Source organism: Nocardia nepalensis, from assembly GCF_048910785.1.
In the GTDB taxonomy this organism is placed as follows: Bacteria; Actinomycetota; Actinomycetes; order Mycobacteriales; family Mycobacteriaceae; genus Nocardia; species Nocardia nepalensis.
In genome coordinates, this window is sequence record NZ_JBKBET010000007.1 from 57,672 (window position 1) to 112,395 (window position 54,724).

Genomic DNA, 54,724 nt, shown 5'->3' on the forward strand with positions numbered 1-54,724 from the left:
CCGATCTGGGCCTGCGCATCTCGCATCGGCAAGATCTCGACATGCTCGGCCCGCTGGCGCTGGCCATCCGGAATTCACCGACCCTGGCCGACGTCCTCGAATGCTGTTCGCGCTATCTGTTCCTGCACGCGCGCTCGCTGAACCTGACGCTCGCACCCGACCCGTACGGCGATCGCGGCGTGATCGCGCTGCGCTACGGGGTCCAGCCGGGCCTGCCGACACCTGTTCAGGGCACCGACCTGGGCTTGGCCTTCGTGCACCGCACATTCCAACGACTGGTGGACGAGCGGTACGGGCTGCGCTCGGTCGAGCTGCCGTACCGGCCCGCGGCGCCGATCCGGGTCTATGAGGAGTTCTTCGGCGCACCCGTGCGGGTCGAGCGTCCGGCGGCGGCATTGCGCATCCCGAGCAGCCTGGCATCTCGGTCGCTGAGCGGCGGCGACGAGAATCTGCACCGCTTGGCCATGGCATTCCTGGCCGAACAATCCGGCGGCGCGGATGCCTCCATCGTGCCGAAGGTCCGCGCCGCCGCCCGACAGCTGCTCGGTACCACCCCACCGGAAATCACTGCCGTCGCAAGGCTTTTGACGATTCATCCGCGCACCCTGCAACGACGACTCGCCGCCGAGGGCACCTCGTTCGCCACCATCCTGGACACCGTCCGCCGCGACGAGGCCCGCCGCTACCTCACCACCACCGATATGCCGATGAGTCAGGTCGCGTCGCTGATCGGACTGTCCGAACAGGCCACCTTCACCCGATGCTGCCGAAGATGGTGGGACACAACGCCTACCGCCGTTCGGCGCGAAGGCACGCAGCACCGGCTACCGCAGTAGTGCGATCACCTCTTTGGCCGCCTCCGCGACCAAGGCGTTGTCCGCCTTGGCATCCGGGCTGGCGTGGGTGGTCAGCACGGCCAGCACGATCGGCGCCGCGCTGCCGGTCGGCCAGGTGACCGCCACATCGTTGGCCGATCCGTAGTCGCCGGTGCCGGTCTTGTCGCCGGTCTTCCATTCGGCGGGCAGACCAGCGCGAATGCGGCTGCCGCCGGTGGTGGTGGCGAGCAGCCACGCGGTCAGCCGTTCCCGCTCCGGCGCAGCGAGTGCGTCGCCGACCGTCAGCGCCCGATAGTCGGCGGCGATCGCCGCGGGTGTGGTGGTGTCGCGCTCGTCGCCGGGGATGGCGGTATTGAGCTGCGGCTCCCAGCGATCCAGCCGGGAAACCTGGTCGCCGATGGATCGCAGGAACTGCGTCAGGGCCTGCGGCCCGCCGAGCAATTTCAGCACTTCGTTGCCCGCGGCATTATCGCTGCGGGTGATCGCCGCATCGCACAATTCCGATACCGACATGCCGCTCTCGATCCGGGTACCGGTCACGGCCGAACCGCCCGCGGCCGCGACATCCGCCTCGGTGAAATGGATGATCTGATCGAAATACCCCGTGGCGAGCGGATGTTCGTGCAGCAGCGCGGCGCATGCGAGTGTCTTGAAGGTCGACATCATCGCGAACCGCTCGTCCTGGCGATAGCCGGCGCTCTTACCCGAAGCGGTGTCGACGGCGAAGACGCCGAGCCGGGCCTCATGTTGCTGCTCGATGCCGGTCAGCTGGGTCGCGGCGGTCACCGTGCTCGGCGATGCCGGGGCCGGATCCGTCGATTCGGTACCGCACGCGCCGATCAGGGGCAGCAGCACCATCGTCAGCAGGACGGACCTAATGCGGGTCGAGGCCGGACCGCTTCTACCGATCTTTGTCATGGCGACACGACAACACAGGGCCGATACGACTGTCCAAGACCAAAGTGCCCGAAACTCGATATCGCCATCGATATCGTCGCAGCGTAGACCCACCAAGGCGCCGCGGTCGCTGACCTGCCGCGGCCGAAAAATTGGCCGCCGAGACCCGTGGCCGGGGCCCGCCGAGAACACGTTGTTCGCGGCGATGCGGCGCCAACCAGCTCGCACCGGACGCCGGCACGTTCGGCCACCCTGTCGACGGCGGGCCGGGTGTAACTCCCACCGGTATCTACCCATGGACGTAGTGACTGGTCCGCACTTAGATTCGGAAGGCACGATTCATGCAGGGACGGGCGTCGTCCGCGAGAACCGCGGACGCGAGGACCGGGCGGGAGCTGCGGGTGGTGTCCGAGGACACGTATACCGATTGGCATGCGGTCTACCAGGACAATGTCGCGTGGGTATACGGGTTGATGTTCGCCAAGGTCGGCAATCGCGCGGACGCCGAGGATCTCACCGGAGAGGTTTTTCTCGCGGCATTGCGACCGTTGCGGATTTCGGCGAGCATCCCGCAGGTGCGGGCCTATCTGCGAGCCACCGCTCGGTCGGTGCTCGCGGAACACTGGCGCAAACGTCTCGGATGCGAGATCACCTCCATCGACGACGATGTGTCACAGGCCGAAGCCCCCGATCCCGAACTCACAGATGCGCCGGAACGTGCGCGGGCGATGCTGGAGCAATTGCCCGAGCGATATCGCAGGATTCTGGAACTCCGATTCCTGCAGGGATGTTCGGTTCGGGAGGCGGCGGTCGAGTTGGGGATCAGTCTTGTCAATGCGCGTGTCCTGCAGCACCGGGCGCTGCGGATGGCGGCACAGTTGGAAAGGAAACCGCGATGAGCGCCCGCGAACTGCGCCGGTATATCGACGCGCTATTGCGCGGCCGCAGGCCGAAGGACTTTCGTACGGATGTGGATGAGGCCGCCCAACTGCGCGCTGCGATCGAACTGCGGGCCGCAGGCCACGAAAGTGGCCCGCCGCGAGCGGAATTCGTCGAGGATCTGCATCGCCGATTGGCGGCCGAGTTGGATCCGACTGCCGAAGAACAGGTTTCGGTGCGCTCACTCGGCACGCGCCGTCAGGTGATCGCCGGTACGTCGATCGCGGCGGCCGCCGCCGCTGCCGGTGTGGTCGTCGATCGGGCACTCGACCGCGGTACCGGCGACACCGAAAATCCGCCCATCGCATCGACACTCGATCCCGTACAGGGCACTTGGCTGGCGATCGCGTCGAGTTCCGATGTCACCGAAGGGATGACGCGGCCGTTCGATGTCGGCACGGTAACCGGGTTCATCCGTCGAGTGCAGGGCGCGGTCGTCGCGGTGTCCGGCGTGTGCACACATCAGGGCTGCCGCCTGTGGTTCGACAATGCCGACGATCGGCTGCGCTGCCCCTGCCATTCGACCTCGTTCACGGTGACCGGCCAGGTGCTGACCCATCAGCTGCCGATCGCGCCCGCACCGCTGCCGCATCTGCGGGTCCGGGAAAATGCCGGTGTCATCGAGGTTTTCGCACCGGCGAAGCCCGCGTGATGTAACACGGGCCCCTATCTGTCAGTGAGAGGTTCGCGATAGCGCGGATCACCGACAGATCTGGAGGCCTGGTGCAAATGAGACCCGTCAGCACCGGTGCACGGCTCGCCACCGCCGTGCTCGCCGCAATCCCGAGCTTGCTGCTGGTTACGGCCTGCGGCAGTTCGGCACCGGCCCACGACACCGCACCAACCATCGACTTCCACCAAACCGGCGGCCCCACACCGGGTTTCCCTGGTCACGGGATGACCGGATCCGCCCCGACGGCCGCCGCCGCGTCCACCACCACATCGGCCGCGGCCTCGACGACCGCGAATACCGTCGACATCCAGAACTTCGTATTCGCGCCCGCGAAACTCACTGTCCCGGTTGGCACCACGGTGACCTGGACCAATAAGGACGAAGAACCGCATACGGTCGCGGCGAACGACGCCAGCTTCCGCTCCCCCGGCATGGGGCACAACGCGAACTTCACCTTCGTCTTCAATACGCCGGGCACCTTCGATTACATCTGCACGATTCACCCGTTCATGCACGGCACAGTGGTGGTGACGAAATGACGCCGACCGACTACGACCCCCGCGACCCGCACGCCATGACCCGCCGCCAATTGCTGCGCCACTCCGCCTGGTTCGGCGCCGCCGTCGGCTTGTCCGTCGTCGGTGGCGAAGTCATCTCGCAGGTGGCGGGCACCGCGGCCCGCGCCGAGGACACCGCGCGGCCGGAACTGCGTTTCGCCCAACTCAGCGATAGCCACCTCGGCTTCCAGGGCGCGGCGAACACCAATGTCACCGACACCTTCGCCGAGGCCATCGGCCAGATCAATGCCCTTGGCCACACACCGGATTTCGTGATCCACACCGGCGATCTCACCCATTTGGCCACCCCGGAACAGTTCGATCAGGTGAAGCAGATGCTGACCGAGACGAATACCCCGCACGTGTTCACCGTTCCCGGCGAACACGATTCGATCGACGATGCCGGGCAGAAGTACCGCGCCGCCTTCGGTGCCGGAACCCGCGGCGACGGCTGGTACAGCTTCGATATCGCGGGCGTGCACGTGATCGCGTTGGTCAACACGCTCAATCTGAATCTGCTGGGGCATCTCGGCCAGGATCAACTCGAGTTCATTCGCAAGGATGTCGCACCGCTGTCGAGTGACACCCCGATCATCGTCTTCAGCCACATCCCCCTGTTCGCCATGTATCCGGACTGGGGTTGGGGCACCGACGACGCCACCCAGGCATTGAGCTACCTGCGCCGCTTCGCGTCGGTGACCTGTCTCAACGGCCATGTGCACCAACTGTTCACCAAGACCGAGGGCAATATCGCCTTCCACAGCGGGACGACTACCGCCTATCCGCTCCCCCATCCCGGCGACGGACCCGCGCCCAAACCGGTCACCCTCCCGGCGGGAAAGCTGCACGACGCGCTCGGCATTCGTGAGGTGAGCTTCGTGCGCGGCCAGCAGCAACTCGCCATCCGGGAACAACCGCTGAAATGAGCCCGGTTCGGCGGACGGTTCGCTCGCACGGGCCGGCGCTGGCTGCGCATATCCGCGCGGATCGGCGTCGAATAGTCAAGAAATGAACGAGCCGTTCGCCGGTTCCGCGCGTAAACTCCCAGCTCCGGGAGGTCGGGTAAGTGCAGTTTTCAGTATTGGGTGAGGTCCGCGGGTGGCGTGGGGAGACGCCCCTCGAACTCGGACCTCCGCAACGTCGCGCGGTATTGGCCGCGCTGTTGCTGCGTGCCGGAAAGTCGGTTACCGCAGCGGAATTGGTCGAGGGGATCTGGGGCGAGGATCCGGTGCCGCGCGCGATCGCGGCGCTGCGCACCCATGTCGCGCAGCTGCGCCGGGTGCTGGAACCGGAGCGGATCGCGCGGGCGCCCTCGACGGTGCTGGTATCGGTCGGCGACGGTTACGCCTTGCGGATCGCGCCCGGTTCGACCGATATCGATGCGGTCGAGGCCCTGGTCGCGACGGCGCAACGGTTGCGCGGCGATACGCCGGACGCGGCACGCCAAGCGTTGACCGATGCGCTGGCCCGCTGGCGTGGTCCCGCATTGAGCGGATTGTCCGGCCCCTTCGCCGACCGGCAGCGCATCCGGCTCGAGCAGTGGCGGCTGGCCATCCTCGAGGACCGGCTCGCCCTCGATATCGAGGTCGGCCGGGCCGCCGACGCGGTCGCCGAACTGGGTCCGTTGATCGATGAGCACCCATTGCGCGAACGCTTCCGCGCCCTGCTGATGGCCGCGCTCTACCACTGCGGACGCCAGGCCGAGGCGCTCGACGTGTTCGCGCGGGCCCGCCGCGATCTGGTGGACGGGATCGGCGTCGAGCCGGGCCCGGAGCTGACCGCGATGCATGAACGCATCCTGCGCGCCGATATGCCCGCACCGCGAACGACGAACTACCGCCCGGACCCGGTGGTGCCGGCGCAATTGCCGCCGGATATCGCCGATTTCACCGGCCGCGAACCGCTGGTCGAGCGCATCGCCGAACAGTTGACCGGCGGCGGCAGGGCGGTGGCCATCTCCGCGGTGGGCGGCATGGGCGGCGTCGGCAAGACCACACTCGCCCTGCACGTGGCCCATCACGTGCGCGATCGGTTCCCGGATGGGCAGCTGTATGTGAACCTGCGCGGCGTCGATCCGGTGCCGACCTCCCCCGGGGACGCCCTCGGCGGATTCCTGCGTGCGCTCGGGCTCGCGGAGGGCGAGATTCCCTCCACCGTCGACGATCGCGCGGCCCAGCTGCGCACCCGTCTATCCGGCAAGCGCATGCTGATCGTGCTCGACAATGCCCGTGGCAGTGCGCAATTGACACCGCTGCTGGCCGGCACACCCGGCACCGCGGTATTGATTACCAGCCGTTCGGCCCTGACCGAGATGCCAGCCGTCCGCCGCACCCGCCTCGACGTGCTGGAGTACGAGGAGGCCATGGCGCTGCTGATCCGCATCCTCGGCCGGGAACGCGTCGCGGCCGAGGAGCGCGCGGCGCGACGGGTGGTCGAACTCTGCGGATGTCTGCCGTTGGCGGTGCGCATCGTCGGCGCGCGGCTGGCGGTGCGGCCGCGGTGGACGATCGCGGCGTTCGCGGCGCGATTGGCCGATGAGAAGGGACGGCTCGCGGTGCTGGAGACCGGTGAGCTCGGCGTCGAGGCCGCGTTCCGGCTCGGATACGGACAGCTGACCGAACAGCAGGCCAAGGCCTTTCGCACGCTCGCACTCGTCGATTTCCCGGATCTGCCGGTCGACGGCGTCGCCGCGGTGCTCGGCATCGCGGAGTCCGAGGCCGAGCGGATATGCGAATCGCTGGTGGATCTGAGCCTGCTCGAGACGACGGTGCCCGGCCGCTACCGATTCCACGATCTGCTGCGCCTGTTCGCCCAGGGCGTCGCCGACGAGGACGAGTCGGCGGTGCTGGTCCGGCTGCTCGACTACTACCTCGCGGGTGCGAAGAACCTGCTCAGCGCCATCGACTACAGCAACACCACGCGTCTGCTCGTCCCGACCGCGGTGCCGGGCCGCGACTTCGCCAGCGGCGCCGACGGGCAGGTCTGGAACGACGTCGAACGACCGGTGGTGATCGCCCTGCACCGGCAGGCCGCCCGGGTCGGCGGTCGCGCACTCGAGGTGGCGGCCGATCTGGCGTGGGTGATGGCCGAGCTGATGGACGCCGGCACCCGCGCCAGGGAGCTGGCCGACGCGCTGACGGCCTTACTGGACACCGCGATTCGAGAAGGACATGCCAACAGTGAACGCCGGGTCCGGGTCGCGCTCGGCGCACTGCTGCAGGTCGGGCTCGGCGAGGTCGAGGCGAGTCTGAAATATCTCGATGCGGGATCCGGACCACCTGCCGACGACGCCGAACGCAGGCTCGGTGTGCTCTCGGAGGTGCTGCTCGGCATCGCCGATCGACGACTCGGCGATGCCGCGGCGTCGCGCCGGCATTTCGACAATGCGATGCATTTCGCCCGCGTGCTCGGCGACCGGTCGCTGCAGGCCTGGTGTCTGGCGCTGGTCACCCGCACCTACTGCGAGGCGGGGCGCTACGACGAGGCCGTCGATGTCGCGGATCGGGCCATCGCGCTGGCACACGCGTCGTCCAATCCGGTGGCGCTCGGTTGGGCCACCCACGAATTGGCGGCCACCCTGTCCCTGCGCGGCGAGCACGAGCGCGCACTCGAGCTCGGCGGCGATGCCGTACGGATCGCGCGGCGCAATGGCGTGCGCCTCTGGGAGGGCTGGGCCAGAACGAGATTGGCGCAGATCCAGCTGCGCGCGGGCAATGTGGCAGACGCGCAAACCCAAGCCGCGGAAGCGATTCGCCTGCTGACCAAGGCCGCCGATCCGATCGATCGAGCGCGCGCACTGGCATTGCACGCGAGCGCGCTGGCCGCACAGGGCCGCACCGGCCCGGCCGCGGCGGAGTTCGGTGAGGCCGCCGAGATCTTCCGGCGCGCGGGACTGACGCCGCCCACCGTCGACCATCTCTTCAGTGCGTCCACGACCGCGGATGCCGTCGAATAGGCGGCGTTTATCCAACATTTATCCGATGCTGATGGTCGCCTGGAACCCTCTGGGTCGATGCGACCGCCATCGCGGGTGAACGGGAGGTCACCACGCAGGCGCGCTATATCGACTTGTGTGCGAGGGGTACGCAAGGCGTATCGGCATGTCCGGCTGCGGATTGCCCGGCGGTGCTTCGTCCGAGTACGAGGCGCGAAGCCATATGACGGGCGGCAACGGGCGTTGTGGTTTGCCGGCGTCGCATCGACAGCGGCTGCGGACCCTTCGCAGGTGTCCACGCAGTCCGCGAGCGCCGTGGTCGCCCGGCAAGCTCGGTTGCCGGTGCGCCCGGTCCCAGCCAATATCTGAAGTAGATCCGAGTCGGACCGACCAGGTCTGACGAGTCCGTGACATGCCGGGCGAACTCCTTGTCGCGGCTGCGGGACCGGCCGACACTTCGGACATGACGACCTTCGACGACCTTCGGGCGCTGTTCATCAACTGCACACTCAAGCCCTCCCCCGAGCCGAGCAATACCCAGGGCCTCATCGACATAAGTGCCCGCATCATGGAAAAGAACGAAGTCCAGGTTTCGCAGATCCGCGCCGTCGATCACGACATCGCGACCGGAGTCTGGCCCGATATGACCGAACACGGCTGGGCCACCGACGAATGGCCGGCGCTGCAGCGGCAGGTGATGGACGCCGACATTCTGGTGCTGGCCGGGCCGATCTGGCTCGGCGACAACAGTTCGGTCACCAAGCGCGTCATCGAACGGCTGTACGGCAATTCGTCGGTCCTCAACGAGCGCGGCCAGTACGCCTACTACGGCCGGGTCGGCGGCTGTCTGATCACCGGCAATGAGGACGGCGTCAAACACTGCGCGATGAATATCATCTACAGCCTCCAGCACCTCGGCTACACGATTCCGCCCCAGGCCGACGCCGGGTGGATCGGCGAGGCCGGGCCGGGTCCCTCGTATCTGGATCCGGGCTCCGGTGGGCCGGACAACGACTTCACCAACCGCAACACCACCTTCATGACCTGGAATCTGCTGCACCTGGCCCGGATGCTGAAGGACAACAACGGCATTCCCGCACACGGCAATCAGCGCTCGGAATGGGACGCGGGCTGTCGGTTCGATTTCGAGAATCCCGAATACCGTTAGGGCCCAGCCCGTTTGCCTACTGCACCGGCGTCGGCTCAGCGTGGATATCGGCGAAGATTCCCGAACACCGGCCATGCGAATCCGACCCGGACGATCGTCGCGTTGGCCGTCGGGCTAGCTGATACTCGGCGAGCTTTGGCATAGTCTGCGGCGTATGCAGACGATCGGTTCACCGCATCCGCACGAGCCGCACGGCGCAGACCTGACGTCGCGGTTGAACTGGTTGCGCGCTGGGGTGCTCGGCGCGAACGACGGCATCGTGTCGACCGCGGGTCTGGTGGTGGGTGTTGCCGCGGCGACGACGAGTTCCTCGGCCATCTTCACCGCGGGCATCGCCGGACTGACCGCTGGCGCGATCTCCATGGCCGTCGGCGAATACGTTTCGGTCAGCACCCAGCGCGATTCCGAGCGGGCGCTGCTGGCCAAGGAACGCAAGGAACTCACCGACGAACCGGAATACGAATTGGCCGAACTCGCCGACATCTATCAGGCCAAGGGGTTGTCACCGGAGACGGCGCGCAAGGTGGCCGAGGAATTGACCGCACACGACGCATTCCTCGCCCACGCCGAGGCCGAACTCGGATTGGATCCGCAAGCTCTGACCAACCCGTGGCAGGCGGCCATCTCCTCGGCGATCGCGTTCACTCTCGGGGCGCTGCTGCCGCTGTTGGCGATCATCCTGCCGCCCACGACGGCCCGCATCCCGGTTACATCCGCGGCGGTGCTGGTCGCGCTGGCGATCACCGGATCGGTCAGCGCCCGCCTCGGCGGTAGCGACCGCCGCCGCGCCGTGCTGCGGGTGGTGATCGGCGGCGCGCTGGCGATGGCGGTCACCTATGGCATCGGTCAATTGGCGGGCGTTTCCGGGATATGAAACAGCAACGGGCCGACGGCTTCGCCGGCCCGTTCACTTTGTCAGTAATAGTGCCGTCGACCGCCGACCGGGCGGCCCACCGATCCGACGAGTGCGAGGATCGCGCCGATGAGCAGCAAGATGATTCCGACGGTGGTCAGCAGCGGAATGCTGAGCAGATACCCGACAATGAGGAGTATCAAACCAAGGATGATCATGATCATTTCCTTTACTTGGTCGTTTTGACCGTGGTGCGGCCGGATGTTTCGACCGGCGCCGCGCCCGTGGGCTGGCGCATGAACCGATTCAAGCTCCAGACCGGTTTACCGCCCGGCGGCGGTGCGACCGGCGCGGCGGGCTTGGTGGCAGGGGGCGGCGGCGCGTCTCGACGCTGATCCGGCTGCTGGGCCGCCTTGTCCTTGGCAGCCAGTTCCCGGCGCGACTGTCGCAGGTCACGACGTGCCGCGCTGCCGCGGCGGGAACTGCGCCAGACACCTGCCAGCAGCAGGCTCAGGCCGAGCATCCCGATGGCCCCGATCGCCATCCCATAGAGGAAAAGTTCCCCCGCGGAGGCGGTGAAGTGATAATCGAATACCCCGAAATCGCTTGATGAAGTACGAACTTCACCCGTATTGGCCGCCACTCCGGCAACGCCGACAATTACCGCGCCGATGAGAACGACGAGCCCGATGATAATGATCATGACAATCCCGTTGCGCTGGTTAACATTACAATCCGGTTATGCCCGGTAATTCCGGAATCAAACACCACGCCCGGCGTGGCGTTTGAAACCGGCCGATTCGGTTATGCGCGGAACCGAAGGATTGCCACCGACAAGGAGGTCACCATGACCTACACCTTCGATATGACGGACTACTCGGACGAATCGGCCTTCGTCGCCGAGCGCGCGCTCCACAACCTGGGCGGCGTCCAATCGGTCGACGTCAACCGCACCTCCGAAACCATCACCGTCAACTCCACACTGTCCTACGGCGAAGTGCTCGACGCGATTCGATCCGCGGGCGTCGGCGCGAAGTAGGCGCTTGCTGAGATTCCCTAGCGGCCGCGCCCATACGGCACTGCGAGTTTCCGGCGTTGCTGGCGCGTCAGACGGTTGGGCACTATCTGCCACCACGTCACACACCGCCAGACCCATTCGAGCGGGCCGTAGCGGAACCAGCGCAGCCAGTAGTAACTCCACAGCGCCTGCACCGCGATGATCGCGGCGGCCAGGCCGAGCAGTGCGCCATAGCGGTTCGAATCGGATAGGCCCAGCCATGGGTCGGCGGCCAGGATCAGCGCGGTTGCCGAGAGGTAGTTGGTCAGCGCCATCCGGCCCATCGGCTCGAGCACGTCCGCGAACAACTCACCGGTCTCGGTGCGCAGGAACACCAGGACTCCGGTGAAATACGCGAGCGCACCGAACAATCCGGCCACCGGCGCCGCGCTGCCGGTCCACAGGTCGGCATACGGCGTCCGGTACTCCCACATGCCCGCGACCACCGCGGCGGGCGCGGCCAGGGCGAATGCCGCCACGATCCGCCAGCCGCGCAGGTTGTCGGCGAGACCGAAGCGGTCGGCGGCAAGTCCCAGCAGGAATAGGCCGGGCACGAGGCCGAATCCGCCGCCGAGCGTGACCGCGACCCCGATCGTGCCGACCAGCCCGGCGAGTAGCAGCACCCAGCGCGGCAGGCCCGCCGTGGGCAGCAGAATCACCAAACCGACGATCGCATAAGGCAATAACGCCTCATCCGGCGCGAACACATGGTGGATCAGGCCGAAGACACCGAGGGCGACGAGCCTGCGCGCCAGCACCCGTCGCGGGTGATCGGTGTGCTCGCCGCGGTCGAGGAACAGCGAAAAGCTCAGCCCGAACAGGAAAGCGAAGATCGGAAAGAACCGTCCCTCGAACAGCACCGACAGCACATGCCGCATCGGATCCACCACACCGGGCTCGATCATGGCCCGCATATCGGTGAGCTGCCAGATATCGACGACCAGAATCCCGCACAGCGCGACGCCGCGTACGGCGTCCAACTCGCGGATGCGCGGTTTCGCGCCGTCGGGCTCCATATATCCACGCTAACGAGCACCCGGTCGCGGACATCGCTCATCCGACGAGGTGTCGCCAATAGAACCGACGCTGTCACCGCTGCTCGAGCGACTGGAGTCGGCCGGGTTGATCACCCGTGGCCGCGACGAGCGAAACCTTGTGATCGATCTGACCCTGGCCGGGCGAGCAGGCCGAGAAGATTCCGCCCGCGGTGGTGGAACGACTCGGCGTGACATTGGCGGATCTCGAGGAGTTGCGCGAGGTATCGACCCGGGTCAACGAGTCCGCGCGACGCTCCGTTGCCCCCGCCACATCAACAGGAGTGCACGCATGAACAGTCGGGCCGATCCGATCCAGTGGCTCAGTGGTGACGCCCGGTCGTCGCGCCGAGCACGGCTAGCCGAACTCGATTCGTGGCGCCGGTTTTCGTCATCAGGTTGCCGATATGCGTTTTGACCGTGGTGATGCCGAGGTGCAGGCGTTCGGCGATCTCGGCGTTGGACAGACCCGTCGATACCAACTCCAGCACTTCGGCTTCGCGTGGGGTGAGCCCTGGCGGAGCAACGAAATCATCGTTCGAGGTGGCTGCCTCCCGTGCGGTCACCGCCGAATCGACCAGTCGTCGCAGTACGGCCTGAGTGAACGGCGACTCGCCCGCGGCCGCGCGGCGGATGCCATCGAGCAGATCGGTCGGCGAGGCGTCCTTGACGAGGAATCCGCAGGCGCCCGCCGCGAGCGCGGGATATAGGTGGTCGTCATCGTCGAAGGTCGTCAAGATTACGATACGGATCGATGGCCGCATCGCGAGAATCCGCTCGGTGGCGCGGATTCCGTCCATTCCCGGCATGCGCAGGTCCATGAGGATGACGTCGGGAGTCGTCTGCTCGGCGAGTCCGACGGCCTCTCCCCCGCTCGCCGCCTGCCCGACGACCTCGAGTTCGGCATCGGTCTCGCAGAGCATGCGCAGCCCGGCGCGAACCAGCTGCTGGTCGTCGACGATCAATACTCGAATGGTCATGGCCGCACGCTTTCTCGGACAGTCACGACGCCACCCGAATCGCGGGCGGCAGGGATGCGTCGAGCCGCCAACCGGAATCACCCGGCCCGGCGACGAACTCGCCGCCCAGCAGCTCGACGCGCTCGCGTAATCCGACCAGCCCGAGGCCCTGGCCGGAGCCGTTCGCTGCCCGTATCCCGTTGTCGGACAGTATGAAATCGACGGTGCCATCCGTGCGGGCGGTGATTGTCAGCCGGGCCGTCGCGCCCGAACCCGCGTGCTGCACGACATTCGCCACGCCCTCCTGCGCCAAGCGCAGCAATGTCAATGCCCGCAACGCATCCACATCCGTCACGGCAGCCTCGATCCGCACCGCCACAATGGTCCCGAGCTGGGCGGCCCGCTCCGCAACGGCGGTCACGGCTGCCGGCAGATCCGTTGGCGCGATGAAGGATTCGCCCGCCATCGCCGGATCACGCAGCACCGAGACCAGCAGCCGCAGATCGGCGAGGGTTTCGGTGCCGCTGGCGTGGATATCATCGAGCACCTCCCGCACCGCGGGCGGCGCATCCGGCACCGCATGCCGGGCCACCCCCACCCGCAGCACGGTGGACGAGACGTGATGCGCGATCAGATCGTGCAATTCCCTTGCGATGGCGGTCCGCTCCAAGGCCCGAGCTGCCGCGATATCGGCCTCGCGACGTTGCGATATCTCTCCCGCCGCCCTCCTGGCCCGATCCGCGCCTTCGCGCGCGGCGCGCAGCAGATGTCCGATCAACAGCGGCGCACCCGCCATCACGAGCGCTCGGTAACCGGTCGCCGCGGCCTCCCCCGCCGGATGCAGCAGATAAGCCCCGCCCAACGCCCCCGCCGCCACCCACGGCTGCCACCCACCGCGACGTGCCGCCAGTTCGATGAGTGCGATGGCCGCACCCACCTTCGGCACCAAGGGGCCGGTACCGCCGATCTCGAAGCCGAGCACCAACAACCCGGTAACCAGCAGCGATGTCGCGAACGGCCATCGAATACCGCCCGCCGTCGCGACCACCGCGAGCAGGCCGATCACCCAATCCACCGGACCCGGAGCGTCCGAAAGCAGCAGCAGACAGCCGATCGCCGATGCCAGCAACACACCCATCCGAACCGGCAGGGCGCGCACCTCGAGCAGCCAGTCCACGCCCCTGGTCACGCCCGAATCAACCACGCAGACCATGATGCACGGTCGCCGCGGAGCGCGACTCCTACCGGCGGAGGAGTTCTGTCCTGCGGACGGCCGGAATTCTGGACTCGAGTCGCAAGCGCGCGGGTTCGTCGATTCCTGGGTGGTGTGGGTCGTGAACCTGCGCGAGCACGGGCGTGGAAGTCCTTGTGTGGTATGGGTTCTGGTCAACGCACAGCACGCATCCGGCATACTTGGCGAGTGTTGCGGACGGCGTGGCGTTGGCCACGATGGATTCGGGTGCTATTGGCTCTAGTGGTCGTGCTGGTTGGCGCGGTGACGTGGTGGAAACTGACGTTGCCACCGAATCCGGCGGCCGAGCATCTGGATCAGCTACGGGTGCAGGGGTATTCGCGTTCGGATGAGTCGGTCGATGATCGGGTTGGGCCGGCTGCGAGTGCGGTGTTCTTCGGGCCGCCGGTGGACGATGTGCTGCAGGTGGTGTCGGCGCCGGGGTTGCGGTTGCAGCGGTATGAACCGGATGAGTCCGTCAAGCAGAAGATTCAGCAGAATGGTCCGGGTCCGCTCGAGGACGTGGCGAAGGGAGACTTCGGCGATGACTGCCACCTGTGGATTGATCGTCTCCACTATGAGCGGGATTCTTGGATGAGTCGAACTCCCGAACAGGTCGACGCCATGTACAAGGGGAGTTTGTTTGTTTTCGAATTCATCGTGACATGCGGTCCGGGCTGATCGCCGCGTCTCTCATTTGGTATGTAGGAGCTCCCATTGTTGTGCGAGGATTTTCAATCGCCCTACGACGTCATCTTGGCTCGACACGGACATGTTGACGGTCAGCGGTTGCTGCTGTGGCCGATTCACCGCGGTCGCGATGGCGGCACCGGCGTGGGGTCGTTCCTGCAGTGTCGCAAGGATGTGCTGCAGGTAATGGGGGTCGGCATTCAGTGCTTGGAGGAAGGGCCGGTTCAGTGCGGTGGACCGGGCGTTCATGACGAACTCACCGTCGGAGAGCCACGCGGGGATCTTATCGCCGATCGATGATCCGGGTCCGTGTATCGCGCCGCCGTCGGCCCGCTGGACGTACATCTTTTGCATGAGTTCGTCTGCGCGCGCGAAGTTTTCGTCGGCCCGCTGAGCGTAACCCGCCGCGGCGGGCCCGAGATCACCAGCGCCTCGATACTCTCTGAGCTGTTTCTCCCCCGCGTTGTATCCCGCGGCGAGGTACTCGTTGAGCGAGATCTTCTCCTTCATGGTTTCCGGCACTCCGCCTGTACTGGGGTCCTCTTCGAGTCGTTTCAAGGCGAATGCGGTGGCTTTGACGGCCAGGTGTTCGTCGGTCATCAGATCACTCCATTGATGCCCGGCGAACTCAGCCGGATACTGCTTCTTCAGCTCGTTGAATGTTGGTTCCTTCATGTTGGTGAGGCCGAGGGAGTTCCCGGCTCCTCCGCGGATCGGGTCCGTCGCCCACCGCCCCAGGTCATAGGCGGTGGCGCCCGCGCGGCCAGTTTCGAGTGCCCGTGAGCCGCCTTCGTTCAAGACGATGGCCATGACCAGCCGGGGATCGATGCCGGCTCGTTGTCCGTATTCGACGGAGTCGTCGATCCACGAGCTGAGGTACGGGTCGACCTCGTCGCGCTGGTTGCCGGTGGTTTTCGGAACGAACCTCGGCGGTGTCGCGGTCCAGCTGGCCCGGGTGTGGTCGGCGGGGCTGAGGTACGGCGGGTTCGGTTCTACACCGGGTCGCGGGATGCGGTTCCCGTCGTCATCCAGGGGAGTAAATGCTTGTGGGTCCACGACCGGTACAAGCGTGGCGGGTCGGTTTGTCCATGGGGCTGGTAGCGAACTGCGCAGCAGCTGGTCCAGCAGTTGTTGTAGTGGATTTACCGCCATAGCTGGGGCGGGCATCTGGTCGTCGCTCATGTGATTCCGGTCCTTGGTAGGTAGTCCGTGGTCCGGCAGCGAGTGGCCGACTGATTCCCACGCAGGAGGTAGGTAGTCCTGACGGACGCAATTCCAGCGCAGGAGGGGCCTCCTCCTTGTGGTCGCGACTCCGGCCAGTAGGTGGAAGCGCTCGGATTCGGTGGCGGCGATGGTTGAGGCATGGAACGTGACGAGACCGATTCCGGTATCCAGGACGAAACCGATACCGCGACAACCGCCGCCGATACACCGCGGTCCGCGCCGAATCGACGCAGGTTACTCGGGCTTGCCGCGGTCTCGGGATTGGCGATCGGTGCGAACGCCGGGCTGGCCGGTGGCGTGGCATTGGGTGCGGATTCGAATCCGCCGCGCTTCCAGCCGACCGGGTTGCGGCGGTTCGAGAACAAGGTTGTGCTGATCACCGGGGCGACATCCGGGATCGGGGCGGCCGCGGCGCGGTTGTTCGCGGCCGAGGGCGGGCGGGTCGCGTTCTGCGGTCGGCGGGTCGAACGTGGGCGGGCGGTGGAGCAGGAGATCCGGGCGGCGGGTGGAGAGGCCACCTACTTTCGAGCCGATGTGCTCGTCGAGGATGACGTGCGGGAGTTCGTCGATGCCGCGGTCCGGACGTACGGCGGGTTGAACGTCGCGTTCAACAATGCCGGAATCACGATTCAGAAGAAGTTGCACGAATACCGCGCCGAGGAGTTCGACCGGGTCGTGCACACGAATCTGCGCGGCACCTTCTTGGCGATCAAATACGAAGTGCCGCACCTCATTCGGGCCGGTGGCGGGACGATTGTGGTCACCTCGTCGAGTAATGCCATCGCCACCGACGCGAACCGCGGCGCCTACACCGCGAGCAAGCGGGGTCTGGCCGGGCTCGTGCAGTCGGCGGCGCTCGACTACGCCGCCGACGGCATCCGCGTGAACACCCTCATCCCCGGCACCACCGATACCGAGTTGGTCCGCCGGGCCGCAGGGATGGAATCCATCCCCGATGACGCCTGGCAGGTATTCATGAAGCAGTGGGCCAAATCCAATATTCCCGGTCTCGGCCGCCTCGCGACCCCACAGGAAATCGCCTCATTCGCATTGACTCTCGCCTCGGATGAGCATCCGTACCTCACCGGGGCTCAACTGGTGATCGATGGAGGCAAGACCGCGCACGCGTGAGGTCATCCGGTGCTGAGTTCTAGGCGCCGGTGACGCCGCACGAAGATGCTGGGCACCCATTGTGCCGCATCGGGATTCGGTGCCAGTTCGAAACCAGCGGTCCTGCCCAGCAGGGTTTGCAGAGCCACGCGGGCCTCCAGCCGAGCCAAGGCGGCGCCGACGCAGAAGTGGATGCCCTTGCCGAAGGCCAGGTGATTGCGTTGGGCCGGGCGGTCGAGGCGAATTTCATCGGGTTCGGGAAAGACGGCCGGGTCACGGTTGGCGGCGCCCCATGCAAGGAACAGGTGACTGCCTGCGGGCAGGTCGGTGCCGCCGAGGGTGGTGTCGCGGACGACGTGGCGGTGGTGGGCGCGGAAGGGGGATTCCAGGCGCAGGGCCTCCTCCAGGAAGGGAGTGAGCAGGTCCGGATCCGTGCGCAGGCGGGTCTGGAGAACTGGGTTGGTGGCGAGGATGCGGGTTGCGTTGCCGATGAGGCCCGCGGTGGATTCGCCGCCCGCGCCGACGAGTTGGACGAGGATAAGGACGGCGACATCGCGGGTGAGTTCGCCTGCGGCGCAGGCTCTTGCGAGATCGCCGAGGAGATTGTCGCCCGGGTGGTCGCTGGCCTGAATGAGCTGGCGGCGCAGGTAGCCCGCGAGTTCGGTTGCGGCGGTGACGACAACGAGCAGACGGTCGGTGGTGACCACGCCGTCGAGCAGTTCGCTGCTCGTGTAGCCCCATGCGAGCAACTGGGGAATGTCCTTGTCGGGCAGGCCGATCAGGTTGGCTACCAAGGTCATCGGCAGCCGGTCGCCCATGGCCGACATCCATTCGATGCGTCCGTCACGAAAACCCTCAGCCCACAGGCGATCCGCAGTGGCGATGATGCTGGGTTCCAGTGCGCGAATGCGTTTCGCGACGAGAGCGGGCAGCACCAACTTGCGATGGGCCTGGTGGGTCGGGTCGTCGCCGGTCGCCAGGACATGGATCGCCTGGCCACCGCCGTCCAGGTCGAAGACCGCGGCCGAACCATCGGGTTGTCGCACCAGGGCGGCGGTGAGGTTGGCGGAGAAATCGGCGGGGCGAGCGGTCGCCTCCATGACCAGATCCCATCGGCTGACCAGGTAGAAACCGGTGTCCGCGATGCGGTGCACCAGGGAGTCGGTGCGCAGTCGGTCATAGAGCGGGTAGGGATCGTCGAGCAGCCCCGGGTCGAACAGGTCGATGTCATTCAACGCGCGGGTCATTCGCTCCGCCACCAGAACTCACCGGAACCGGCAACGACCCGATGGCCGGACAATGGGTAGTCCGCGTCGTTCCTCTCGCTATTGTTCTGGCCCGCAACCGATCCCAGCACGGAGAAGGCTTTGATCGAGCGATACGTCCTCCCCGCCTTTGCGCCGGATCGGGTCTGAGCCCGGCACGTGGGCGATATCGGCCATCCCGTTGCCGCAGCTCGGCGCAATTCCGCGGCATCGGCAGCCAGATCACTGGGCGATGTTCACCAATTGCGCCGGCCCACGGGGGCTGCGATTGGTCGCGATACTGGGGTCTCTGTTTGCCTGGCGCGCAGAGGGTTTCGTCGAGACCATCTGTCAGGCGGATGGTTTGGCCGGTCGGCATCGACGGCCGGTCACCGGGCGGGCTTCACCAATAGCGGCGGCGTACCGGGCGGCGGGTGGTGGAGAAGTTGGGCGGGCGGGTCTCGGTTGGCCTGGGGCGGAGGCGGTTTCGCCAGGGGGCGTCGGCTGGGCGGGTGCGGTGGAGTCGTTTTCTTCGCATGGTGTGTCAGCGCATGGCCCAGGGGGCGATGGCTTGGACTGCGGGCCAGCCGAAGTCTTCGGTGTCTTCGTCTTGGATGAACCAGAGCCAGTTCTGGACGGCGCGGACCAGGGTCCAGGCGCGGGCGCGTTCCGGGTCGAGTCCGGCGATATCGACGACGGTGGCGAAGCGTTCGTCGAGAGTGGATTCGGTGCGACGGTTCCAGAGCAGGGACAGGACGGTGAATTCGAGATCACCGATCATCGGCTGCGGATCGATGACGAGCCAGGGTTCGCGGGCGCCGCCGAGGACGTTCTCGAAGTGCAGGTCCTCGTTCACCAGCAGTCGGTCCGCGCTCGGGCCGAGTTGGACGCAGACATCGACGGCGGCGTCGAGCATTTTGCGCGGAAAGGGTGCACCCAAGCGCTGCCAGTCCTTCGGCAGTTCCTCGACCAGGCGCTCGGCTGCGGTGCGCAGGTCGCGGGAGACGCCGGGCGGCGCGGGGATGGCAAGCCTGCGCAGCAGCACGGAGATGGTCCGGACCGCGTCATCGATGGGCTCGAACTCCAATGATCTGGTGGGGTCGAGTCGTTCGAGCAGCAGCGCACCGTGCTCGGCATCGCTATCGAGCAACCGCACCGCACCATCGCCCTGCCAGGCCGCAAGCGCGACCGGTTCGTCCCGGGTCTCCGGCGTGAGATACGCGAGTTTGAGCACCACCCGGCTGTCATCGGCACGCACCGCGGGCAGCACCAAACCACCGTAACCATGCATGAGCTCGTCCTCGAACCGAAGCTGCCACCGCTCGGCGAAGCGGGCCGCGAGCTCGGGCAGACCATCCACCCATACCCGCGCCGCGGGCTCCATCCTGGCGAGACGATCAGCAAAGAACTCGGGGACAACAATCACCACCCGAGCATCTCAGCCCTGTCGAACCATTTTCCTCGCCGACCTGCCGAACGAATCCACCACCACCGCTCCCGCGAGGCCGTCGACGATCTGACCTGCCGCCTGGACGGCTTTCGGACGATCCACATCTCGATCGTCGCCGAGCAACCTTCGCTACGGCAGGCCAGGCAGTCCAGGAAATACCGGCAGTTGCGGTAAGCCCGGGATCGGATTCTGCGGCGGCGGTGGTGGATCGGGGACTGTGTTCTGTGGCGGCGCTGGCGGGTCGGGGACTGTGTTCTGCGGCGGCGGCGCCGGGGCGGGGACTGTGTTCTGCGGGACCTGCACCGAGGTGGGAATCGGGGTTTCCGGAACCGGTGGCGGCTCAGGGAGGCTCTGCTCCTGGGGGACGCAGATCCAGCGGCCGTCCGGCGACAGGCCCCACTGCGCGACAATGCCATCGTGGGAGCAGTCATCGCCGACCTGGTGCGGTTCGCCGCCCTGGCCCAGGGGGACGCAGACCCACTGGCCGTTGCGCAGGTCCCATTGCGCGATGATGCGCTCGTGCGAGCAGTCATCGCCGCGCTTGTGCGCCGCGGAGGTCGGCGGGCGATTCGGCGGCGTGATCGGGGGCGCGGGGGCCGCGCGGGCGGCTGTCGTCACCGTCGCGGAAAGGGATTTCCCGGCCGAGGTCGGCGCACTGCTCGTCGAATCCTGATTCGCGCCCAGCAGCAGCGCGACCGCGACCACCAGCGCGAGAGCGGCGGCGACTACGGCCGCGACGGCTATGACGCGCGAGCTATCGGTTCCGCGATCGCCGCCGGGTGCCGCACCGCCGGAATGCACCATCGCACCGCCTTCGTTCCGAGTAGGGACTACCTTCACGAAAAGCTCTGCTGGCAGGCTACCGAAGGACCGGCACGAAAGATCACCTTTCCCGGCGCGTGTTCACCGAGGCAGCGCCCTATTTGATGCCGACGCGCACCTTGACCGCGTCATCGCCGGTCTCGTGCAGTGCCTGCCCGATCAGACTGCTGAGATCGATGCGCGGTGCGCTGGCGGTGACCGCGTCGGTCAGCGGCCGCAAGCCGGGGATCAGCGATTTCAGCTCCGGCCCGACCTTGTCCATCCACTCGGTCACCCGCTGCAGGAACGGCACCAGACCATCGCCATCGAGGTACATCTGCGGACTGTTCCCGGCCGTGACCAGCCGACCGACCGCCTCCACGAGATCGTCGAGCGCCTGCCCGAACTGCACCAGATTGGTCGCGCCGACGGTGGTGGCCGGTCCGGCCCATTCGATATCGCTGGCGGCGAACTGAAAGCTGGTCAGCAATTCGGCGATCTTCGGGGCCCTGGTCATGATGGTGGCGGCGAGCAGGTCGCCCGAGCGCGTGAGTTCCGGCATTACGGCGGACGTGCCCGCGAGCGACTTGCCGAGCGTATCGACAATCGAACCGACAACCCTGGGATCGAGCTGGTTCATGGTCTTGGTGACCAGCCGCGCCACCTCCGGAATGGACAGCGGCGTGCGAATGTCCTTGGTGTCCAGGCGTTGTCCGTCCTTCAGATACGGACCGCCGTCGGTATTCGGCACGAACTGCACATAGGGCTCGCCGAGCGCGGAGAGCTGTTCGATGGTGACGGTGCTGTCGGTCGGCACCTTCTGTCCCTTGTCGACACGGAAGCCGACCTCCACGCCCATCGCCGTATTCTCCACCGAGGTCACCTTGCCGACCGGGATGCCGGTGAGCAGAATCGGCGAACCGACCCCCAGACTGCCCGAATTGCGCAGCACCATCGAGGCATTGGTGTAATCGGCGAACGGATCCAACCGCACCACGCCGAAGGTCAGATATCCCGCGCCGAGGATCAGGATGGCGGCGATACCGCCGAGCGAGGCCAGCGAACCCACCTTCATCGGACCGCTCCGATCATGCGCAACGTTTGAATGATCCGATCGACCTGCTCGGGTTCGGACACCGCGGCGGCATCGGTCCGGACCCCAGTGATGTTGAACTTCGGCCCGCGCTCGGCAAACGGAATGATCTTGTCGCGCAATAACGCGACGAGCATTGCCATATTCGAAGGCGACCGCAGATCCAGCGGCCCGCCGGTCAGCATCGGCACGAACGCGCGCAGCATCGCGTCATTGGACTGCAGCAGCGGCGCGAGCCAGGTCATCGACTTGCCGACCGGGCCCAGCGCACCGAAGATATTCGCCACTCCAGCAATGGAATTCGTCGCCGCACTGACCTGCCGGACGCCCTCCTCGGTGGTGATATCGTCCAACTCGGGCCGAATATCGTGCAGCACTTCGGAATTGGTCAACAAACCGTACAAAAGCGCATCCACCTGATCGAGGTTCGCCGCCAGGTCCGCGACATCGCCACCCATCACGTTCGCAATGCGTGCGGTCTCCCGGGGATCACGCGGCAGTACGGAATTGAACCGACCGATGATGTCCTGCAGCTGGCCGATCGCACCACCTTGAACGAAGAAGGCCATGGCGGCCATGGTGTCCTCGAGCTGCACCGGCGGCTTGGTCCGCTCGATCGGGATGGTGCCGTCGGGGCCGAGCAGCGAGCCGAAACCGTTGGACGGCGTGGTCAATGCGATGTGGATATCGCCGAGCACGGTGTTCTGCCGCAGCTCGGCAATGGTCGTGGTCGGCAATTGCACCGACTTCGCGATATCGGCGTCGACCACCACGAATCCACCACGGCCCGGGGGCGCTTCGGCGGCCGGGACGACGGTGACCTTGTCGACCGTGCCGATCTGCGCGCCATTGGCGATCACCTTTGCCTTGGCCGGCAGGTTCAGGGCATTCGCGAATTCGATCCGCACCCGATAGGTAGGCCCGGATACCGATGTGCCGGGGACCGGCACCGATGACGGGTCGAAGGCGCAGCCGCCCAGGCCGACTCCGGCCGCGAGCGCGACCGCTACCAGCCGCTTCCTCATCGTCCACCTGCCAATCCCAGCACCAGCTGGACGAGTTGCACCTCGACCATGCCATTGCCCGCACCGACGCATTTGCCCGGCGTGACGGCATTGACCGCAGCACAGACCTCGTCGGCGTGCTGCTGCGGAATGGCCACCTTGGGCGGCGCATAGGTGATACCCGGCGCGCCATCGGCAACCACCGTCCGGAATGCCGAGGTGAGTGCGGGCGTCATGAGCACGACATCGCGCAGCGAACCGACATTGGCGCGCAACAGCTTGATCAGCGGCACACCGGCATCGAGCGCGCGCAGGATCGGATCGCCGAACATCGTGGTGATGTCATTGAGCATGGGCAGGATCTGCCGCAAGCCGTCGAAGAGCTGCACTGCGGGACCGAGCAATTCGGTACTCGCCTGGTCCAGCGCGGGGCCGATCCGGACCAACATCGACTGCAGATCGCCCCAATACTGGGCCACCTTTTGCGATACCGAAGCGAACGCATCGAAAATGTTCGCCAGATGGCCGATATCGGCATCGGGCGCCTTCAGCGCCGAACCGAGTTTGTGGATCAGCTCATTGACCTGCGCTCCGGTGCCCGCGGTCGCCGCATCGAGCGAGGCGAGGCCCTTGGCCAGCGAATTCTGCTGGGCCGGATCGGGTCCGTTGAGCTGGTCGGAGAGTGCGGACAGCGCGGTCAGCGTCTCGGTGAGGCTCTTGGGGGTGAGCGTCTTGGTGATGCACTGTCCGCTGTGCCAACGGTCGGTGTTCTTGCCGCTGGACAGCACGGCCAGGTTGCGATCGGCGACCACGGTGTCGGACACGGTGGTGGCCGAGGCGTCGGCGTACACCGGATAGTCGGCGTCGACCTCGAAATCGACCCGCGCGCCTTTGCCCTGGTTCTGCACCGAGGTCACCGTGCCGACGGTGATGCCGCGCATCGTCACCTGATTGCCCGGATACAGCCCGATGCTGTCGGGCATTATCGCGCAATAGGATTCGGTCTTCTGCAGCGGATCGAAGGCGATGAGATATCCGGTGACGGCGAGCGCGGCGACAACGACGGCACCCGCGATCGACATGAACGCCTGCGAGCCGAGAACCCGATTCAGCATCAGCACGCCTTCCCGGGTAGCGGCACGCACACTACCGCCGCGCCCAGAACCTGCGCCGGATCGAGACCGGCTGGCGCCTGGATGGTTTCGCCGGATTGATTCACCACTATCCCGCCCTCCGGAATCGCCAGGCCCTGCAGTTTCTGGCTCAGGTCGTGTGCGGAGGAGATGATCGGCTCCAACTGACGGCCCATCTGCTCCAGCCGCGGCAGGGCGTCGGCCAACTGCTGGGCTCTGGGCTTCAGCGCGGCATCCCATGACGGCGCGAGCGCGGCGATCCGCTGAACCACGCTGTTCAGCAAGGCAATCGACGCGCGCAGCTCGGCGCGTTTGTCGATGAGGACCGTCTCGAGCAGATTGGCATTGTCCATCAGCCTGTGCAGATCGCTTTTCGCGCCGTCCCACATGGTCACGTACTCATCCGCCACCGCAATGGCACTCGACACCTGGGCGCGTTGCCGATCAAGGGCATCGAGGTAACTACCGACGGTGTCCAAGGTGGTCCGCAGCGTGTCCGGGGCACCTTGGACGGACTTGTCGAGCGCGGCGAGGTTGCGCCGCAGGGTATCGCCGTCGATCTTGCCGATCGGTGCCGTGGCGTCCTGGAACGTCTGAATCAGGCTGTAGGGCAGGCGAACTCGATCGGCTGGAATCGGCTTATCGCCCAGCGGCGCGGTGCCCGCCGGGAACAGCGCGACGTAATGGCCGCCGACCACGGTGAGCATGCGAATGTCCAGCGATGTCTGGTAACCGATGAAGATCTCGGAGTCCACAGTGAACCGCATGACGACCTTATCCGGCTTCAGCTCCAGCGATTTCACCGTGCCGACCGATACCCCCGCCAAGCGGATATCGTCGCCGGACTTCACCGACTGCGCCTCCGACAGCTCGGCGGTGTATGTCGCCTTGCCGAACGGAATCACGTAAAGCGCTGCGGCAGCGCCCATTGCGATGACAACCAGTACCGCCCCGATGATGCCGAGCCGCACCTCCTTGCGCAGTCGCGTCGGCTCGTCGAGGATCGGGCCATCGCCGCCGAACCAGCGACGCAGCGGATTCACCCGTTGCATACCGCCACCTTCTGTCCGCCGATCAGCACCTGCACCGGCTTGGGGAGCTCCGCATTTCCCTTGCTGCACTCCGGTTTCCAGTCGACGAAGGTGCGCGGCACCGCGTTATCGATCGAGGCGAGCAGGCCGGGCAGCTTGCCGAATACGTCGACGGCCTCCTGCGGGTCGGGGAACAGCCTGCGGATGAGTCCGTCGATATCCGCGCCGCTGTCGGCGGTCAGGCCGAAGGTGGCGAGCAGCCGGTCCAGCGGTCCGAGCACCGAGGGCGCGTTCATCGCGAATTCGGCCAGACCACCGATATTCGCTTCCAGCGCTTGGAAAATATCGGTGAGCCGAGCCAGCAGCGGGACCAGGTAATGCACCCGGCCACCGACCCGGTCGGCGAGTTCGGACATATTGCGCACCAGCGTCGCTATCACCGTCTGCCGATCGCCGACGTACTTGCTCAGCTTGCCGATGGCATCCATCGCCGGACCCAGACCCGAACCATCGCCCTCGATCACCGCGAGCATGCTCGCGGTGAACTGGTTGACGGCCTCCGGAGACAGGGTGGCCAGCACCGGTTTCAGGCCGTTGAACAGGCTGGTCACATCGAAGGACGGAACCGTCATCTTGGTATCCACGACCGCGTTCGCGGACAGCCGGACACCCGGATTCGGCTGCTGCTGCAGGTCGATATACCGCTGGCCGGTGAGGTTTTGGTAGCGAATGGCCAGGGTGCTGTTGTCGTAGATCGGTGTCGATGTCTCGACCGTGAGCCGGACCTTGGCCCTGATCCCGTCGAGCGAGATGCCCTCGACCTTGCCGACTTGCACGCCATACATGCGCACGTCATCGCCGACCTTCAGGCCGTTGGCATCGGTGAACAGCGCATCGTGCGCCTCGGTAGCACCGGCCACCGGCCGCTTGATCGCCGTCAGCACCAGCGAGAGCACCACGATCATCACCGCGGCGAAAACACCGAGCCGCCAAGCGGCGCCACGCACCGTCATCGCACACCCGCCTGACCGAGCAGCGGCACCGCGATACCGGGCATGCCCCGCAGATCGACCTCGAGATTCAGCACCGGACCATCGGGGGTATCCGGCATGGCGGCCCGCAGCCGCTGCAGCAGGGCCCGCAGTTCGGCGGCGGACTGCTGCGGCCGAGAGACCATCTGCGCCAGCACATTCAACATCGGCGCGAGCATGTCGGCGCCCTCGGCGAAATGGCCGCCAGCCGTGGTCAGCGTGGTCCCGAGCGCGGGCAGGATGCTGCCGGTCAACGCGGCGACACCGCGGTCGTAGTGCTCGCGGTCGGTCTGCAGGATCTTGTTATCGCGGATCTGATCGAGGACCTGGATGGCCGCACCCGCGAATATGCCGCCGCCGTCGAAGGCCGGGCCGAGTCTGCCGACCAGCTCGGAGGCCGGCATGGTCTGGTTGTCGGCGATGGTGCGCGCCACCGTGATCAGTGCCTGTGCCAGCGGGGTGAACGCCTGGAAGTCCGCGCAGACCTGGGCGATGACGCTGGCCAGCTGCGGGGTGAATACGGTCGCGCCGACCTGGGACAGACTGCGCAGGATGGCGCCCATCGTCGCGTCGTAGACATCCGCCGCGCGCTGGCCGGTCAAATCGATGACCGCGTCCGGGCGCAGCGGCGAACCGCCCGGGCCACGGCGCAATTCGAGTTCGCTGATGCCGAACAGATTGGCGGGCGCGTAGTCGACGCGCAGGCTGTCATCGATGCTGAAGAGCCGGGATCGGTCCAGCCGCAACGTGATTCGCTGGGTGCCGCGCTCGTCGGGTGCGATCTGCGCGACCGTGCCGACCAGCACACCGTCGAGGCGCACCTGAGTGCCCGCGCTGAGGCCGTCACCGATCTCCTGAGTGTGCAACGCGATCCGCAGAGCGTCGTCGGCGCGCAGATTCCGATAGAGCGTGGTCGCGAGGGCGACAACGGCTATCAGCGAGATAATCGCCAATCCAACTGTCCGCGAACGCTTTTTATCCGCGGCGACACCGGGCATTCCATATTTCGGCATCCGCTACCCCGTAAAACTGATCGCCGCGTTGAAGCCCCACAGCACAATGCTGAGCACCATGTCGATGGCGATAATGGCCACGAAACTCGTGCGCACCGCGCGACCCGACGCGATGCCGACGCCCTCGGGCCCGCCGGTGGCGAAGAACCCGTAATAGCTGTGCACCAGGATCACCACCGTCCCGAAGATGGCGACCTTGATCACCGCGGCAATCACGTCGAAGCCGGAGACGAATTGGAAGAAGTAGTGGTCGTAGACGCCAGCGGATTGGCCGTGCACCAGCGTGATGATGCCGCGGCAGGCCGCATAGCTGAGGATCAGCGCGATCAGGAAGGTCGGCACGATGGCCAGCGCGCCCGCCAGCACCCGGGTGGTGACCACGAACGGCACCGAGCGCAGACCCAGCGCCTCGATCGCGTCGATCTCCTCGGAAATGCGCATCGAGCCGATCTCCGCGGTGATCCGGCAGCCCGCCTGCGCGGCGAATCCCACCGCGGCCGCGATCGGCGCCAGTTCACGGGTGGTCGCGTAGGCCGAGACGATGCCGGTGACCGGTCCCATCCCGAGCATGCTCAGTGTCGCGAACGATTCGACAGCCACGGACGCGCCCATCACCAGACCGAGCACGATCATCATCGGCACCGTGCCGCCGCCGACCACGACCGAGCCCCGACCCCAGGTCATATCGGTAATGGCGCGCATGGTCTGACCGCGATAGCGCCGCAGCGTCAACGGAATCGCCGCGAGCACCTGCCAGACGAATACGGCGACGAACCCGAAACCGTCTGCCGCGCCCAGCACGCGGCTGCCGCGACGGAAATACCGTGCGACCCAAACGAGCCCCTTGGGGGTATAGGACGAAATCGCCATCAGGCCAGCCTCGTCGGCAGGAACATGGCGGTGACCTGGGTGAGCACCAGATTCACCACGGTGATCGAGACGACCGAGAGCACCACGGCCGCGTTCACGGCATCGGCGACACCGCGCGGTCCGCCCTTGGCCTCGAGTCCGCGCTGACAGGCGATGACCACCACGAGGAAGCCGAAGATCAGCGCCTTCAGCAGTGAGACCCACACATCGGCGGTCGTGGTGAACGAACCGAAGGTGGCCCAATAGCTACCCGGCGTGACGCCCTGGCCGCCGATGGCGACCGCATAACCGGCCATGATGCCGACGAAGATGATCAGGATGTTCAGCAGCGGCGCGACCACCAGCATCGCCGCCATCCGCGGGATCACCAGGCGGTGAATCGGGCTGATTCCCATGGTGTTCAGTGCGTCGATCTCTTCGCGAATGGTGCGGGCGCCGAGGTCTGCCGCGATGGCCGCCGCGCCGGCGCCGCCGAGCAGGAAGCCGGTGGCCATCGGCGCGCCCTGCTTGATGACGCCGAGCCCACCGGTCGCGCCGAGCAGCGAATCGGCGCCGAGGGTGTGGATGAGATTGCCGACCTGGATCGAGACGATCACGCCGAACGGGATCGCCATCAGGATCGCGGGGATGGTGGTGACGGTGATCAGTCGCCAGGCCTGCAGTACGGCCTCGCGCCACTGGAATTGACCACGAGCGATATCGCCGATCGAGCCGAGCACCGATTCCTGCGCGACGCCGAAGGCGCGACCGAAGGTGCGCAGCGACGAAACGACCGTATCCGAGAAGTTCTTCCTGACAACCGAAGTCGCGGATTCGCGGGCGTCCAGATCCGGCGTCATAGCCGGTGTCCCGGTGCCGCGCACAACGTGCGGGGTGTGTCGAAGTTCATTCCGCAGTCTCCGGATCCGGCGTCGATGCCAACATCCAGCAAGCTAATCGTTACGCTCGGTTACAACAAAATCGGCGACCTGTGATGCTTGCCACTTACTCGCCATTCCCGCCGCTCAGAGCGGTAATTCATGGTTCCGGTCACACCGGCTATGGCCAGCGACAAAGAACACAAAAGCCGAGAACAGGGCCGCGTGGATACCGCCCTGCTGCAGCATCGCCCGCCCTGGCGCCACCGTCGGACGCACACCACGGTCGTCTAGGCGAGCAGCACCATCGGGGTCGCACCGAGGCCGAGCGCCAGCAGCCCGCCTAGCCAGATGGTTGCTGCGGCTATCGCCGAATGGTTGGACCGATGCCCACCATCGCGGAACCGAGCGCGAGATCGAGACTGATCTGGACCCGATCGCGGCGGCGCGCACCGCAGCGAGGTTTCCGGTCAGTCGTCGAGATCGATGCGGACGGTGAGCAAGTCGGTGCCGACCAGGCGAACGGCGGCGCTATTGGCCTTGGGCAACGACCGCAGCCGAGCGCGCGGATCGTCATTCGGCAGTACATGCGCGGTACCGGTGTGCCAATGCCCGTGCAGCCGCACGCGTACCCGATTGTTGGCCTTGATGTTCCGGATGTACTGCGAGCGATCACCGAATTCGGACACGAGCCAGAACTCCTTGCCCACCCGGCGACCACCGATCGGCGTAACCCGCGGCTGCCCGCTCACCCGCCCCACGGTCTCCAGCAACTGCTGCGTGGGCAATCGCCGCAGGATCGGATTCCCCACCCGCCGCTGAAACGCCGTCACGACTCGGTGCTGGACATCACGCAAGTTCGCCATGCCCCGACGCTAACACCGCGGCCACCCTTCCCGGCCGATCAAGATCTGGTGAAAATCCGTGGCGGAGCCTTCCCGACCGATGCCGCGATTTCCACCTGAGCTCGGGCCGCATTGGCACTGTGTCGGGTTGCGAGGGGTGCGGGGTGGGCAGTTGGACGAATTCTCATGAATGCCACGGATTTCGTATGAGCAGCGCCATAGAGTCCGCTGCGCTGTATCAAACTTACTAGCAAGTCAGGAATCCACCTATGCGCGTTCTCCCCTCGCACTCCCGCGCCACCGTCCTCGCCGCCGCATCGGCGGCGCTCTGCCTGCTCGCCGCGGGCACCGCCCATGCGGGACCCATCAATTTCGCGGCGAAGGTGGATTCGCCATCGGGGGGCCAATTTCCGTCATGGGGACCGGGCCCAGCACCGGTCGGCACCGTCGGGGCCGACTTCAACGGGGACGGCAAACTCGATATCGTCGCGGCCGACTTCTCCGGCGCGGGACCGATTCTCATGACCGGCAAGGGTGACGGGCACTTCGATACCGGCAGCAGGGTCGGCGATGTCGGCAATGGATACGGTGCGGTCGCGACCGGGGACCTCAATGGTGACGGCAAGCCGGATGTCGTTGCCCAGGCCTGGACCTCGGTCGCGGTCTTCCTGAACAACGGCGACGGCACCTTCAAGGCCGCCAAGACCTACACCACCATCGAAGGCGCACAGCAGCAAGTCGCTGTCGTCGACACCAATGGCGACGGCAGGGCCGACGTGCTCAGCCTGCTGCCCAATGGCGTGCAGACCTGGTTCGGCAAGGGTGACGGCGCCCTCGAAACCGGGCCGACCAGCGGCATTCCCGGAGCAGCCGCCGCCTTCACCACCGGAAAGTTCAACGGCGACAATAAGATCGATATCGCGGTGAACAACGACGCATTGCAACAGGTGCACGTGCTCACCGGCAATGGCGACGGCAGCTTCTCCCTGCGCGGTTCCAGCACTTCGGGATTGATCACCGAGGACGTGCGCGCCGGCGACTTCGACGGCGACGGCATCGACGATGTGATCACCGCCGATTCTTTCTCGTTCAGCACCACCCTGCTGATCTCCGACGGGCAGGGCGGTTTCAAGAGGACCGACCGGGTCAACCTGTCCGGCCTCGGACCGACCAGCATCGCGGTGGGCGATTTCAATAGGGACGGCAAGCTCGATGCCGCGATGTCCGCGGTGGTCAGCTCGAAGATGGTGGTGTTCACCGGCAATGGCGACGGAACCATCGGCAAGTCCGGGGATCTCGATGTCACCTCGCAGCCGCAGACGCCGGTGGTCGCCGATTTCGACGGTGACGGCAAGCTCGACATCGTGGTGGCGGGGAGCGCGAATGCGGTGTCTTTCTTGAAGAACATCTCCTGACGTCGAGTCGCCACGGCCTGCGTGTTCCGGCCAACGTGGTGATCGCATCGAGATTCATGTACTCGACAGCGCGGCAATAAGCGACAATGTGCCGAGTGCGGACCCAGTTCACTCGCGAGCTCGTCGCGTTGACCAATGATTTGACGCTGATGTGTCGACTCGCCCACGATGCCGCCGAGCGCGTCACCGCCGCGCTCGGCGACGCCGATCTCGCCGCCACCTACGAGGCCTTCGCGCTCGACGAGCAGTTACAGAAGATGTACTCGGCCTGCGAGGCCAGGACCGTGGTGCTGCTCGCGCTGCAGGCGCCGGTCGCGCGCGACCTGCGCCACGTCGTCACCGCGATCCAGATCGCCACTGAGCTGTCTCGGATCGGCGGGCTGATCAGCCGCGTCGCCGACCAGGTCTACAAATGCCATCCGGAACCGGTTGCGCCACGGCCTCTTATGGATATCCTCACGGCCATGGGCCGCCTGGCCGCCCACTGCACCGCGCTCGCGGGCGAATCGGTCGCCACCGGACACCAGTCCGCCGTCTCCGAATCCGGTGCCCCCGCAATGGATCAGCTCCATCTGCGACTGCATTCCGCGCTCGCCGACCCAACCCTCACCCACCCCACCGAAGCCGCCATCGATATTGCCATGGTCGGCAATAACCTGGAACGCTGCATCGACCACACCGACCGGATCGATCGCCTGATCCGATTCCTGGACACCGGAATTCCACCGACCGCCCAACCCTCCGACCCCGAGTAGCCCCCACAGCGCCGGCCTCTGCCGCATCGAGCCCCGCGTCCGAGGAGTCGGCGTCGAACGCAGTCGAATAGTGGTCGCACACGCGGCATTCAACCGCCATATCACTACGCTCGGCGACCTGCTGGAGGCGGCACTAGGTGGTGCGTCGGGCGATTGCGTAGAGGTCGCGGGCGGGGCCGGTCAGGCGGTGGCCGGAGGGCCAGATGGCGCGCAGGGTTCGGGTGAGGTCGAGGCCGGTGATGGTTGGGGAGGCCAGGGTGCCGGCGGCGATTTCGGCGGCCACGGCCAGGGAGCTGAGGACCGCGGGGCCGACGCCGGAGGCGACCGCGGTTTTGATCGCGGTGGTGGAGGAGAGTTCGAGGGCAACTGTGGGCTTCCAGCCCGGAATGGCCCGCGCGACCGCATTTTCGAACCAGGTGCGGGTGCCCGATCCGGTTTCGCGTTGGATCAGCGGGGTCGCGGCGAGATCGGCGAGATCGACCGAGCCGCGGCGCGCCCAGCGGTGCTGTGGGGCGACCACCACGACCAGCCGGTCGCGGGCCACGATGTGGCTGTCCAGGCCACGGAAGTTCCGCGGGCTCTCGATGAAGCCGATGACGTCCTTGCCATCGAGCACCGCCTGCGCGACCTCGACAGAATTACCGGACTCCAGCGCGATGGTGGTGTCGGGTGCGGCGGTGCGCAATGTCATGAACCAGCCGGGGAACAGGTACTCGGCGATGGTTTGGCTGGCCGCCACGCGCAGGTGCGAATCGCGTTCGGCGCGCAATGTGTCGATGCCCGCGTCCAACTGCCCGGCCGCGTCGACCACCCCGCGCGCCCATTCGGCGATCAAGGCCCCGGCCGGAGTCGGCCGCGAACCGAGGGCGCTGCGCTCCAGCACCGGCAGGCCGACCAGCTTCTCCAGATAGCGGATGCGCGAGGACGCCGAGGGCTGGCTGATCCCATGCGCCTCCGCAGCACGCCCGAGGCTGCCCAGTTCGATAACCGAAAGCAGCAGGTCGAGCGCGGCCAGATCGGGAACGCGCGGAGACAGAGGCATAGAACGAGTCTATGCACCCATAGGAACGCGGCGGCTACTCGACACCGCCCGCGCCGACGAACCTGGACACATGACCGCCACAGTGACCTTCCGCCCCGCACCCCCGCGGCATCCGCTTGGCGAGCTCGAGCGCGGCGCGACCCGCCGCCTCGAACCCGGCCCCGTCGCGCCCCGTTCACTCCGGCACCTCGGACCCAACTGGTTCGCCACCGTCATGGGCACCAGCATCGTCGCCAATGCGGCCGCCACCCTGCCCCTGCAGTTTCCCGGACTGCGCGCCGCGGCGACCGTGGTCTGGGCACTGGCCGCGGTGCTGCTCGTGGTGCTGAGCGTCGCCTTCGTCATGCACTGGGTGCGCTACCCCGAGAGCCGCCGACTCGACCACCCGGTCATGGCCCACTTCTACGGCGCACCGCCCATGGCACTGCTGACCGTCGGCGCGGGCACCCTGGTGCTCGGCCGCGACGTGATCGGCCTCGATGCCGCACTCGCCGTGGACTGGGTGCTGTGGTCGGTCGGCACCGCGCTCGGCCTGATGACCGCCATCGCCATCCCCTACCGGATGTTCACCCGGCACCACGTCGAACCCGATGCCGCCTTCGGCGGCTGGCTGATGCCCGTGGTGCCGCCGATGGTGTCCGCGGCCATGGGCGCACTGCTGGCCCCCTACCTGCCCGAGGGCCAGCCGCGACTGACCATGATCCTGCTCTGTCTGGCCATGTTCGGCCTGAGCCTGATCGCCGCACTGGTCACCATCACCATGATCTGGTCGCGCCTGGTGCACTACGGCATCCCGCAGGCGGGCATGGTCCCCACCCTCTGGATCGTGCTCGGCCCGCTCGGCCAGTCCGTCACCGCCGCGGGACTACTCGCCAACGTCGGACCTGCCGCCCTGCCCGACCTCTACGCCAAGGGCCTGACCGTCTTCTCGGTCATCTTCGGCGTCGCCACTTGGGGTTTCGCAATGCTGTGGCTGGCATTGGCCGCCGCGGTCACCGTAAAGACGGCCCGCGCAGGCGAATTGAAGTTCAACCTGACCTGGTGGGGCTTCACCTTCCCCCTCGGCACCTGCGTCACCGCCAGCACCGTGCTCTACGGCCACACCGGCGCCGACCTCTTCGCCATCGTCGCGGTCGCCCTGTACATGGGACTGGTCACCGCCTGGGCGGTCGTCGCGGTACGCACCATCCGCGGCGCAGTCATCGGGCCTCTCCTGCGCCCGGTCGACCGAATCCCGCACTCGGCCGACATCATCGGCCGCGACGACTCCGTCAGGCCTTGAAGTACACCAGTTGATGGCTGGTCGCGAGCAACGCACCATCGTGGCCCCAGAGTTCGGCCGCTTGGTCGAAGAATCCGTTGCCGAAGTGTTGGGAGCGGGCGGTGGCGAGCAGCGGCTGGTCGGATTGGGTGGCGAGGCGGTCGGCGGCGGCGTGGAAGTACACGGTCAGCGTCACGGTTCCGGCGGGGACGACGCGGCCGAGTCGCAGCATCACGCGCGGAAAGAACACGTCGCTGAGCGCGGCGAGAGCCGGGTAGTCCAGTGGACGTGCGGGCTGGTCGCGGACCCAGAGCGTGGTGGTGGAACTCGGTTGGGCCGCACCGCCGTCGAGTTCGGTGATACCGCCCTCGATGAAGCGCATCTCGTAATTGCCAACCCAGGAGATGAATTCGGGGAGCGTATCGGGCTCGATGGTGTGCGGGGCCGCAGCGGCGGGCGCGGCGGCTTCGGTGGAGGTCCAGGTTTGGCGGCGGGTGCCGAAAACCGCGGTGGCCGTGGTGGTCACGGTGCCGTCCTGGCTCATCGACAGTGTCCAGTGCTGCGTGGTCCGGTTGGTCCGGACCGGTTGCGCCGCAATCGTGAAGGGGCCCTCGGCAATCGGACCGGCGTAGTTGACGGTGAGCGAGATCGGATCACCGAGGCATTGCGGATGTTGCTGTACCGCACGCAACATGGTGGCCGCGGTGATGCCGCCGAACGGCCCGACCATATTCCCGTACTCCGGAGTCGTTCGACCGCTGAAGTTTCCGTCACCGTCCGGCGTCAGGGCGACAGCGCTGTCGAACGCGTGCTGTGACGTCACGGTCGAAGTCATGGTGATCTCCTCGAGTGGGAAGCAGGCCGATTGCGGTCAATCGCGGGGGCGCAAACCGTATGTCAGCTGGGTAATCGTTTCGGCCAATAGGTCATCGGCGTTCTCCTGCTCGACGAACCCGGATCCGACGAAGGTGGCCAGCCCTTGCAGCGCGGCAACGGCGGCGATACCGATCCGCATCGGATCCCCCGCGACGACTTCGCCACGCGCCTGCCCCTCGGCGATCAACGCGATGGGCACGGTGAAGGCGCGTCCCACCGCCGCCACCATTTCCTCGCCGGAGGTCGGGCTGTGCTTGCGCGCGAACATCAGGGCGAGCAGCGCCGGATTGTCGATCGCGAATCGCAGGTACGCACGAGCGGCAGCGTGCAGCCGCTCCGCGAAGGGACCGGTCGGATCGACCTCGCCGTACACCGTGGCGAGCCGATCGAAACCGACCAGCGCGAGCGCGTCGAGCAGCGCCTGCTTATCCCGGAAATGCCTGCTCGGCGCGGCATGACTGACCCCGAGGTCGCGGGCCAGCTGACGCAGGGACAGTCCGTCGACACCGGACTCGCGCAGGGTGACCTCGGCACGCTTCAGCAACTCGGCGCGCAGGTCACCGTGGTGATAGGAGCGGGATCGGGCGAAATTCATGGTCGCTGCAGAATATCGGATACCGAGAGGTTGTTGGCATTGACTACTTTGTTGTCACTGCCTACATTGGGCGCTATGACGAACCACAAGTGGACTTCCGCAAATCTGCCCCGATTCGACGGCCGTACCGTCGTCGTCACCGGCGCCAACAGTGGGATCGGGTTGGTCACGGCCCGCGAACTGGCCAGGGTCGGCGCCCGAGTCGTGCTCGCGGTGCGCGATGTCGCGCGTGGCGAGGAGGCGGCCAAGAGCATCGCGGGCCGTACCGAGGTGCGCGAGCTCGATCTCGCCGACCTGGCCTCGGTTCGCGGCTTCGCAGCCGACTGGTCCGGCGATATCGACGTGCTGGTGAACAACGCGGGCATCATGATGGTCCCCGCCGGACGCACCAAGGACGGGTTCGAGCGCCAATTCGGCACCAACCACCTCGGCCACTTCGCATTGACGAATCTGCTGCTACCCCATATCACCGATCGGGTGGTGACCGTCTCCTCGCAGGCGCATCGCCGCGGCGCCATCGACCTCGCCGACCTCAACTGGGAAACGCGCACCTACAACACCGCGGCCGCCTACGGCCAATCCAAGCTCGCCAATCTGCTGTTCACCCTCGAACTGCAGCGGCGCTTCACCGAGACCGGATCCCGGCGCGCACTCAGCGCCCATCCGGGTTGGGCCGCAACGAATCTGCAGAGCCACTCGGGCAACCGGATCCTGCACGAGGTGATGCAGGTGGGCAACAGACTGCTCGCCCAGGATGCGACCTTCGGCGCGCTGCCCACTCTGTTCGCCGCCAGCCAGGACCTCGCGCCCGGCAGCTACGTCGGCCCCGACAGCTGGTTCGAATTCCGCGGCCATCCAAAACTGGTCGACCGCACCGCAACCGCCAAAGATGCCGACCTCGCGGCGGCCTTGTGGACCAAATCCGAAGAGCTGACCGGCATCCGATTCCCAGCCAACGCATGAGCGCTCAGTCGAGTAACGGAAACCTACCCGAGTGCAGTAACTCACTGATCGCGTCCATCTTCGCCTGCGGTGCGGCGTAATCCGGATGAGCGCGGAGCACTGCCGCGGCGTCGCCGAGCTTGTGCATCTGCGCTTCGGCCTCGATGACACTGCGGCCGCCGGGGCTGATGGGATGGTCGACGAAGACACGGCGGCCGAGTTCCACGCGCCCCACGGCCACCGCCTGCTCCACCCGACGGGGACAGCGGCAGAACGCCTTCGAGTCGACAAGGCCGCAGGTGGACCGAAGGAAGGTCGCCAGCCGCTGCCGCGCCCGCTCCAACCGTTTCTGGAAGGCGGCAGGCGATACATCGCTGATCCAAGCGGCATCGGCGGCTTTCAGTTCGAAGATATCGCCGAGGACGTAGGCGATGCGCTCGTCGCGGCTCAGACACTGCAGCATCGCCTGCGTGCAGCTGAGTCGCACCTCCTCGGCCAGCACCGCGGCCTCGGGACCCCGATAGTCCTCGGCGGCAAGCCCGTCGGCCAGGTCATCGCGGAAGTCGTCGAAGCTGACCTGTTGCCGCTCGTGCGTCGATTGCCGACGCAGGTTGCGCAGATGGTTCACGCCGATCCGATATGCCCAGGTGAGCAGCTTCGCCTCACCGCGCCAGGTGGCGAGTCGGGTGACCACTCGAATCATGATCTCCTGCACCGCATCCTCGGCATCGGCAGGCCTGCCGACCATGCGCAGCGCGAGCCGGTAGAGCGGATCCTGGAGTTGGTGAATGACCTCCGCGAGCGCCGCCTCGTCCCCGTCGACGGCGCGCGCGACCAACTCAGCTTCGGGATTCATCAACACCTGCCTCAGACCGTTGTCACCGCTGGCGTCAGCGCATGCCGTCGCAGCCAGGCGGCGACCGCACGGCCGATGGCATCGGGCTGATCCTCGGGGCTGTGGTGGGCGCCGGGGCCGACGGACTCCACCTCGATATCGGCGAACGTCGCGGCGGCCCAGGCGATTACTTCGGGCGATCCGAGGCCGACGCCCGGCTCGACGGTCATCAACAGCTTGGGCACATCGCCGCTCTCGGTCATCCATTGCCCGTAGTCGATGACTCGCTGCGCGACATCGGCGGGCGCGCCGTCGAGCGGGAATTCGCGCGCCCAAGCCAGCATCGGCTTACGGGAGGCCGGGGTCGGATATGGAGCCCGGTAGGCATCGAGGTCGGCGTCGGTCAGGCCGGCGATCAGCTTCGGCAGATTGAACTCGATGAAAAGGTTCTCCGCCAGCACGGCCTGTTCGCCTGCGGGCGAACGGAACTTGCGGAACATATCCGCGGAACCCTGCGGCAATTCGTCCCAGCGCATCGGGCGCAGGAAGGTTTCGATCAGCGCGATGCCGCGTACCCGGCCCGGATGCCTGGCGCCGAAGTCCATGGCCAGGGCACCGCCCCAGTCGTGACCGACCAGGACCACCTCGTCCAAGCCGATCGCGTCGAACCAGGCGTCCAGGTAGCGGACGTGATCGGCGAACCGGTAGGCGATGTCGGGCTTACCGGAGGCGCCCATGCCGATCAGATCCGGTGCCAGACAACGCGCTTCGCCCTCGATATGCGGGATCACATTGCGCCACAGGTATGAGGAGGTGGGGTTGCCGTGCAGGAACACCACGGGGAGGCGGCCCGCGCCGGTGTCGCGGTAGCTGATGAACGAGTCGAGAACCTCGATGGTTGTCATGGCAGGTGCCCTTTCGGAGTGTCTTATTGCCTTCACTCCGGTTCGACACCGGATTCCGGACTACTCCGACACACCTTTGATGTGATCTACATCACATCAATCTAACAAGGGAAAGCGCCCCGAGTGCAGCAGTCCGGCAATCGCGTCCATCTTCGCCTGCGGTGCGGCGTAATCGGGATGGACCCGGATCACCGCGGCGGCGTCGTGCAGTCGGATCATCTGCTCCTCGGCCGCGTTGACATTCCGGCCGCCCGCACTGATCGCATGCCGGGCGAATACGGGCCGCTTCAGATCCACGCGTCCGAGCGCCAATGCCTTGTCCACCCGCCGCGAGCAGCGGCAGAACGCCTCCGGGTTGGCTACCCCGCAGGTCGAATTCAGGAATGTCCCGATGCGTTTCTTAGCCCGCTCCAATCGCTTGCGAAACGCGGGGGCGGTGATACCGAGAATCCAGGCCGCATCGGCGGAGTTGAGCTCGAAGACGTCACCGAGGACGAATGCGACCCGTTCATCGCGGGCCAGACACTGCAGCATGGCCTGACTGCAGTTGAGTCGCACCTCGTGTGAGAGCACCTCGGCCTCGGGCCCGCGATAGTCCTCTGCCGCGAGCCCGTCGGCCAAACCTTCCCGATATGTATCGAGGCTGAGCTGCGCGGCCTCCTGCGGCGTCTGCCGCTTCAGATTCAGCAGATAGTTGACCCCGATCCGGTAGGCCCAGGTCAGCAGCTTCGCCTCACCTCGCCAGGTGGCGAGATTGCCGACCACCCGCAAGAGGATTTCCTGCGTCGCGTCCTCGGCCTCCACGGGCCGCCACACCATGCGCAGCGCCAGCCGATACAGCGGATCCTGCAGGTGCCGCACCACATCCGAGATGGCGGCACCGTCACCGGCTATGGCCCGATCGACCAGTTCCCGTTCCCGAGCCCGCGCCTCGGCGGCGCCTTCCTCGGTGACCGCACCATCGACGTCGTCGCCGACGATCGTGGTCAGATCAGCGGCGGGGTCTGCGACAGATAGCTCGGGTTCCACCGCACAATCCTTCGGCGGTATCCGAGCCGACGCAAGTCCAGCGCGTGGATCTGGATCACGACGCCGGTCAGCCGACCACCTTTGCACTCGATGCCGCGACGCAATACGCACCGGGCGCGGACGTCGACCCGCGCGCCGCGCACACGTCTTCGCATGCGCGGCGCACCGGCTCATGCACTCGCGGTCACCGAGGTCAGTGCGTGCGCGCGCAACCAGGTCGCGACCGCCGCGCCGATCGCGTCGGGCTGATCCTCCGGCGCGTGGTGTCCGGCCTCGCCCACCGAAACCACCTCGGCGCTGGCGAAAGTCTCGGCGGCCCAGGCGATCACCTCCGGCGCACCGAGGCCGACTCCGCTGTCGACGGCCATGATGAGCTTCGGGACGTCCGGAGTGCTGGCCGCCCACTTGCCGTAGTTCTCCACCAGCGCAACCACATCGGCGGGCTCACCTTCCACCGGGAACTCGCGCGGCCAGGCCAGCATCGGCTTGCGCGATTCCGGTGTCGGGAAGGGCGCGCGGTATACATCATGAACTTCCGGCGACAGGTTGCGAATGCCCCTGGGCAGGTTGAACTCGATGAACATATTCTCCTCCAGCACCATTCGCTCACCCTCGGCCGTGCGGAACTTGCGGAACAGCTCGGCGCCGAGCGGCGGGAGGTCGTCCCAGCGCAAGGGCCGCAGGAACGTCTCGATCAATGCGATGCCGCGGATGCGATCGGGATGGCGTGCGGCCCAGTGCATGCCGAGCGCGCCGCCCCAGTCGTGACCGACGATGACGACCTGATCGAGGCCGAGCGCGTCGAACCAGGCATCCAGGTAGCGGGCGTGATCCTCGAGCCGGTAGGCGCTCTCCGGCTTCCCGGACTCGCCCATTCCGATCAGATCCGGTGCGAGCACCCGGGTTTGCCCGGCGACATGCGGGATCACATTGCGCCACAGGTACGACGAGGTGGGGTTGCCGTGCAGGAAAACCACCGGAACCGAACCCGCGCCGGTATCGGTGTAGTTGATGAACGAGTCGAGAACGTCGACGGTAGCCATGATGTGGGTCCTTCCTTGATCCGGCTTTGTGCCTTCACCCGGTTTCGACACACGCTTCGGACCCGCTGTGACAGCCACGCGATGTGACGCCCATCACTCCACGTCGCCGGTCGGCGACCGGCACCACGACTCGGGGTGGTCCGCATTTGCCGACCAGCCCCCTGGCCACGCAGCGCGTTCTCCGACTGGCTGTGCCGAACGTCATACGCGACAATCACATACGGGACGATCTGCCGACGGTAGCTTGACGCCCGACAAATTCATCGGTGCGAGACTAGGAAGTTCGATCGTTGTGAAGTGGTTGTCCTCGCGCACCGTGCGTCGCGTACTCGCCGTCTGTGCCCCCGTCGTGCTGGCCGTAGTCGTCGCCGTCGCCTATTCCTTCTTCGACGAGTGGACCGGTAAGAACGGCGGCAAAGCGCCTGGTACGGCAAGCGCGGCAACGATTTCCGGCAAGGACATCACCGCACTGCTCGGACAGCTCGCCGAGGCGCCCGAGGAATCGATGGACGGCTACAGCCGCGAGAAGTTCCCGCACTGGGATACCAACAAGACCGAGCACGGCTTCGGCCCCGACTACGCGCAATACAGCAAGTGCACCAGCCGTGACGTGATGATGCTCCGGGACGCGACGGGCTCGGTCGAACTCGACCCGAAAACCTGTAAGCTCACGGTCGGCCGGGACGGCGGCTGGCGCGACCAGTACGGAATGCTGGATTCCAAGACCGGAAAGCTCAAGCCCTACAAGTGGATGACCGATCCGGCCGGCGTCGATGCCGACCACATCGTCCCGCTGGCCGAGGCATGGCGCTCGGGTGCGAATAAGCGCGACGAAGATACCCGCCGCCGCATCGCCAACGACGCCGTCAATCTCATCGCCTCCGATCCGTCGGCCAACCGATCCAAGGGTGATCAGGACGCCGCGAGCTATCTGCCGCCGGGGAATTTCCGGTGTGGCTATCTCGAGCATTACGTCAAGATCAAAGTAAAATACGCGCTGACCGTTGATCCCGCCGAACACACCGCCCTGCGCACCGCCGTCGATGACTGCGTCCGTCGAGGAGAGTTCAAATAAGCGACATCATCGAGATTTCCGCCAAGGCGGCCGTCATGACCGAAGAGGAAGGGACGGTCTCCGGCGCGCTCGATGTCACCGTGGATGACGCGGGTAAGGGTCTGGTCCGCTATCGCGATACCGAGACCTGGTACACCATCGGCAACCTCGAGGCGAACCCACCGCGCACCTGGACCAGCGTCGCCCAGCTCGCGGCCGCCATCGAAGCCACCGCCGGAACCCGCGACGCGGCGGGCAATATCGTGCCCTTCGAGGCCTGACCGCCGAGTCACGTTCCCGCCGCGCGGAGTTCCCTGATCCCGTGGCCCTACGGCATCGTGATGACGACCTTGCCGAACGGATTGTCGTCGCGGAAGTAGCGGTACGCCTCCACCGCCTGGTCCAGCGGAAACGTCCGGTCGATGACCGGGCGCATGCGATGTTCGGTGATGGTCCGGTTCATCGCCTCGAAATCGTCGCGGCTGCCGACCGCGATCCGGCGGATCCCGAGATACGGTCCGACGAACGGATTCTCGAGCTGCTGGCCCTTCGACAGCTGCGTCGCGCCGATCATCGTGATCATCGCGTTGTATCCGGCGGAGCGCACCGATTTCGACAGGGTGGGCAGCCCGACGGCCTCCACCACATGTTCGACACCGTTTCCGTCGGTGAGTTCGAGCACCTTCTCGTCCCAGTCGGGCGTCTCGCTCCGGTCGACGGTCTCGTCCGCACCGAGCTTGTGCAGTCGCTCGGCCTTGTCCGGGCCCGAGGTGATCGAAATGACCCGGGCGCCCAGCATTTTCGCGTGCTGCACGGCGAACAGCGCAACGGTGCCGCTACCCACGGTCAGCACCGTCTCACCGGGCCCGACCGGCGCCGGTTTGGTCAGCGCCGCCCAGGCGACGACTCCCGCGCAGGTCAGTGTGGCCGCCTCGATATCGGTGAGGTGGTCGGGCACATGCACCACCGAATCCTCTTCGATCACTGCGTAAGTGGCCAGCATGCCATTGTGGTTTGCGCCGTACTGCTCGGCGACGTGCGCCAGCCGCTGCGGCCCGCTGACGTAACGCACGAAGTACGTCGCGGTCACCCGATCGCCGAGTGCTGCGCGAGTCACGTTGTCGCCCACGGCGATAACCTCTCCCACACCATCGGAGAGCGGAACGATGCCCGGGGTCGCGGGCAGCGGATAGATGCCGTCCATCAGCATCAGGTCGCGCCGGTTGAGCGAGGCCGCCCGCACCTTGATGACCACCTGATTCGGTCCGGGCTCGGGCACCTGCTGCTCCCGAACGGTCAAACCGGCCAGGCCGTGCAGTGGATCGAGTTGGTAGGCAATGGCATTCATGGTCTGCTCCCTGAGTTGTCGGTGGACGCTCGCTACGCCCTCGGTCATCGAACGCCTTCGATGAACTGATGGTCAGAGGTGATGCGGCCATCGGAGTCGAGGCCGATCACCTCATAGCCGCCGCCCGCGACGGAACCGTCGGCGCGCGCCACCATCGACCAGGGCAGGCCGATCAGACCGGCGGGCAGCCACGTGGCCGTGCCGACCTCGAAGACGTATTCACCGGATGCCACGAACATCTCGTAGGCCCGGTCCACTCGTGCCGCCATCGCATCGTGGCCGCGCACTTCCAGGGCGGGCACGGCGAAGTTCAATCGCGTGGCCGCCTCTCGGATCTCCACCGGCGGATCGACCAGCGTCTGCGCGCCGGACGGCGCCCAGATCTCGTGGATCAGCTTGCGGCGCAGTTCCGGATCGGGCTCGTTCCACTGGGCCATGTAGCGCTCGGCGAAGTGGGTCAGGTCGTTGTCATCGAATTGCTTGCTCATGACACTGAGTTTTGCGAGTGCGGCGCGGCGGCGCGATTCCCTCCAGGGAATGACGCCGATGACGCACCGAGGTGGTTCGGTCATTCCCTGCGAGGAATGGCGCGGGACCATGGGGTCGGATATCACTGGAGGCATGACCACGGTGGTAGAGCCAAGTCCGTTCGCGCAGCAGTTGCGGCACTGGCGAACGCAACGGCACGTCAGCCAGCTCGACCTGGCCATTCGCGCCGACACCAGCCAGCGCTATCTGAGCTTCCTGGAGCAGGGGCGCTCCCGCCCGGGACGCACCATGGTGGTGCGGCTGGCCGAATCGCTCGAGCTGTCGCTGCGCGAGCGCAACGCCCTGCTGCTCGCCGCGGGATACGCCCCGATCTTCCCCGAATCCGACCTGGACACACCGGAATTGGGCCCCGTCCGGACCGCGCTGGAGCGCATTCTCGACGGGCACCTGCCCTACCCGGCCGTGGTCACCCGCCCCTACGGCCGATTGGTCGCCGCCAATGCCGCCTTCGACATCCTCACCGAGGGTGCCTCCGCGGAACTGACCACCCGGCCGATCAACGTGCTCCGCCTCGCCCTGCACCCCGACGGACTGGCCCGACGGGTGCACAATCTGCCCGAATGGGGCCGCCACGTCACCGAAAGCCTGCGCGGCAAGGCCCTGCGCAGCCCGGACCCCCAGCTCGACGAATTCATCGCCGAGCTGGAAGGCTATCTCCCCGATGTCAACCCGGGCCCCGACCACCTCGGCTTCGCCGTCCCCCTCCGCCTGAGCAGCCCCGAGGGCGAACTCCGCCTGATCACCACCATCACCAGCTTCGCCACCGCGGTGGACATCACCCTCTCCGAACTCCACCTCGAAGCCTTCCTCCCCGCCGACGACCAGACCGCCGAGATCCTCCGCCGCCGCGCCGACCAACGCCGACCACCCGGCTAGCGGCGATTACGCGCTGCTCACCACGTGCGACCGGCGGCTCGCAACTGGTCGTACACCAGGTCGATGTGCGGGCGGGAGGTGGTGCCGGGGCGGCGGACCAGGAAGCCGGTGTTGATCGGCGGATCGGCGGGTTCGAGTAGCGGGACCAGGGTGCCCGCGGCGAGTTCGGGGGCGCAGAGGTAGCGCGGCAGGACGCTGATGCCCGCGCCCTCGGCGACGGTCGCGGTGACGGCGCGCAGGTCGGCGACGACCACCGCGGGTTCGGCGGAGAGGCGCATGCCGAATACGTGTCGCCAGTAGCGGCGCAGGATCGGGAGGTCGGCGGAGTAGCTGATCAGGGGTAGGCCCGCCAGGGCGGCCGGTCCGTCGATGCGCAAGCGGGTGGTGTCGATGCGCTCGGCCAGGTCGGGTGCGGCGACCAGGACGAATTCCTCGTCGGCGAGCGGTTCGGCGACCAGGGCGCGGCCGCGCGGGCGCACCGTGGACACGATGAGGTCATAGTGTCCGGCGCGCAGCCCGGCCAGCAGTTCCTCGGACAGGCCCGCGGTGACGGTCAGTCGAATACCGCGCGCGATCAATGGCGCGAGCGCCGGAAGTGCCTGCACCGCAAGCAGTTCGGCGGGTCCGGCCAGGCGCACCGGCGGCTGCGGCACCGGTGCGGCGGGCACGGCCCGCCCCGCGACGCCATCGAGTGCGTCCAGCGGCCCCGCCACCCGCGCCGCCAACTCCACGGCCGCCGCGGTCGAAACCACCCCGCGCGGCAACCGCTCGAACAACCGATACCCCAGCCGCTTCTCCAACGCCTGCAACTGGGTCGTCACCGTCGGCTGCGACAACCCGACCAGCCGCGCCCCCGCCGTCACGGACCCCGCCCGATGTACCGCCAGGAACGTCCGCAGCTGATTCAGATCGAGATTGCCATCGGAATCCCTATCGCCCACCCACCAAGTCTATTTCTCTCCCGATGCTCGAGGCGAACCCGAGCGTCAGCGCGGCCGCACGGCAGCGAGCACTTCCGGCCCACGGTCCGACAGCCGTTGCTCGGCGAGGCGAGCACCGAGGACCGCGCCCATGATCCCGATCGCGATGCCGAGCGGCAGCGCCAGCCACTGCACGGCGATGAGGTCGGAGACTGCGCCGATGATCAGCACGATCAGTACCGGGATGACCGCGATCAGCTGACCCAAACTGGTGGTGACTTGGACCAAAGCCTTTGCGCAGCCGGGATTTCCGGAGGAGGCGAAGGGGTTTCCCGTGCGTGGCGGTAGCGGGTAGGGCGCGGTGACCGAGAGGAATACCGCACTACCCGCGCCGACACCGAGCACAGTGAACAGCAGCGACAGCGTCCACGGGTACATGGCCCAGCGGCCGAGCGCACCCGGCAGCACCAGGGCGAGCAGCAGCGTCGGCAGGCCGATCACCAGCAGCAGGGCCAGCAGTCGCCCGCGCACATCGGCGCGCACCGCACTAGGTGTAACCAAGGTCTGCCACAGCGCGGTGCCGTCGTAGCCATAGAGATTATTGGCGGCCAGCCCCGCGAACCATGCCGCGGTCACGCCAGCGAACACCACGCCACCGGAGCCATCGCCCTGTATTGCCGGAAATACCGGAAGCAGCAACCCGACCAGCAATACCGGCAGCAGTGCCGCGCGCCGTCGGCTATCGCGTGACCAGGTCCGCAACTCCTTGACCACCACCGCGCCGACCGGGCCGGACGGCCGCACCCGGCTCAGCAGCATCCCACGCCCGGCAGCACCGGACGTCGCCCCCATCGGCGCGATCAGCCGCCGCCGCAAAAGCACCGACCATGCCTGCCACAGCACCGCCGTCAGTGCGAGCAACCCGGTGAGCGCGAGCAACGCGAACACCCAGTCGCCACGCGCCGCGGCGGCCACCGCGGTCGGCGCCCATCCGGACGGCAAGGCGCGCAACAGATTTGCCAGCCAGGGTGCCGATTCGCGCACCGCTTCCACATGATTCAGCAGGAAGCTCATCGGATAGTAGGCCAGCCCCGCGAGACCCGCGAGCAGCACTCCGAGGTCGCGTCCCCGCCGCGAGCGCATGGCCGCGCCGATCCAAGCCAGCACCACGCGCGAGAGCACCACCACGAAAATCAACTGCAGCACCACACCGACCAGCGCGACCGCGGCCGCACCCCAACTCAGTTGCACCGCAAGCACAATCAGCCCTGAAAAGGCGAGTAGGTTGATCACCGGCGCGGGCCCGCCGAAGGCCGCGGCCAATAGCCCGGTGGCCAACTGCCGACTGCTCAGCGGCAGCAGCCGCAGATGTTCGGGCTGCACGGTCTCGTCACTGGTGCCCATGAGCACCGGACCGCACAGCCAGCCCAGCGTCCAGATCCCATACCAGGCGGCGGCGACGGTGATACCACCCGCCACATCGCCGTCCCGGACCGCGAATGCCGTGAGACCCGCTGTGCCGAGGGCGAATACGAGACCGATGACGATCCCGCTGACGAACGTGACCCCCTGCCAGCCATTACCCAGCGCCCGCTTGGTCAGCAGCAACCGCATCCGAATCAGGACGCCAACCACGACAACCCGTCCTCCCCGCCGACCCGGCCACCGACCAGCTGCACGAATGCCGCCTCCAGGGTGCTGCCCCCGCGCACCTCGTCGAGGGTCCCCGCGGCCACCACCCGGCCGGCGGTGATCACCGCGACTCGGTCGCACAGGTTCTCCACCAGCGCCATCACATGACTCGACAGCACCACCGCACCGCCCGCCGCGACGAATCGCTGCAGAATGGTGCGAATCGTGGTCGCCGACACCGGATCCACCGCCTCGAAGGGTTCATCGAGCACGAGCAGTTTCGGCGCGTGCAGCAGTGCCGTGGCCAACCCGATCTTCTTGCGCATGCCCGCGGAGTAGTCGACGACGAGAGTGCGTTCGGCGCCGGTCAATTCGAATACCCCGAGCAATTCCTCGGCCCGTTCGGCCACCGTCGCCGGGGGCAGGCCGCGCAGTAAACCGGTGTAGGTCAACAACTCGCGACCCGTCAGCCGTTCCGGCAGCGCCAGCCCGTCCGGCAGCACGCCCGCCAAGGTCTTCGCGGTGATCGGATCGGCCCACACATCGACGCCGAAGATGTGCGCCCGTCCGCCGTCCGGGCGCAACAGCCCGCAGGCCATCGACAGTGTGGTCGTCTTGCCAGCGCCGTTCGGGCCGACCAGCCCGAAGAACGAGCCCGGCGGCACCGTGAGGCCGACATTGTCGACTACCCACGGCCCGCCGAAGCGCTTGTACAGCCCGGTTAGTTGCAGTGCAGGATCGGTGAGCACTTATCCCCCCTGGTTCTCGATTCCCATTTCCTACCTTACGGACGGCGTGGCTGTCGGGTTCGAAACCGGAACCAAAGCGCTGCCTGCCCCCGCACCCGGGGACAGGCAGCAGCTCCCTACACCCCCGAAGCAGCCAACTCCCGCTGCACCGGCGCATCCCAATCGATCCGATACCGCTGCTCGACGCCCATGGTCTTCTCCGGGTCCATCCCCTTGATCAGCAGCGGCATCAGCAACGACATCATCCGGCGCGCCACCGGCCCGGGTGTCTTGCTGTGGTTGATCTTGCGCGCCCGGGCCGCGACACTCTCCACCCGTGGCCGCCGCACCCCTTCATATGCGGCGAACGCGGAGCCGTGATCGGGCAGGTCCCGCAGGCACCGCGCCAGCTGGACCGCACTCTCGATGGCGAGCGAGGCCCCCTGGCCCGAACTATTGGACGGCGCGTGCACCGAATCCCCGACCAGCACCATGCGCCCCCGATACCAGGTCGGCACTGGCGGCATAATGTGCAGCGCCCCAGTCGTCTCCAGGTTTTCGGCGGTGGTCAGGCGGGCGAATTCGCCGCCCGGGGTGTCCTCGGCGTAGGTCTCCCGCAGGATTCGCACCCAGTGCTCGGCGGGAACCGCCCGCGCCTCAGTCAGCGACAGATACTCCTTGTGCGGCAGGTTGGCGCCCCACATGATCTTGTCGCCGACCGCTCCGTAGAGGTAGTACGCCTTCTTTCCGAATGCGAAAACCATTGTCTCCGGGGGAAGTTCGATATGGTTGTCGACCATCGCACCGAATCCGATCATCCCGGTGTACTCGGGTCCCGGATTGCTCGAATCGATGAGACCGCGCACTGTGGATCGAATGCCGTCCGCGCCGATCAGCACATCTGCCGTGGCGGTACTGCCATCGGCGAAATGCGCGGTAATTCCGTCGGCATCCTCCTCGACACTGACGAGGCGCTTGTTGTACTCGAAGGGAATGCCCGTGGCGACCGCGTGGTCGTGCAGCGTCCGGTGCAATTCGTTGCGGTCGACCATCTTCAACGATGGCACATCGGGCATTTCCGGCATCTCCAGCATTTTGCCGCCGACCGACATCTGCGTACGCGATATCGGACTCGCGATCGCGCGAATGAGGTCGCCAGCGCCGACAATGTCAAGGGCGGCAACACCATTCGGTGCCAACGCCAGCCCGCTGCCGATGCCGAAGGTCGGACCCGGATAGGCCTCGTAGACACGGGCGGCAATGCCCGCCTTGTGCAGTGCGGTGGCGGTGACGGGTCCGGCGATACCGCCGCCGATGACGATGGCTGTTTCTGTTTCGGACATGGGTGTACTCCAGTTTTGTGCGATACGGGTTTCTTCGAAGCCCGAACCGACCGCCGCACCGCACACCCAGTTATCCTGTGGTTGCCAGCCTTGTGGCCGGGTGCGCGCATGCGGACGCGGTTCGAGACGGTTACATCGGGCTCGGCGGCGGTGTTGCCGCACCCCGCCGGGCCTGGTCTCAACGCGGGACGTCTATTCCGTCATCCCCCTTTCCACCAGCTCCGTGACCTCGGCGGGCGTCATGCCGACGGCATGCATATGCCGCCACAGATCGACGCCGGGAAATGCCCCCGCGGCGATCTCGTCACGCAGCGATGCGGCCCACGCCGCCTCGGCTTCCATCATCGCCACGCCGTATTCGGCTTCGATGACGAACAGTCGGGGCAGGTTGGTCGCCGTGAGTTGCTCGAGTTCTCGGCGCGCAGCGTCGATGGTGCGGCTCAGCGCGCCGATGCGCTGGCCGAGTAACTCGACGACCTCATCGGGCGGCAGCGCCGCCACGACGGAGAGTCCGGCGATGAACCGGTTGGGTTCCGGTTCCGGTTCGGCGATCAGTTCCCTTGTCCAGTCGGCCATTTCGGCCCGGCCGGCATCGGTGATCGCATAGATCGTGCGCTCCGGCCGAGCGCCGTCGCGCTCACTGCCGACGACCTCGAGGAAGCCCGCCTTCTCCATGTTCTGCACGACGGTGTAAAGCGAGCCCCACTTGATGTCCATATCGCGGTCCTTGCCGCGCTCACGCATCTTCGACGCGATTTCGTAGCGGTGCATCGGCCGTTCGATGACTGTCGCGAGCACCGCCAGCGCCAGCAGATTGTTCACCTTGCGCTTCGCGACCACGGGCACCTCCATTACTCGTATACGAATATACGTCCACGAGTATTCGTGCACAAGTACGCGCGGCAGCTTTTGCACGATGGCGGGACGGCGCGTTCCAGCAGCACCACGCGGTCCGCGGACTCCGACACCGAAAAGCCCTCGATCCGTCGCACCCACTCGGGCGCCATTGCGGCCGTCCAGCGACACGGCAGCGAATCATCGCGGGGCCACCTCGGAAGCACCGCGTCCGGCGGTGGCCGATCCGAACGGCGCGTCGCCCTTCCCCCGGAACTTACTCCAGAGTAAGGTCGGCTCATGGCGTGGAAACCGACAGAGATACCCGACCAGAGCGGGCGCACCTTTATCGTCACCGGGGCCAATGGCGGCCTGGGCGTCGAGACCACCACGGTGCTGGCGAACAAGGGCGGCACGGTCATCATGGCATGCCGCAATGTCGAGAAGGCGCAGCCGATCGCCGACCGGATCGACGGTGATGTCCGAGTCGAGCAACTGGATCTGGCGGATCTGGCCTCGGTGCGCGAATTCGCCGACAGGACCGGCGAATTCGATGTGCTCATCAATAACGCCGGTCTGATGAACGTTCCGTTCTCGCGCACCAAGGACGGATTCGAAACCCAGTTCGGCGTGAACCACCTCGGACATTTCGCACTGACCGGACTGCTGCTCGATCGCCTGCGCGACCGGGTGGTGAGCCTGGCGAGCATCGCGCACAAGCAGACCCCGAAGCTCTGGATCGACGATCTCAACTATGAGAACCGCCGCTACCAGCGCAACCTCGCCTACGCCCAGTCCAAGCTGGCGAACCTGATGTTCGCTCGCGAACTGCAGCGGCGGCTGACCGACGCCGCCTCCACCAAGCGCTCCTACGCGGTGCATCCCGGCGTCTCCGCGACCGATCTCTTCGCCAGGACCGAGACCCCGCTGGACCGGATCAGCAAGCCGTTCATCCGCATTATCGGTCATCCACCGGCCAAGGCCGCCCACTCCACCCTGTTCGCGGCCACCATGCCCGACGCCGACCCCACCATCTACTGGGGTCCGACTCGTTTGTTCCAGAGTCAGGGCCCGGTCGAGCCCTCGCCGTCGAGCAAGCTGTCGAACAACGCGGAGCTGCAGCGCCGCCTGTGGGAGGAATCCGAGCGGATGACCGGAATCACCTACAAATTCTGACGCGCTACCTGCTCCTACGTGCCGTGTAGTAGACGGGTACCGTGGTAACCGTGTCCGCTCCACCCCGCCGCTCGGCACACAATCGCCCGGCCCTTATCGTGCTGGTGATCGTGGCCGCCCTCGCCTGCCTGGCGTTGGGTTGGTGGCAGTGGCAGCGGTTCGAATCGGCCAGCGGTACCGGCCAGAATCTCGGCTACGCACTGCAGTGGCCGCTGTTCGCCGGATTCGCGGTCTTCGCCTACTTCCGGTTCGTGCGGCTGGAGACCGAATCCGAGCCGGAGGAGAACGCGCAGGAGCCGAAAGCCGAGCAGGCCCCTGCGAGGACAGCGGCGAGGCGGACCGCGAAACCCGATGCGCCGCGCGAGATTCCGGCAGGTCTGCTGCCGGAACGTCCGAAGGCCATCCGGGACGAAGACCCCGTGCTCGCCGAGTACAACAAGTACCTGGCCGAGCTACACGCCAAAGACATCGACCAACATGTCCGCGAGGCGGGCCTACACGCCCGCGACACACAGAGGAGCGCCGGTTGACCACCAGCGAGAACTCAACCGAATCCGCCCAGACGCTGACGACCGAGTCGGCGGCGCAGCCAAGCGCCCCCACCAGCATCGCGAAGATCAAGCCCGCGCTGCTGCGCTACCGCGTCCTCGCCTGGACCACCGGCCTGTGGCTGTTGCTGCTGACCGGCGAGATGATCGCCAAGTACGGCTTCGATGTGCACACCCCGAACTGGATCGCGGTAGTGCACGGCTGGGTCTATTTCGTCTACCTGCTGGTCACCGCCGACCTCGCGGTCAAGGTGCGCTGGCCCATCCCGCGCACCGTCGGCACGCTGATCGCGGGCACCATCCCGCTGCTGTCCTTCTTCGTCGAGCACGTCAACGCGAACAAGGTCAAGCGAGACTTCAACCTCTGACCGGCCCCGCGGGCACCTGATTCAGGATTCGGCCAGCGCTGCCAGGGCAGGGAGAAGCTGGGTGAGCGCGCGACCACGATGGGACACGGCGTCCTTCTCGGCGGGAGACAACTGAGCAGCGGTGATGTCACCACCAGCCGGGACGAACAGCGGGTCGTATCCGAAACCGCCGTTGCCCACCGTTTTCCGACCGATCGAGCCGGGCCATTCACCGCGCACCACGGTCTCGGCGCCGCCCGGAACCGCCAGCGCGCAGGTGGACACGAACCGTGCGCCGCGCCGCTCGTCCGGTACATCGCCGAGTTGGGCGAGCAGTAGGGCGTTATTGGCGGCGTCGTCGCCGTGCGCCCCGGCCCAGCGCGCGGACAGCACACCGGGCATCCCGTTCAACGCATCCACCTCGATGCCGGAATCGTCTGCGACGCAAGGCAATCCGGTGGCGGCCGCACCGTCGCGGGCCTTCGCCAGGGCATTCTCCTCGAATGTCGCGCCGGTCTCGGGCGCCTCGTCGTAGGCGGGCACATCGTCGAGCCCGACGATCTCGATGCCCGCGACACCCGCGTCGGCGAGAATCCGACGCAGTTCGTTCAACTTCTTGGCATTGCGGCTGGCGACCAGGACGCGGCGCGACATTACTTCCTCTTCGACTCGGACGGCTGCGGCAGCACGCCCGGATACGGCAGCGCCAGCGCCTCTTTCTGCATCACGAACAGCTGCTCGCATCCGGCCAGTGCCGAGTCGAGCATCTTGTCCAGGGTCGAGCGCGGGAAGGTGGCGCCCTCACCGGTGCCCTGGATCTCCACCAGCGTGCCGGTGTCGGTGGCGACCACGTTCATATCGACCTCGGCGCGCGAATCCTCCTCGTACGGCAGGTCCAGCCGGACCCTGCCGTCGACGACGCCAACGCTCACCGCGGCGATCGCACACGAGATCGGCTGCGGGTCGGCCAATCCACCCGCCGCGCCGAGGTAGGTAACCGCATCCGAAAGCGCGACATACGCACCGGTGATGGCCGCGGTTCGAGTTCCGCCGTCGGCCTGCAGCACATCGCAGTCGATGGCGATGGTGTTCTCGCCGATGGCCGCCAGATCGATGCACGCGCGCAGCGACCGCCCGACCAACCGGCTGATCTCCTGGGTGCGCCCGCCGACCTTGCCCTTCACCGATTCCCGCCCGCTGCGAGTGTGCGTCGCCGCGGGCAGCATCGCGTATTCGGCGGTCAGCCAGCCGAGTCCGGAATCGCGACGCCACGGGGGCACGCCCTCGGTGACGCTCGCGGTGCACATCACCCGGGTCTGCCCGAACTCCACCAGCACCGAACCGGCTGGATGCGTGGTGAAGCCACGGGTGATCCGTACCTCGCGGAGTTCATCATCCGCCCTGCCATCAGCTCGTCTCGACACGCGCCAAGCCTAGTCACATGGCCTGCCGCGCGCGGCAACCGGTCAGATGTCGAATGTTTCGCCCGGTGCTACTGCGTGTACCGGTCCGGAGAACTGCGCCTTGGCCTCGGCGATCACATCCTCGCGCGACGTCCACGGCGGAATGTGGGTGAGCAGCAACTCTTTCACGCCCGCGCGCGCCGCGATGATGCCCGCCTCGGTGCCGGAGAGGTGAATGCCGGGCGGCCGATTCGCCGGATCGTGCGTCCAGGACGCCTCCGACATGAGAATGTCGGCGCCCTGCGCGAGTTCGAGCACCGCATCGCACATCGCGGTGTCGCCGGTGTAGACGAAGGTCCGCCCGGCCGCCGTCACGATGCGCAACCCATAGGCCTCCGGCGGGTGGTACATCCGGCGCGCGAGCACCGTATGGCCGGGACCGAATTCGACCGTCTCGCCCTCGACCCACGTCCGGTGATCGATGACGTCGGACCAGTCGTCGCATTCACCGCCGATCTCGGCTGAGGCATTGCCGATCCGCACCGCACTGTCCGAGGGACCGCGCACGATCGCCCGCCCCACCGGGGGTGTCGGATGATAGCGCCGCCAGACCAGCAGCCCGGGCAGATCCAGGCAGTGATCGGCGTGCAGATGCGTGAGGAAGATATCGACCTCACCGGGATCGGCGTAGCGCTGCAAGGCGCCGAGCACACCGGGCCCGAAATCGATGACCACCGGCGACATATCCGGCCCGGTCAGCAGGTATCCCGACGCAGGGGAGTCCGGGCCGGACACACTGCCCGAGCACCCGAGGACGGTAAGGCGCATTCCCCCATGCTCCCACGACGATTTCTCACTCAAGAACCGATCCCCCACATTCCGCTACGAGTCGCGCGAATACCGCGACTACGCATTGACTCCGGCTCGATCCCCGCGACGGTGTCGACGTTCATTGCCTGAGAGTACCCAGCCCGCGAGCACTCCACCCACTGCCCCGAAAAGATGCCCCTGCCAAGAGATTCCGGGCTGTCCGGGCAGCACACCCCACAGCACCGACCCGTAGATCGCCAGTACGACCAAGCCGATGGCGATCTGCAGGATATTTCGGGTGAACCAGCCGCGCGAGATCAGGAAGGTCAGCCAGCCGAAGATCAGCGAGGACGCGCCGATATGCACCGATCCGGTGGCGCCGGTGAGCCAGACGCCGACACCGGCCACGATCCAGATGATCGCGGTGGCGGTCAGCCCGCGTCCGATGCCCGCGAGCAGGGTGATGAAACCGAGGACGAGGACCGGCAGCGTATTGGCGAACAGGTGGTCCCAACCGTGGTGCAGGACAGGGGCCCAGAGGATGCCCCACAGGCCGTCAGCCTCGCGCGGCTCGATGCCGTTGTAGTCGAGATTGTTGTGGTCGAGAGTGTCGACGCCTTCGACACCATAGAGCAGGGCGACGAATGCGGTGATGATGACACCAGCGCGCAGCCAGAGCTGTTTTACCGGGGCGAAGCTATTCGGCTCGGTCTTCCCGGGAGTCGGCACACCGGGGCTCGAACCGATCGGCTGACCCAGCTGGGCGCGCAGCGCGGCGATCCGCTCCGGATCGAACGACGAACCGATTCCCGAACCGCCGGTCATCCGCAACCTCCTCGTCGAGCGAGTCTCGGACGCCGACTGCGCGACAAAGAACCTCGCTCTTTCGAGAGTACCGGCGCGAACCGCGACCGAACGGCCAGC

Annotated in this window: 59 protein-coding genes and 1 pseudogene (1 of these 60 running past the window's edge); 22 read left to right on the forward strand and 38 right to left on the reverse strand. The window is 66.6% G+C overall.

The annotated features are described in order from the left end of the window. Positions 1-836 carry the 3' portion of an AraC family transcriptional regulator gene (locus tag ACHQ4I_RS06935; protein ID WP_420770855.1) on the forward strand. The gene continues 187 nt to the left of window position 1, outside the view, so only the last 836 of its 1,023 coding nucleotides appear in the window; the start codon falls outside the window, past its left edge; its stop codon occupies positions 834-836. Here ACHQ4I_RS06935 and bla read toward each other — a convergent pair. Further along, the gene (gene bla / locus ACHQ4I_RS06940) at positions 825-1,754 is read right to left on the reverse strand and encodes a class A beta-lactamase (protein WP_420770856.1); all 930 of its coding nucleotides are present in this window, start codon (positions 1,752-1,754) and stop codon (positions 825-827) included. The genes ACHQ4I_RS06935 and bla overlap by 12 nt on opposite strands. 320 nt (positions 1,755-2,074) lie before the next feature. On the opposite strand from bla, the gene ACHQ4I_RS06945 reads away from it, so the two are divergent. The 7 genes from ACHQ4I_RS06945 to ACHQ4I_RS06975 all read left to right on the forward strand — a co-directional run bounded on the left by ACHQ4I_RS06945 (position 2,075) and on the right by ACHQ4I_RS06975 (position 9,878). Further along, positions 2,075-2,632 carry an RNA polymerase sigma factor gene (locus tag ACHQ4I_RS06945; protein ID WP_420770857.1) on the forward strand — a complete coding sequence of 186 codons (558 nt, stop codon included), beginning with the start codon at positions 2,075-2,077 and terminating at the stop codon, positions 2,630-2,632. Continuing rightward, entirely contained in the window at positions 2,629-3,324 is a 696-nt protein-coding gene (locus tag ACHQ4I_RS06950; RefSeq protein ID WP_420770858.1) for a QcrA and Rieske domain-containing protein, read from the forward strand. Before ACHQ4I_RS06945 ends, ACHQ4I_RS06950 begins: the two co-directional genes overlap by 4 nt. A 77-nt stretch (positions 3,325-3,401) precedes the next feature. After that, the gene (locus ACHQ4I_RS06955; protein WP_420770859.1) at positions 3,402-3,884 is read left to right on the forward strand and encodes a cupredoxin domain-containing protein; all 483 of its coding nucleotides are present in this window, start codon (positions 3,402-3,404) and stop codon (positions 3,882-3,884) included. Further along, on the forward strand, positions 3,881-4,828 hold the full coding sequence (locus tag ACHQ4I_RS06960; RefSeq protein ID WP_420770860.1) for a metallophosphoesterase family protein: 948 nt from the start codon (positions 3,881-3,883) through the stop codon (positions 4,826-4,828). The genes ACHQ4I_RS06955 and ACHQ4I_RS06960 overlap by 4 nt, the downstream gene beginning before the upstream one ends. Before the next feature lie 140 nt (positions 4,829-4,968). Further along, a complete protein-coding gene (locus ACHQ4I_RS06965; RefSeq protein ID WP_420770861.1) occupies positions 4,969-7,857 on the forward strand; it encodes an AfsR/SARP family transcriptional regulator in 2,889 nt (962 codons plus the stop codon). A 442-nt stretch (positions 7,858-8,299) separates the two neighbouring features. Beyond that, positions 8,300-9,004 (forward strand): flavodoxin family protein, encoded by a 705-nt coding sequence (locus tag ACHQ4I_RS06970; protein WP_420770862.1) that lies wholly within the window; start codon positions 8,300-8,302, stop codon positions 9,002-9,004. Positions 9,005-9,158: 154 nt separating this feature from the next. Continuing rightward, positions 9,159-9,878, forward strand: coding sequence for a VIT1/CCC1 transporter family protein (locus tag ACHQ4I_RS06975; protein ID WP_420770863.1), 720 nt, complete (start codon positions 9,159-9,161; stop codon positions 9,876-9,878). A gap of 41 nt (positions 9,879-9,919) precedes the next feature. Here the strand turns inward: ACHQ4I_RS06975 and ACHQ4I_RS06980 are convergent, their stop codons facing one another. Both ACHQ4I_RS06980 and ACHQ4I_RS06985 read right to left on the reverse strand, forming a co-directional pair. After that, entirely contained in the window at positions 9,920-10,075 is a 156-nt protein-coding gene (locus tag ACHQ4I_RS06980) for a DUF6131 family protein (RefSeq protein WP_420770864.1), read from the reverse strand. Between the two features lie 11 nt (positions 10,076-10,086). After that, positions 10,087-10,560 (reverse strand): hypothetical protein, encoded by a 474-nt coding sequence (locus tag ACHQ4I_RS06985; protein WP_420770865.1) that lies wholly within the window; start codon positions 10,558-10,560, stop codon positions 10,087-10,089. 144 nt (positions 10,561-10,704) lie between these two features. On the opposite strand from ACHQ4I_RS06985, the gene ACHQ4I_RS06990 reads away from it, so the two are divergent. Further along, a complete protein-coding gene (locus ACHQ4I_RS06990; protein ID WP_420770866.1) occupies positions 10,705-10,896 on the forward strand; it encodes a heavy-metal-associated domain-containing protein in 192 nt (63 codons plus the stop codon). Between the two features lie 17 nt (positions 10,897-10,913). Here the strand turns inward: ACHQ4I_RS06990 and ACHQ4I_RS06995 are convergent, their stop codons facing one another. Then, on the reverse strand, positions 10,914-11,930 hold the full coding sequence (locus tag ACHQ4I_RS06995) for a DUF418 domain-containing protein (protein ID WP_420770867.1): 1,017 nt from the start codon (positions 11,928-11,930) through the stop codon (positions 10,914-10,916). A gap of 64 nt (positions 11,931-11,994) precedes the next feature. On the opposite strand from ACHQ4I_RS06995, the pseudogene ACHQ4I_RS07000 reads away from it, so the two are divergent. Next, positions 11,995-12,244: pseudogene (locus ACHQ4I_RS07000) on the forward strand (MarR family transcriptional regulator); the annotation flags it as partial. A 27-nt stretch (positions 12,245-12,271) separates the two neighbouring features. Here ACHQ4I_RS07000 and ACHQ4I_RS07005 read toward each other — a convergent pair. Both ACHQ4I_RS07005 and ACHQ4I_RS07010 read right to left on the reverse strand, forming a co-directional pair. Next, positions 12,272-12,928, reverse strand: coding sequence for a response regulator (locus tag ACHQ4I_RS07005; RefSeq protein WP_420770868.1), 657 nt, complete (start codon positions 12,926-12,928; stop codon positions 12,272-12,274). Between the two features lie 22 nt (positions 12,929-12,950). Continuing rightward, on the reverse strand, positions 12,951-14,120 hold the full coding sequence (locus ACHQ4I_RS07010) for a sensor histidine kinase (RefSeq protein WP_420770869.1): 1,170 nt from the start codon (positions 14,118-14,120) through the stop codon (positions 12,951-12,953). A gap of 246 nt (positions 14,121-14,366) precedes the next feature. Between ACHQ4I_RS07010 and ACHQ4I_RS07015 the strand changes: the two genes are divergently transcribed. After that, positions 14,367-14,819 carry a hypothetical protein gene (locus tag ACHQ4I_RS07015; RefSeq protein ID WP_420770870.1) on the forward strand — a complete coding sequence of 151 codons (453 nt, stop codon included), beginning with the start codon at positions 14,367-14,369 and terminating at the stop codon, positions 14,817-14,819. 12 nt (positions 14,820-14,831) lie between these two features. On the opposite strand, the gene ACHQ4I_RS07020 is transcribed toward ACHQ4I_RS07015, so the two are convergent. Next, positions 14,832-16,010, reverse strand: coding sequence for a hypothetical protein (locus tag ACHQ4I_RS07020; protein WP_420770871.1), 1,179 nt, complete (start codon positions 16,008-16,010; stop codon positions 14,832-14,834). A 180-nt stretch (positions 16,011-16,190) separates the two neighbouring features. Between ACHQ4I_RS07020 and ACHQ4I_RS07025 the strand changes: the two genes are divergently transcribed. After that, a complete protein-coding gene (locus ACHQ4I_RS07025) occupies positions 16,191-17,183 on the forward strand; it encodes an SDR family NAD(P)-dependent oxidoreductase (protein WP_420770872.1) in 993 nt (330 codons plus the stop codon). Positions 17,184-17,185: 2 nt separating this feature from the next. Here the strand turns inward: ACHQ4I_RS07025 and ACHQ4I_RS07030 are convergent, their stop codons facing one another. From ACHQ4I_RS07030 to ACHQ4I_RS07085, 12 genes are all read right to left on the reverse strand, one after another. Further along, positions 17,186-18,409: a cytochrome P450 gene (locus ACHQ4I_RS07030; protein ID WP_420770873.1), complete on the reverse strand. Its 1,224-nt coding sequence runs from the start codon at positions 18,407-18,409 to the stop codon at positions 17,186-17,188. A 541-nt stretch (positions 18,410-18,950) separates the two neighbouring features. Next, positions 18,951-19,832 carry an aminoglycoside phosphotransferase family protein gene (locus tag ACHQ4I_RS07035; RefSeq protein ID WP_420770874.1) on the reverse strand — a complete coding sequence of 294 codons (882 nt, stop codon included), beginning with the start codon at positions 19,830-19,832 and terminating at the stop codon, positions 18,951-18,953. A gap of 153 nt (positions 19,833-19,985) precedes the next feature. Continuing rightward, positions 19,986-20,660, reverse strand: a complete 675-nt coding sequence (locus ACHQ4I_RS07040; RefSeq protein WP_420770875.1) for a hypothetical protein — start codon at positions 20,658-20,660, stop codon at positions 19,986-19,988. Positions 20,661-20,775: 115 nt separating this feature from the next. Beyond that, positions 20,776-21,732 carry an MlaD family protein gene (locus ACHQ4I_RS07045; protein WP_420770876.1) on the reverse strand — a complete coding sequence of 319 codons (957 nt, stop codon included), beginning with the start codon at positions 21,730-21,732 and terminating at the stop codon, positions 20,776-20,778. Beyond that, a complete protein-coding gene (locus ACHQ4I_RS07050) occupies positions 21,729-22,775 on the reverse strand; it encodes an MlaD family protein (RefSeq protein WP_420770877.1) in 1,047 nt (348 codons plus the stop codon). Before ACHQ4I_RS07050 ends, ACHQ4I_RS07045 begins: the two co-directional genes overlap by 4 nt. Beyond that, the gene (locus ACHQ4I_RS07055; RefSeq protein ID WP_420770878.1) at positions 22,772-23,869 is read right to left on the reverse strand and encodes an MlaD family protein; all 1,098 of its coding nucleotides are present in this window, start codon (positions 23,867-23,869) and stop codon (positions 22,772-22,774) included. Before ACHQ4I_RS07055 ends, ACHQ4I_RS07050 begins: the two co-directional genes overlap by 4 nt. Continuing rightward, complete coding sequence (locus tag ACHQ4I_RS07060) at positions 23,869-24,939, reverse strand: MlaD family protein (RefSeq protein ID WP_420770879.1); 1,071 nt, start codon at positions 24,937-24,939, stop codon at positions 23,869-23,871. The genes ACHQ4I_RS07055 and ACHQ4I_RS07060 overlap by 1 nt, the downstream gene beginning before the upstream one ends. Continuing rightward, a complete protein-coding gene (locus ACHQ4I_RS07065) occupies positions 24,927-25,931 on the reverse strand; it encodes an MlaD family protein (RefSeq protein ID WP_420770880.1) in 1,005 nt (334 codons plus the stop codon). The genes ACHQ4I_RS07060 and ACHQ4I_RS07065 overlap by 13 nt, the downstream gene beginning before the upstream one ends. After that, positions 25,928-26,962 (reverse strand): MlaD family protein, encoded by a 1,035-nt coding sequence (locus tag ACHQ4I_RS07070; protein ID WP_420770881.1) that lies wholly within the window; start codon positions 26,960-26,962, stop codon positions 25,928-25,930. Before ACHQ4I_RS07070 ends, ACHQ4I_RS07065 begins: the two co-directional genes overlap by 4 nt. Positions 26,963-26,965: 3 nt before the next feature. Next, on the reverse strand, positions 26,966-27,832 hold the full coding sequence (locus ACHQ4I_RS07075; protein ID WP_420770882.1) for an MlaE family ABC transporter permease: 867 nt from the start codon (positions 27,830-27,832) through the stop codon (positions 26,966-26,968). Continuing rightward, positions 27,832-28,671 (reverse strand): ABC transporter permease, encoded by an 840-nt coding sequence (locus tag ACHQ4I_RS07080; RefSeq protein WP_420770883.1) that lies wholly within the window; start codon positions 28,669-28,671, stop codon positions 27,832-27,834. Before ACHQ4I_RS07080 ends, ACHQ4I_RS07075 begins: the two co-directional genes overlap by 1 nt. Before the next feature lie 488 nt (positions 28,672-29,159). Continuing rightward, entirely contained in the window at positions 29,160-29,555 is a 396-nt protein-coding gene (locus ACHQ4I_RS07085) for a nitroreductase/quinone reductase family protein (protein WP_420770884.1), read from the reverse strand. A 248-nt stretch (positions 29,556-29,803) separates the two neighbouring features. Here ACHQ4I_RS07085 and ACHQ4I_RS07090 point away from each other — a divergent pair, with 248 nt between their 5' ends. Beyond that, a complete protein-coding gene (locus ACHQ4I_RS07090) occupies positions 29,804-30,949 on the forward strand; it encodes an FG-GAP repeat domain-containing protein (RefSeq protein WP_420770885.1) in 1,146 nt (381 codons plus the stop codon). 86 nt (positions 30,950-31,035) lie between these two features. Then, on the forward strand, positions 31,036-31,704 hold the full coding sequence (locus ACHQ4I_RS07095) for a phosphate signaling complex PhoU family protein (RefSeq protein WP_420770886.1): 669 nt from the start codon (positions 31,036-31,038) through the stop codon (positions 31,702-31,704). A 133-nt stretch (positions 31,705-31,837) separates the two neighbouring features. Here the strand turns inward: ACHQ4I_RS07095 and ACHQ4I_RS07100 are convergent, their stop codons facing one another. Beyond that, positions 31,838-32,746, reverse strand: coding sequence for a LysR family transcriptional regulator (locus ACHQ4I_RS07100; protein WP_420770887.1), 909 nt, complete (start codon positions 32,744-32,746; stop codon positions 31,838-31,840). Between the two features lie 70 nt (positions 32,747-32,816). Here ACHQ4I_RS07100 and ACHQ4I_RS07105 point away from each other — a divergent pair, with 70 nt between their 5' ends. Beyond that, positions 32,817-34,028 (forward strand): TDT family transporter, encoded by a 1,212-nt coding sequence (locus ACHQ4I_RS07105; RefSeq protein ID WP_420770888.1) that lies wholly within the window; start codon positions 32,817-32,819, stop codon positions 34,026-34,028. Here the strand turns inward: ACHQ4I_RS07105 and ACHQ4I_RS07110 are convergent. Next, entirely contained in the window at positions 34,018-34,842 is an 825-nt protein-coding gene (locus ACHQ4I_RS07110) for an acyl-CoA thioesterase (protein ID WP_420770889.1), read from the reverse strand. The genes ACHQ4I_RS07105 and ACHQ4I_RS07110 overlap by 11 nt on opposite strands. Positions 34,843-34,878: 36 nt before the next feature. After that, positions 34,879-35,478 (reverse strand): TetR/AcrR family transcriptional regulator, encoded by a 600-nt coding sequence (locus ACHQ4I_RS07115; protein ID WP_420770890.1) that lies wholly within the window; start codon positions 35,476-35,478, stop codon positions 34,879-34,881. 75 nt (positions 35,479-35,553) lie between these two features. Here ACHQ4I_RS07115 and ACHQ4I_RS07120 point away from each other — a divergent pair, with 75 nt between their 5' ends. Further along, the gene (locus ACHQ4I_RS07120) at positions 35,554-36,441 is read left to right on the forward strand and encodes an oxidoreductase (RefSeq protein WP_420770891.1); all 888 of its coding nucleotides are present in this window, start codon (positions 35,554-35,556) and stop codon (positions 36,439-36,441) included. Between the two features lie 4 nt (positions 36,442-36,445). Here ACHQ4I_RS07120 and ACHQ4I_RS07125 read toward each other — a convergent pair whose 3' ends face one another. From ACHQ4I_RS07125 to ACHQ4I_RS07145, 5 genes are read right to left on the reverse strand one after another with little or no spacing between them, the layout of a single operon-like run. Further along, positions 36,446-37,276, reverse strand: a complete 831-nt coding sequence (locus ACHQ4I_RS07125; protein WP_420770892.1) for an RNA polymerase sigma factor — start codon at positions 37,274-37,276, stop codon at positions 36,446-36,448. A gap of 11 nt (positions 37,277-37,287) precedes the next feature. Then, positions 37,288-38,196 (reverse strand): haloalkane dehalogenase, encoded by a 909-nt coding sequence (locus ACHQ4I_RS07130; protein WP_420770893.1) that lies wholly within the window; start codon positions 38,194-38,196, stop codon positions 37,288-37,290. 60 nt (positions 38,197-38,256) lie between these two features. Further along, positions 38,257-39,189, reverse strand: a complete 933-nt coding sequence (locus ACHQ4I_RS07135; protein ID WP_420770894.1) for an RNA polymerase sigma factor — start codon at positions 39,187-39,189, stop codon at positions 38,257-38,259. Next, positions 39,147-39,344, reverse strand: a complete 198-nt coding sequence (locus ACHQ4I_RS07140) for a hypothetical protein (RefSeq protein ID WP_420770895.1) — start codon at positions 39,342-39,344, stop codon at positions 39,147-39,149. The genes ACHQ4I_RS07135 and ACHQ4I_RS07140 overlap by 43 nt, the downstream gene beginning before the upstream one ends. Before the next feature lie 15 nt (positions 39,345-39,359). Next, positions 39,360-40,232: a haloalkane dehalogenase gene (locus ACHQ4I_RS07145; protein WP_420770896.1), complete on the reverse strand. Its 873-nt coding sequence runs from the start codon at positions 40,230-40,232 to the stop codon at positions 39,360-39,362. Positions 40,233-40,524: 292 nt separating this feature from the next. Between ACHQ4I_RS07145 and ACHQ4I_RS07150 the strand changes: the two genes are divergently transcribed. Next, complete coding sequence (locus ACHQ4I_RS07150; RefSeq protein WP_420770897.1) at positions 40,525-41,307, forward strand: HNH endonuclease family protein; 783 nt, start codon at positions 40,525-40,527, stop codon at positions 41,305-41,307. Between the two features lie 35 nt (positions 41,308-41,342). Further along, positions 41,343-41,567, forward strand: coding sequence for a hypothetical protein (locus ACHQ4I_RS07155; protein WP_420770898.1), 225 nt, complete (start codon positions 41,343-41,345; stop codon positions 41,565-41,567). A gap of 47 nt (positions 41,568-41,614) precedes the next feature. Here ACHQ4I_RS07155 and ACHQ4I_RS07160 read toward each other — a convergent pair whose 3' ends face one another. After that, on the reverse strand, positions 41,615-42,634 hold the full coding sequence (locus ACHQ4I_RS07160; RefSeq protein ID WP_420770899.1) for a zinc-dependent alcohol dehydrogenase family protein: 1,020 nt from the start codon (positions 42,632-42,634) through the stop codon (positions 41,615-41,617). A 44-nt stretch (positions 42,635-42,678) separates the two neighbouring features. After that, the gene (locus ACHQ4I_RS07165) at positions 42,679-43,122 is read right to left on the reverse strand and encodes a hypothetical protein (RefSeq protein WP_420770900.1); all 444 of its coding nucleotides are present in this window, start codon (positions 43,120-43,122) and stop codon (positions 42,679-42,681) included. Between the two features lie 133 nt (positions 43,123-43,255). On the opposite strand from ACHQ4I_RS07165, the gene ACHQ4I_RS07170 reads away from it, so the two are divergent. Further along, the gene (locus ACHQ4I_RS07170) at positions 43,256-44,059 is read left to right on the forward strand and encodes a helix-turn-helix domain-containing protein (RefSeq protein WP_420770901.1); all 804 of its coding nucleotides are present in this window, start codon (positions 43,256-43,258) and stop codon (positions 44,057-44,059) included. A gap of 17 nt (positions 44,060-44,076) precedes the next feature. Here the strand turns inward: ACHQ4I_RS07170 and ACHQ4I_RS07175 are convergent, their stop codons facing one another. The 5 genes from ACHQ4I_RS07175 to ACHQ4I_RS07195 form a co-directional block, all read right to left on the reverse strand. Further along, entirely contained in the window at positions 44,077-45,000 is a 924-nt protein-coding gene (locus ACHQ4I_RS07175; RefSeq protein ID WP_420770902.1) for a LysR family transcriptional regulator, read from the reverse strand. A gap of 45 nt (positions 45,001-45,045) precedes the next feature. Further along, positions 45,046-46,614, reverse strand: a complete 1,569-nt coding sequence (locus ACHQ4I_RS07180; RefSeq protein WP_420770903.1) for a hypothetical protein — start codon at positions 46,612-46,614, stop codon at positions 45,046-45,048. Next, entirely contained in the window at positions 46,599-47,360 is a 762-nt protein-coding gene (locus ACHQ4I_RS07185) for an ABC transporter ATP-binding protein (protein WP_420770904.1), read from the reverse strand. The genes ACHQ4I_RS07180 and ACHQ4I_RS07185 overlap by 16 nt, the downstream gene beginning before the upstream one ends. A gap of 116 nt (positions 47,361-47,476) precedes the next feature. Next, positions 47,477-48,682 carry an FAD-dependent oxidoreductase gene (locus tag ACHQ4I_RS07190; protein ID WP_420770905.1) on the reverse strand — a complete coding sequence of 402 codons (1,206 nt, stop codon included), beginning with the start codon at positions 48,680-48,682 and terminating at the stop codon, positions 47,477-47,479. Positions 48,683-48,874: 192 nt separating this feature from the next. After that, a complete protein-coding gene (locus ACHQ4I_RS07195) occupies positions 48,875-49,534 on the reverse strand; it encodes a PadR family transcriptional regulator (RefSeq protein WP_420770906.1) in 660 nt (219 codons plus the stop codon). Positions 49,535-49,816: 282 nt separating this feature from the next. Between ACHQ4I_RS07195 and ACHQ4I_RS07200 the strand changes: the two genes are divergently transcribed. Genes ACHQ4I_RS07200 through ACHQ4I_RS07210 form a run of 3 tightly spaced genes read left to right on the forward strand, consistent with a single transcriptional unit; the run spans position 49,817 to position 51,608 of the window. After that, entirely contained in the window at positions 49,817-50,692 is an 876-nt protein-coding gene (locus ACHQ4I_RS07200) for an oxidoreductase (RefSeq protein WP_420770907.1), read from the forward strand. Between the two features lie 41 nt (positions 50,693-50,733). Beyond that, positions 50,734-51,222 carry a transcriptional regulator gene (locus ACHQ4I_RS07205; protein WP_420770908.1) on the forward strand — a complete coding sequence of 163 codons (489 nt, stop codon included), beginning with the start codon at positions 50,734-50,736 and terminating at the stop codon, positions 51,220-51,222. Then, a complete protein-coding gene (locus ACHQ4I_RS07210) occupies positions 51,219-51,608 on the forward strand; it encodes a DUF3817 domain-containing protein (protein ID WP_420770909.1) in 390 nt (129 codons plus the stop codon). The genes ACHQ4I_RS07205 and ACHQ4I_RS07210 overlap by 4 nt, the downstream gene beginning before the upstream one ends. 21 nt (positions 51,609-51,629) lie before the next feature. On the opposite strand, the gene rdgB is transcribed toward ACHQ4I_RS07210, so the two are convergent. From rdgB to ACHQ4I_RS07230, 4 genes are all read right to left on the reverse strand, one after another. Further along, the gene (rdgB, locus tag ACHQ4I_RS07215) at positions 51,630-52,241 is read right to left on the reverse strand and encodes an RdgB/HAM1 family non-canonical purine NTP pyrophosphatase (RefSeq protein ID WP_420770910.1); all 612 of its coding nucleotides are present in this window, start codon (positions 52,239-52,241) and stop codon (positions 51,630-51,632) included. Then, complete coding sequence (gene rph / locus ACHQ4I_RS07220) at positions 52,241-53,011, reverse strand: ribonuclease PH (RefSeq protein WP_420770911.1); 771 nt, start codon at positions 53,009-53,011, stop codon at positions 52,241-52,243. Before rph ends, rdgB begins: the two co-directional genes overlap by 1 nt. 42 nt (positions 53,012-53,053) lie before the next feature. Then, positions 53,054-53,818, reverse strand: coding sequence for a cyclic nucleotide-degrading phosphodiesterase (locus tag ACHQ4I_RS07225; RefSeq protein WP_420770912.1), 765 nt, complete (start codon positions 53,816-53,818; stop codon positions 53,054-53,056). Positions 53,819-53,896: 78 nt separating this feature from the next. Then, on the reverse strand, positions 53,897-54,625 hold the full coding sequence (locus tag ACHQ4I_RS07230) for a rhomboid family intramembrane serine protease (protein WP_420770913.1): 729 nt from the start codon (positions 54,623-54,625) through the stop codon (positions 53,897-53,899). Positions 54,626-54,724 lie beyond the last annotated feature (99 nt).

What these genes read in the sequence shown, in the direction of transcription:
- bla (WP_420770856.1), bottom strand. Translation starts at nt 1,754, where the DNA reads ATGACAAAGATCGGTAGAAGCGGTCCGGCCTCGACCCGCATTAGGTCC.
- ACHQ4I_RS06945 (WP_420770857.1), top strand. Translation starts at nt 2,075, where the DNA reads ATGCAGGGACGGGCGTCGTCCGCGAGAACCGCGGACGCGAGGACCGGG.
- ACHQ4I_RS06950 (WP_420770858.1), top strand. Translation starts at nt 2,629, where the DNA reads ATGAGCGCCCGCGAACTGCGCCGGTATATCGACGCGCTATTGCGCGGC.
- ACHQ4I_RS06955 (WP_420770859.1), top strand. Translation starts at nt 3,402, where the DNA reads ATGAGACCCGTCAGCACCGGTGCACGGCTCGCCACCGCCGTGCTCGCC.
- ACHQ4I_RS06960 (WP_420770860.1), top strand. Translation starts at nt 3,881, where the DNA reads ATGACGCCGACCGACTACGACCCCCGCGACCCGCACGCCATGACCCGC.
- ACHQ4I_RS06970 (WP_420770862.1), top strand. Translation starts at nt 8,300, where the DNA reads ATGACGACCTTCGACGACCTTCGGGCGCTGTTCATCAACTGCACACTC.
- ACHQ4I_RS06975 (WP_420770863.1), top strand. Translation starts at nt 9,159, where the DNA reads ATGCAGACGATCGGTTCACCGCATCCGCACGAGCCGCACGGCGCAGAC.
- ACHQ4I_RS06980 (WP_420770864.1), bottom strand. Translation starts at nt 10,075, where the DNA reads ATGATCATCCTTGGTTTGATACTCCTCATTGTCGGGTATCTGCTCAGC.
- ACHQ4I_RS06985 (WP_420770865.1), bottom strand. Translation starts at nt 10,560, where the DNA reads ATGATCATTATCATCGGGCTCGTCGTTCTCATCGGCGCGGTAATTGTC.
- ACHQ4I_RS06990 (WP_420770866.1), top strand. Translation starts at nt 10,705, where the DNA reads ATGACCTACACCTTCGATATGACGGACTACTCGGACGAATCGGCCTTC.
- ACHQ4I_RS06995 (WP_420770867.1), bottom strand. Translation starts at nt 11,930, where the DNA reads ATGGAGCCCGACGGCGCGAAACCGCGCATCCGCGAGTTGGACGCCGTA.
- ACHQ4I_RS07005 (WP_420770868.1), bottom strand. Translation starts at nt 12,928, where the DNA reads ATGACCATTCGAGTATTGATCGTCGACGACCAGCAGCTGGTTCGCGCC.
- ACHQ4I_RS07010 (WP_420770869.1), bottom strand. Translation starts at nt 14,120, where the DNA reads ATGGTCTGCGTGGTTGATTCGGGCGTGACCAGGGGCGTGGACTGGCTG.
- ACHQ4I_RS07020 (WP_420770871.1), bottom strand. Translation starts at nt 16,010, where the DNA reads ATGAGCGACGACCAGATGCCCGCCCCAGCTATGGCGGTAAATCCACTA.
- ACHQ4I_RS07025 (WP_420770872.1), top strand. Translation starts at nt 16,191, where the DNA reads ATGGAACGTGACGAGACCGATTCCGGTATCCAGGACGAAACCGATACC.
- ACHQ4I_RS07030 (WP_420770873.1), bottom strand. Translation starts at nt 18,409, where the DNA reads ATGACCCGCGCGTTGAATGACATCGACCTGTTCGACCCGGGGCTGCTC.
- ACHQ4I_RS07040 (WP_420770875.1), bottom strand. Translation starts at nt 20,660, where the DNA reads ATGGTGCATTCCGGCGGTGCGGCACCCGGCGGCGATCGCGGAACCGAT.
- ACHQ4I_RS07045 (WP_420770876.1), bottom strand. Translation starts at nt 21,732, where the DNA reads ATGAAGGTGGGTTCGCTGGCCTCGCTCGGCGGTATCGCCGCCATCCTG.
- ACHQ4I_RS07050 (WP_420770877.1), bottom strand. Translation starts at nt 22,775, where the DNA reads ATGAGGAAGCGGCTGGTAGCGGTCGCGCTCGCGGCCGGAGTCGGCCTG.
- ACHQ4I_RS07055 (WP_420770878.1), bottom strand. Translation starts at nt 23,869, where the DNA reads ATGCTGAATCGGGTTCTCGGCTCGCAGGCGTTCATGTCGATCGCGGGT.
- ACHQ4I_RS07060 (WP_420770879.1), bottom strand. Translation starts at nt 24,939, where the DNA reads ATGCAACGGGTGAATCCGCTGCGTCGCTGGTTCGGCGGCGATGGCCCG.
- ACHQ4I_RS07065 (WP_420770880.1), bottom strand. Translation starts at nt 25,931, where the DNA reads ATGACGGTGCGTGGCGCCGCTTGGCGGCTCGGTGTTTTCGCCGCGGTG.
- ACHQ4I_RS07070 (WP_420770881.1), bottom strand. Translation starts at nt 26,962, where the DNA reads ATGCCGAAATATGGAATGCCCGGTGTCGCCGCGGATAAAAAGCGTTCG.
- ACHQ4I_RS07075 (WP_420770882.1), bottom strand. Translation starts at nt 27,832, where the DNA reads ATGGCGATTTCGTCCTATACCCCCAAGGGGCTCGTTTGGGTCGCACGG.
- ACHQ4I_RS07080 (WP_420770883.1), bottom strand. Translation starts at nt 28,671, where the DNA reads ATGACGCCGGATCTGGACGCCCGCGAATCCGCGACTTCGGTTGTCAGG.
- ACHQ4I_RS07085 (WP_420770884.1), bottom strand. Translation starts at nt 29,555, where the DNA reads ATGGCGAACTTGCGTGATGTCCAGCACCGAGTCGTGACGGCGTTTCAG.
- ACHQ4I_RS07090 (WP_420770885.1), top strand. Translation starts at nt 29,804, where the DNA reads ATGCGCGTTCTCCCCTCGCACTCCCGCGCCACCGTCCTCGCCGCCGCA.
- ACHQ4I_RS07095 (WP_420770886.1), top strand. Translation starts at nt 31,036, where the DNA reads ATGTGCCGAGTGCGGACCCAGTTCACTCGCGAGCTCGTCGCGTTGACC.
- ACHQ4I_RS07100 (WP_420770887.1), bottom strand. Translation starts at nt 32,746, where the DNA reads ATGCCTCTGTCTCCGCGCGTTCCCGATCTGGCCGCGCTCGACCTGCTG.
- ACHQ4I_RS07105 (WP_420770888.1), top strand. Translation starts at nt 32,817, where the DNA reads ATGACCGCCACAGTGACCTTCCGCCCCGCACCCCCGCGGCATCCGCTT.
- ACHQ4I_RS07110 (WP_420770889.1), bottom strand. Translation starts at nt 34,842, where the DNA reads ATGACTTCGACCGTGACGTCACAGCACGCGTTCGACAGCGCTGTCGCC.
- ACHQ4I_RS07115 (WP_420770890.1), bottom strand. Translation starts at nt 35,478, where the DNA reads ATGAATTTCGCCCGATCCCGCTCCTATCACCACGGTGACCTGCGCGCC.
- ACHQ4I_RS07120 (WP_420770891.1), top strand. Translation starts at nt 35,554, where the DNA reads ATGACGAACCACAAGTGGACTTCCGCAAATCTGCCCCGATTCGACGGC.
- ACHQ4I_RS07125 (WP_420770892.1), bottom strand. Translation starts at nt 37,276, where the DNA reads ATGAATCCCGAAGCTGAGTTGGTCGCGCGCGCCGTCGACGGGGACGAG.
- ACHQ4I_RS07140 (WP_420770895.1), bottom strand. Translation starts at nt 39,344, where the DNA reads ATGCGAAGACGTGTGCGCGGCGCGCGGGTCGACGTCCGCGCCCGGTGC.
- ACHQ4I_RS07145 (WP_420770896.1), bottom strand. Translation starts at nt 40,232, where the DNA reads ATGGCTACCGTCGACGTTCTCGACTCGTTCATCAACTACACCGATACC.
- ACHQ4I_RS07155 (WP_420770898.1), top strand. Translation starts at nt 41,343, where the DNA reads ATGACCGAAGAGGAAGGGACGGTCTCCGGCGCGCTCGATGTCACCGTG.
- ACHQ4I_RS07160 (WP_420770899.1), bottom strand. Translation starts at nt 42,634, where the DNA reads ATGAATGCCATTGCCTACCAACTCGATCCACTGCACGGCCTGGCCGGT.
- ACHQ4I_RS07165 (WP_420770900.1), bottom strand. Translation starts at nt 43,122, where the DNA reads ATGAGCAAGCAATTCGATGACAACGACCTGACCCACTTCGCCGAGCGC.
- ACHQ4I_RS07170 (WP_420770901.1), top strand. Translation starts at nt 43,256, where the DNA reads ATGACCACGGTGGTAGAGCCAAGTCCGTTCGCGCAGCAGTTGCGGCAC.
- ACHQ4I_RS07190 (WP_420770905.1), bottom strand. Translation starts at nt 48,682, where the DNA reads ATGTCCGAAACAGAAACAGCCATCGTCATCGGCGGCGGTATCGCCGGA.
- ACHQ4I_RS07195 (WP_420770906.1), bottom strand. Translation starts at nt 49,534, where the DNA reads ATGGAGGTGCCCGTGGTCGCGAAGCGCAAGGTGAACAATCTGCTGGCG.
- ACHQ4I_RS07200 (WP_420770907.1), top strand. Translation starts at nt 49,817, where the DNA reads ATGGCGTGGAAACCGACAGAGATACCCGACCAGAGCGGGCGCACCTTT.
- rdgB (WP_420770910.1), bottom strand. Translation starts at nt 52,241, where the DNA reads ATGTCGCGCCGCGTCCTGGTCGCCAGCCGCAATGCCAAGAAGTTGAAC.
- ACHQ4I_RS07225 (WP_420770912.1), bottom strand. Translation starts at nt 53,818, where the DNA reads ATGCGCCTTACCGTCCTCGGGTGCTCGGGCAGTGTGTCCGGCCCGGAC.
- ACHQ4I_RS07230 (WP_420770913.1), bottom strand. Translation starts at nt 54,625, where the DNA reads ATGACCGGCGGTTCGGGAATCGGTTCGTCGTTCGATCCGGAGCGGATC.